This window comes from Enterobacter sp. HSTU-ASh6, assembly GCF_026319105.1.
GTDB classification, from domain to species: domain Bacteria; phylum Pseudomonadota; class Gammaproteobacteria; order Enterobacterales; family Enterobacteriaceae; genus Enterobacter; species Enterobacter sichuanensis.
This window is the reverse complement of the sequence record NZ_WSPD01000003.1, coordinates 288,358-333,700: the sequence shown is the minus strand read 5'-3', so window position 1 is coordinate 333,700 and position 45,343 is coordinate 288,358. Positions and strand designations below refer to the sequence as shown.

Annotated in this window: 47 protein-coding genes, 1 pseudogene and 1 riboswitch (1 of these 49 cut by a window edge); of the genes and pseudogenes, 18 read left to right on the top strand and 30 right to left on the bottom strand. The window is 58.8% G+C overall.

Annotation, left to right across the window (positions count from 1 at the left end):
• A partial coding sequence (locus GM298_RS05610; RefSeq protein ID WP_266153767.1) for an integrase core domain-containing protein occupies window positions 1–525 on the top strand: 525 nt, incomplete at its 5' end.
• Window positions 526–642: 117 nt separating this feature from the next.
• Here the strand turns inward: GM298_RS05610 and GM298_RS05605 are convergent.
• From GM298_RS05605 to GM298_RS05590, 4 genes are all read right to left on the bottom strand, one after another.
• Complete coding sequence (locus GM298_RS05605; protein ID WP_266153766.1) at window positions 643–1,164, bottom strand: GNAT family N-acetyltransferase; 522 nt, start codon at window positions 1,162–1,164, stop codon at window positions 643–645.
• Window positions 1,165–1,170: 6 nt separating this feature from the next.
• A complete protein-coding gene (locus GM298_RS05600; RefSeq protein ID WP_025755885.1) occupies window positions 1,171–1,440 on the bottom strand; it encodes a DUF1778 domain-containing protein in 270 nt (89 codons plus the stop codon).
• Window positions 1,441–1,501: 61 nt separating this feature from the next.
• The gene (locus tag GM298_RS05595; protein ID WP_025755886.1) at window positions 1,502–2,419 is read right to left on the bottom strand and encodes a DMT family transporter; all 918 of its coding nucleotides are present in this window, start codon (window positions 2,417–2,419) and stop codon (window positions 1,502–1,504) included.
• 118 nt (window positions 2,420–2,537) lie between these two features.
• Window positions 2,538–2,708 carry a general stress protein gene (locus tag GM298_RS05590; RefSeq protein ID WP_013097201.1) on the bottom strand — a complete coding sequence of 57 codons (171 nt, stop codon included), beginning with the start codon at window positions 2,706–2,708 and terminating at the stop codon, window positions 2,538–2,540.
• A gap of 392 nt (window positions 2,709–3,100) precedes the next feature.
• On the opposite strand from GM298_RS05590, the gene wrbA reads away from it, so the two are divergent.
• Both wrbA and GM298_RS05580 read left to right on the top strand, forming a co-directional pair.
• A complete protein-coding gene (gene wrbA / locus GM298_RS05585; RefSeq protein WP_025755888.1) occupies window positions 3,101–3,697 on the top strand; it encodes an NAD(P)H:quinone oxidoreductase in 597 nt (198 codons plus the stop codon).
• 18 nt (window positions 3,698–3,715) lie between these two features.
• The gene (locus tag GM298_RS05580; RefSeq protein WP_045284636.1) at window positions 3,716–3,943 is read left to right on the top strand and encodes a YccJ family protein; all 228 of its coding nucleotides are present in this window, start codon (window positions 3,716–3,718) and stop codon (window positions 3,941–3,943) included.
• Between the two features lie 32 nt (window positions 3,944–3,975).
• Here GM298_RS05580 and agp read toward each other — a convergent pair whose 3' ends face one another.
• Complete coding sequence (gene agp / locus GM298_RS05575) at window positions 3,976–5,217, bottom strand: bifunctional glucose-1-phosphatase/inositol phosphatase (RefSeq protein ID WP_047958236.1); 1,242 nt, start codon at window positions 5,215–5,217, stop codon at window positions 3,976–3,978.
• A gap of 152 nt (window positions 5,218–5,369) precedes the next feature.
• Between agp and GM298_RS05570 the strand changes: the two genes are divergently transcribed.
• Entirely contained in the window at window positions 5,370–5,813 is a 444-nt protein-coding gene (locus GM298_RS05570; protein ID WP_047958235.1) for a winged helix-turn-helix transcriptional regulator, read from the top strand.
• Between the two features lie 125 nt (window positions 5,814–5,938).
• Window positions 5,939–6,733, top strand: coding sequence for an SDR family NAD(P)-dependent oxidoreductase (locus GM298_RS05565; RefSeq protein ID WP_059385531.1), 795 nt, complete (start codon window positions 5,939–5,941; stop codon window positions 6,731–6,733).
• 1 nt (window position 6,734) lies between these two features.
• Here the strand turns inward: GM298_RS05565 and GM298_RS05560 are convergent, their stop codons facing one another.
• Window positions 6,735–7,094, bottom strand: coding sequence for a winged helix-turn-helix transcriptional regulator (locus tag GM298_RS05560; protein ID WP_126800315.1), 360 nt, complete (start codon window positions 7,092–7,094; stop codon window positions 6,735–6,737).
• Between the two features lie 100 nt (window positions 7,095–7,194).
• Here GM298_RS05560 and GM298_RS05555 point away from each other — a divergent pair, with 100 nt between their 5' ends.
• Window positions 7,195–7,944 carry an SDR family oxidoreductase gene (locus tag GM298_RS05555; RefSeq protein ID WP_025755893.1) on the top strand — a complete coding sequence of 250 codons (750 nt, stop codon included), beginning with the start codon at window positions 7,195–7,197 and terminating at the stop codon, window positions 7,942–7,944.
• Between the two features lies 1 nt (window position 7,945).
• Here the strand turns inward: GM298_RS05555 and GM298_RS05550 are convergent, their stop codons facing one another.
• Window positions 7,946–8,449: a DedA family protein gene (locus tag GM298_RS05550; RefSeq protein WP_266153765.1), complete on the bottom strand. Its 504-nt coding sequence runs from the start codon at window positions 8,447–8,449 to the stop codon at window positions 7,946–7,948.
• A 283-nt stretch (window positions 8,450–8,732) separates the two neighbouring features.
• Window positions 8,733–8,902, top strand: a riboswitch (M-box (ykoK) riboswitch).
• Window positions 8,903–8,963: 61 nt separating this feature from the next.
• Here GM298_RS05550 and GM298_RS05545 point away from each other — a divergent pair.
• Entirely contained in the window at window positions 8,964–9,965 is a 1,002-nt protein-coding gene (locus GM298_RS05545; protein ID WP_045284640.1) for a magnesium transporter, read from the top strand.
• Between the two features lie 42 nt (window positions 9,966–10,007).
• On the opposite strand, the gene GM298_RS05540 is transcribed toward GM298_RS05545, so the two are convergent.
• The gene (locus GM298_RS05540) at window positions 10,008–11,084 is read right to left on the bottom strand and encodes a LacI family DNA-binding transcriptional regulator (RefSeq protein ID WP_095449509.1); all 1,077 of its coding nucleotides are present in this window, start codon (window positions 11,082–11,084) and stop codon (window positions 10,008–10,010) included.
• Between the two features lie 269 nt (window positions 11,085–11,353).
• Between GM298_RS05540 and GM298_RS05535 the strand changes: the two genes are divergently transcribed.
• Complete coding sequence (locus GM298_RS05535; RefSeq protein ID WP_025755897.1) at window positions 11,354–12,619, top strand: maltoporin; 1,266 nt, start codon at window positions 11,354–11,356, stop codon at window positions 12,617–12,619.
• A 104-nt stretch (window positions 12,620–12,723) separates the two neighbouring features.
• Here GM298_RS05535 and GM298_RS05530 read toward each other — a convergent pair whose 3' ends face one another.
• The 6 genes from GM298_RS05530 to GM298_RS05505 all read right to left on the bottom strand — a co-directional run bounded on the left by GM298_RS05530 (window position 12,724) and on the right by GM298_RS05505 (window position 19,841).
• Window positions 12,724–12,966, bottom strand: coding sequence for a PTS transporter subunit EIIB (locus GM298_RS05530; RefSeq protein ID WP_013097212.1), 243 nt, complete (start codon window positions 12,964–12,966; stop codon window positions 12,724–12,726).
• 143 nt (window positions 12,967–13,109) lie between these two features.
• Window positions 13,110–15,167 carry a beta-galactosidase gene (locus GM298_RS05525; protein WP_095449506.1) on the bottom strand — a complete coding sequence of 686 codons (2,058 nt, stop codon included), beginning with the start codon at window positions 15,165–15,167 and terminating at the stop codon, window positions 13,110–13,112.
• Window positions 15,168–15,196: 29 nt separating this feature from the next.
• Window positions 15,197–16,399, bottom strand: a complete 1,203-nt coding sequence (locus GM298_RS05520; RefSeq protein ID WP_262783531.1) for a glycoside hydrolase family 53 protein — start codon at window positions 16,397–16,399, stop codon at window positions 15,197–15,199.
• Window positions 16,400–16,401: 2 nt separating this feature from the next.
• A complete protein-coding gene (locus tag GM298_RS05515; RefSeq protein ID WP_025755901.1) occupies window positions 16,402–17,253 on the bottom strand; it encodes a sugar ABC transporter permease in 852 nt (283 codons plus the stop codon).
• Window positions 17,254–17,264: 11 nt separating this feature from the next.
• Window positions 17,265–18,569 (bottom strand): carbohydrate ABC transporter permease, encoded by a 1,305-nt coding sequence (locus tag GM298_RS05510; RefSeq protein WP_095451685.1) that lies wholly within the window; start codon window positions 18,567–18,569, stop codon window positions 17,265–17,267.
• A 57-nt stretch (window positions 18,570–18,626) separates the two neighbouring features.
• Complete coding sequence (locus GM298_RS05505; protein WP_266153764.1) at window positions 18,627–19,841, bottom strand: extracellular solute-binding protein; 1,215 nt, start codon at window positions 19,839–19,841, stop codon at window positions 18,627–18,629.
• A 321-nt stretch (window positions 19,842–20,162) separates the two neighbouring features.
• Between GM298_RS05505 and GM298_RS05500 the strand changes: the two genes are divergently transcribed.
• Complete coding sequence (locus GM298_RS05500; protein ID WP_025755904.1) at window positions 20,163–21,278, top strand: ABC transporter ATP-binding protein; 1,116 nt, start codon at window positions 20,163–20,165, stop codon at window positions 21,276–21,278.
• On the opposite strand, the gene hpxK is transcribed toward GM298_RS05500, so the two are convergent.
• The 7 genes from hpxK to hpxU form a co-directional block, all read right to left on the bottom strand.
• A complete protein-coding gene (gene hpxK / locus GM298_RS05495) occupies window positions 21,275–22,540 on the bottom strand; it encodes an allantoate amidohydrolase (RefSeq protein WP_259564336.1) in 1,266 nt (421 codons plus the stop codon). The genes GM298_RS05500 and hpxK overlap by 4 nt on opposite strands.
• Window positions 22,507–23,748, bottom strand: a complete 1,242-nt coding sequence (locus GM298_RS05490) for a pyridoxal-phosphate-dependent aminotransferase family protein (protein ID WP_126800321.1) — start codon at window positions 23,746–23,748, stop codon at window positions 22,507–22,509. The genes hpxK and GM298_RS05490 overlap by 34 nt, the downstream gene beginning before the upstream one ends.
• 13 nt (window positions 23,749–23,761) lie before the next feature.
• The gene (locus GM298_RS05485) at window positions 23,762–24,499 is read right to left on the bottom strand and encodes an amino acid ABC transporter ATP-binding protein (RefSeq protein WP_023327069.1); all 738 of its coding nucleotides are present in this window, start codon (window positions 24,497–24,499) and stop codon (window positions 23,762–23,764) included.
• Window positions 24,480–25,136 (bottom strand): amino acid ABC transporter permease, encoded by a 657-nt coding sequence (locus GM298_RS05480; protein ID WP_266153772.1) that lies wholly within the window; start codon window positions 25,134–25,136, stop codon window positions 24,480–24,482. Before GM298_RS05480 ends, GM298_RS05485 begins: the two co-directional genes overlap by 20 nt.
• On the bottom strand, window positions 25,136–25,801 hold the full coding sequence (locus tag GM298_RS05475; protein ID WP_045284650.1) for an amino acid ABC transporter permease: 666 nt from the start codon (window positions 25,799–25,801) through the stop codon (window positions 25,136–25,138). Before GM298_RS05475 ends, GM298_RS05480 begins: the two co-directional genes overlap by 1 nt.
• A 4-nt stretch (window positions 25,802–25,805) precedes the next feature.
• Window positions 25,806–26,588, bottom strand: coding sequence for a transporter substrate-binding domain-containing protein (locus GM298_RS05470; RefSeq protein ID WP_095440982.1), 783 nt, complete (start codon window positions 26,586–26,588; stop codon window positions 25,806–25,808).
• A 191-nt stretch (window positions 26,589–26,779) separates the two neighbouring features.
• Window positions 26,780–27,619: a MurR/RpiR family transcriptional regulator HpxU gene (hpxU, locus tag GM298_RS05465; protein ID WP_025755910.1), complete on the bottom strand. Its 840-nt coding sequence runs from the start codon at window positions 27,617–27,619 to the stop codon at window positions 26,780–26,782.
• A gap of 142 nt (window positions 27,620–27,761) precedes the next feature.
• On the opposite strand from hpxU, the gene hpxW reads away from it, so the two are divergent.
• From hpxW to hpxZ, 4 genes are read left to right on the top strand one after another with little or no spacing between them, the layout of a single operon-like run.
• A complete protein-coding gene (hpxW, locus tag GM298_RS05460) occupies window positions 27,762–29,345 on the top strand; it encodes an oxamate amidohydrolase (protein ID WP_266153763.1) in 1,584 nt (527 codons plus the stop codon).
• A 10-nt stretch (window positions 29,346–29,355) separates the two neighbouring features.
• Window positions 29,356–29,544, top strand: a complete 189-nt coding sequence (hpxX, locus tag GM298_RS05455) for an oxalurate catabolism protein HpxX (RefSeq protein ID WP_025755912.1) — start codon at window positions 29,356–29,358, stop codon at window positions 29,542–29,544.
• Window positions 29,541–30,938: an AtzE family amidohydrolase gene (locus tag GM298_RS05450; RefSeq protein ID WP_266153762.1), complete on the top strand. Its 1,398-nt coding sequence runs from the start codon at window positions 29,541–29,543 to the stop codon at window positions 30,936–30,938. The genes hpxX and GM298_RS05450 overlap by 4 nt, the downstream gene beginning before the upstream one ends.
• Window positions 30,935–31,321 carry an oxalurate catabolism protein HpxZ gene (gene hpxZ / locus GM298_RS05445; protein ID WP_095449498.1) on the top strand — a complete coding sequence of 129 codons (387 nt, stop codon included), beginning with the start codon at window positions 30,935–30,937 and terminating at the stop codon, window positions 31,319–31,321. The genes GM298_RS05450 and hpxZ overlap by 4 nt, the downstream gene beginning before the upstream one ends.
• Window positions 31,322–31,390: 69 nt before the next feature.
• Here hpxZ and puuE read toward each other — a convergent pair whose 3' ends face one another.
• The 3 genes and pseudogenes from puuE to GM298_RS05430 all read right to left on the bottom strand — a co-directional run bounded on the left by puuE (window position 31,391) and on the right by GM298_RS05430 (window position 33,797).
• Window positions 31,391–32,290, bottom strand: coding sequence for an allantoinase PuuE (gene puuE / locus GM298_RS05440; RefSeq protein WP_224752984.1), 900 nt, complete (start codon window positions 32,288–32,290; stop codon window positions 31,391–31,393).
• A pseudogene (gene hpxA, locus GM298_RS05435) lies at window positions 32,208–33,081 on the bottom strand (allantoin racemase). The gene puuE and the pseudogene hpxA overlap by 83 nt, the downstream one beginning before the upstream one ends.
• Complete coding sequence (locus GM298_RS05430; RefSeq protein WP_259564340.1) at window positions 33,081–33,797, bottom strand: GntR family transcriptional regulator; 717 nt, start codon at window positions 33,795–33,797, stop codon at window positions 33,081–33,083. Before GM298_RS05430 ends, hpxA begins: the two are co-directional and overlap by 1 nt.
• A 144-nt stretch (window positions 33,798–33,941) precedes the next feature.
• Here GM298_RS05430 and GM298_RS05425 point away from each other — a divergent pair, with 144 nt between their 5' ends.
• Both GM298_RS05425 and guaD read left to right on the top strand, forming a co-directional pair.
• Window positions 33,942–35,438 (top strand): NCS1 family nucleobase:cation symporter-1, encoded by a 1,497-nt coding sequence (locus tag GM298_RS05425; RefSeq protein ID WP_025755917.1) that lies wholly within the window; start codon window positions 33,942–33,944, stop codon window positions 35,436–35,438.
• 102 nt (window positions 35,439–35,540) lie between these two features.
• The gene (gene guaD / locus GM298_RS05420) at window positions 35,541–36,857 is read left to right on the top strand and encodes a guanine deaminase (protein WP_047958219.1); all 1,317 of its coding nucleotides are present in this window, start codon (window positions 35,541–35,543) and stop codon (window positions 36,855–36,857) included.
• Here the strand turns inward: guaD and uraH are convergent.
• Entirely contained in the window at window positions 36,837–37,160 is a 324-nt protein-coding gene (uraH, locus tag GM298_RS05415) for a hydroxyisourate hydrolase (protein ID WP_262783540.1), read from the bottom strand. The genes guaD and uraH overlap by 21 nt on opposite strands.
• Window positions 37,157–37,657 (bottom strand): 2-oxo-4-hydroxy-4-carboxy-5-ureidoimidazoline decarboxylase, encoded by a 501-nt coding sequence (gene uraD / locus GM298_RS05410; RefSeq protein ID WP_266153761.1) that lies wholly within the window; start codon window positions 37,655–37,657, stop codon window positions 37,157–37,159. The genes uraH and uraD overlap by 4 nt, the downstream gene beginning before the upstream one ends.
• 237 nt (window positions 37,658–37,894) lie before the next feature.
• On the opposite strand from uraD, the gene hpxO reads away from it, so the two are divergent.
• Genes hpxO through GM298_RS05395 form a run of 3 tightly spaced genes read left to right on the top strand, consistent with a single transcriptional unit; the run spans window position 37,895 to window position 41,048 of the window.
• Window positions 37,895–39,049: an FAD-dependent urate hydroxylase HpxO gene (gene hpxO, locus GM298_RS05405; RefSeq protein ID WP_126800327.1), complete on the top strand. Its 1,155-nt coding sequence runs from the start codon at window positions 37,895–37,897 to the stop codon at window positions 39,047–39,049.
• Window positions 39,050–39,066: 17 nt separating this feature from the next.
• Entirely contained in the window at window positions 39,067–40,101 is a 1,035-nt protein-coding gene (gene hpxD / locus GM298_RS05400; RefSeq protein WP_262783542.1) for a molybdenum cofactor-independent xanthine hydroxylase subunit HpxD, read from the top strand.
• 11 nt (window positions 40,102–40,112) lie between these two features.
• On the top strand, window positions 40,113–41,048 hold the full coding sequence (locus GM298_RS05395; RefSeq protein WP_266153760.1) for a PDR/VanB family oxidoreductase: 936 nt from the start codon (window positions 40,113–40,115) through the stop codon (window positions 41,046–41,048).
• 97 nt (window positions 41,049–41,145) lie between these two features.
• Here the strand turns inward: GM298_RS05395 and GM298_RS05390 are convergent, their stop codons facing one another.
• The 4 genes in view from GM298_RS05390 to GM298_RS05375 are tightly spaced (at most 22 nt apart) and all read right to left on the bottom strand, a layout consistent with a single transcriptional unit that may run on beyond the window.
• Window positions 41,146–41,745 (bottom strand): DJ-1/PfpI family protein, encoded by a 600-nt coding sequence (locus GM298_RS05390; RefSeq protein WP_266153759.1) that lies wholly within the window; start codon window positions 41,743–41,745, stop codon window positions 41,146–41,148.
• Window positions 41,746–41,767: 22 nt separating this feature from the next.
• Complete coding sequence (locus tag GM298_RS05385) at window positions 41,768–42,958, bottom strand: glycoside hydrolase family 88 protein (protein ID WP_095449491.1); 1,191 nt, start codon at window positions 42,956–42,958, stop codon at window positions 41,768–41,770.
• 13 nt (window positions 42,959–42,971) lie between these two features.
• On the bottom strand, window positions 42,972–44,252 hold the full coding sequence (locus tag GM298_RS05380) for an oligosaccharide MFS transporter (RefSeq protein WP_095449490.1): 1,281 nt from the start codon (window positions 44,250–44,252) through the stop codon (window positions 42,972–42,974).
• Window positions 44,249–45,343: the 3' portion of a DUF2264 domain-containing protein gene (locus GM298_RS05375; RefSeq protein WP_266153758.1), read on the bottom strand. Its footprint extends 744 nt past the window's final position; only the last 1,095 of its 1,839 coding nucleotides appear in the window; the start codon falls outside the window, past its right edge; it ends in the stop codon at window positions 44,249–44,251. Before GM298_RS05375 ends, GM298_RS05380 begins: the two co-directional genes overlap by 4 nt.

Sequence of the window (45,343 nt, the reverse complement as noted above, 5' to 3'; positions counted from 1 at the left end):
CCGTGGGGAGACACCACCGGCACCTGGACGGCGCTGGAGCTGTGGCTGATGCGCCAGGGTATCCGGGTGGGGCACTCCCGGCCGTATCATCCGCAGACGCAGGGCAAGCTGGAGCGTTTTCACCGCAGCCTGAAGGCGGAAGTGCTGCAGGGGAAGTGGTTCGCGGACAGCGGTGAACTGCAGCGCGCCTTCGACCACTGGCGGACGGTCTATAACCTTGAACGGCCGCATGAGGCGCTGGATATGGCGGTACCGGGCTCGCGGTATCAGCCGTCATCGCGACGGTACAGCGGCAATACAACGCCCCCGGAATACGACGAGGGCGTGATGGTCAGGAAAGTGGATATCAGCGGAAAGCTGAGCGTGAAAGGGGTAAGTCTGAGCGCGGGTAAAGCGTTCAGGGGAGAACGGGTCGGACTGAAGGAGACGCAGGAGGATGGCTGCTATGAAGTGTGGTGGTACAGCACGAAAGTGGGGGTGATCGACCTGAAGAAAAAGTCGATCACCATGGGTAAAGGATGTTAAAAAGTGTTCACCATGTCCCCGAACACCTGTCTACCATGTCCCCGGACTGTACACGGGGAGAGGGGCGGGGTGAGGGGGGGGCAAAAAACGCCCCCCTCATACTTTCAGGACGCAGGTCTACTCTTCTTCAAACAGGCGTTCAATAGATTTGGTGGGATAAAAAAGCGAATGACTGTTTTCACCCGTCAGAGGGATAAAGCCCAGCTTCAGATAAAACCGTTTAGCCTGTTCGTTAATCGCATCGACAAAGAGTCCATGTACGCCTACCGCCTGGGATGCCAGGTAAACCACGCGCATAGCATGCGTGACGAGTGTTGTTCCCCACTCGCGTCCCTGCAGGTCTTTATGGACAGCCAGACGCCCCAGCGTCACGCTCGGTACGTTGATATAAGGGATCCGACGCTGCTGAGTCTTAGAAGGAAGCATCGCTTTTTCAAAGCAACTTCCGGACAGCGTGTAATAGCCCAGGACACGAGAATGGTCGCGATCTTTAAGCAGATAGCCGCGTAAAATACGCCCATTGTGCTGACGCACCAGATGGTCTGCCAGGAAGGAATTTAGCGAGGGTTCACCACAATCGAAATTCCTGAAATCATACTCTTCTCCCTCTGAAAACATTTCGATCGTGAGATTTTCCACGACGCTTCACTCCATGTTTCGAAGACGTTTTGCCGCTCGCTTCAGGCGTTCATTTGGCTCTGGCGGATTGTCGATGGCGTTCATCACGGCATTCCATGATGTTTCGTTTAAGACGAGACGCCGATGCTGTTCGATGACCTCTGCAGCACGTTCAGACGCACTGTTCACCATAAACTGGGTGATCGTTTGGTTCGTCATCGCCGCCGCCTCTTCAATCATTGTTTTGTCTTCGTCCGTCAGGCGAAGATCGATACGCTGTTTTTTAAGTGCTGGCATAATTGACTTTATCGTGTACGGTGTTTATCCGTACATATCGTAGAGACATCCGTCCTTTTTTTCAATCTAAACCTTCTTCAGCCGTCACATCGCTCACCTCACGGCGACGTTTTTTTAGCTTTAATTCACTCACCAGCACCCCGGCGACGATAAACGCTGCGCCCACCAGGGCCAGCAGCGGCAAACGCTCGCCCGCAAGCCGCCCAAAAATCCCTGCCCAGACCGGCTCCCCGGTATAGATCACCGTCGCCCGGGTCGGCGACACGCTGCGCTGCGCCCAGTTCATGGTCACCTGAATAATGGCGCTGAAAATGCCCAGCCCCAGCGCCACCACGACCAGCCCGGTGGACATTGGCGGTACCGACTCCCCTGCCGGCACCATTGTCGCAAATGCCACCAGCGACGCGGTGGCAAGCTGCACTACCGTCACGCGCTTGACGTCGACCTTCCCCGCCCAGGCGCTAATCAGAATAATTTCCGCCGCAATCGCAATCGCCCCGATCAGGGTAATAATCTCCCCCGTCCCCAGCGCCAGCAGATTGTTTTCCGGCCCGGCGAGCAGAATAAGGCCAATAAACGCCAGCACGATCCCGATGCAGGACATCAGCCCCGGCAGTCGCCCAAGGCACAGCCACTGCAGTAGCGGCACCAGCGGCACATACATGGCGGTAATAAAGGCGGATTTACTGCTGGAGATGGTCTGCAATCCCCACGTCTGCAGGCTGTAGCCCATCGCTATCGCCACCCCAATCGCCACGCCCGCCTTAAGCTCTTTCAGCGTCAGACCCCGCAGCGTGTTTAGCGAGCAGAGCCCCACGGCAATCGCCGCCGTCGCAAAGCGCAGGCCAACAAAAAAGAAGGGATCGCTAAGGGTCACCGCGTACTGGACGGCCAGAAACGTCCCGCCCCAGAACATGGTGATGAGAATAAGGATGGCTTCCTGAGGTTTAACAGAAAATTTGAAACGTGAGACAGACATGCGGCACTCGCAATGAAGAACAATTCCCTAGTGTGCGTTGCCTTTGGTTACAGTTCAATGTTGCAGAAATAAAAAAACCGCCGGGAAGCCCCGGCGGCAGGGAGATCAACCCGGCGACTTACTTATTGCCGCCATGGCTGTTTTTACCCCCTTTTTTGCCAGCCTCAGATGCGCGCTGAGGGTCATTTTTAAAATTACCCCCGCTATGCTGGCCACCTTTACGGCCTGCTTCTGATGCTCTTTCACGGTCTTCTGCGAAATTACCTGAACCACCACGATGGTTTGCCATCTCTAACCTCCAGAGTGTGAAACATTAGACATCATATTGCATTCAGTAAAAGAGGATTCTTTCACCTCGCGGCTCAAGGACAACGCCTTTATCTGTGCCGCGTGAAACTAAGCTTAGTGGAATGAGGTTATCCGGCAAGCCGAAGGTAATATCCTGCAACATGATCTCAGTCTTTCGGGTGAGATGACGCGGCGGTAATCCATAAGCCTTTCTTATCATTTTAAAAATCGGCAGCGGGAAAGTTGTATCATTTTGCTACAAAGCCATTTTTAGACCCATATTGTTATAAATCAAATAAATGGCGTTCATTTTTGCAGTCTGGCTGTGATGACATATCTTTAAAAGAGCGCAGCGATCCGCTGTCAGAGAAAACAAACGAGGAGTGATGCAAAATGGCAAAAGTTCTGGTGCTCTATTATTCCATGTATGGACACATTGAAACCATGGCTCACGCGGTAGCAGAGGGTGCAAACAAGGTGGACGGCGTTGAGGTTGTGGTGAAACGCGTACCGGAAACCATGCAGGCAGAAGCATTCGCAAAAGCCGGGGGTAAAACACAAAATGCCCCGGTGGCCACCCCGCAGGAACTGGCTGATTACGATGCCATCATCTTTGGCACCCCGACCCGCTTTGGCAATATGTCCGGCCAGATGCGTACCTTCCTCGATCAGACGGGCGGCCTGTGGGCTTCAGGCGCGTTATACGGCAAGCTCGCCAGCGTCTTCAGCTCCACCGGGACCGGCGGCGGCCAGGAACAGACGATTACCTCAACCTGGACTACCCTTGCTCATCACGGGATGGTGATTGTGCCGATTGGCTACGGGGCACAGGAGTTATTTGATATTTCTCAGGTACGTGGCGGTACGCCGTACGGCGCAACCACCATTGCCGGCGGCGATGGCTCCCGACAGCCGAGCAATGAAGAGCTCGCTATCGCCCGTTATCAGGGTGAATACGTCGCGGGTCTCGCCAAAAAACTGAACGGCTAACCCAACAGGAGGACAAGCATGCCAACGCAAGAATCAAAAGCTCACCACGTGGGTGAATGGGCAAGTTTACGCAACACCTCGCCGGAGATCGCCGAAGCCATTTTTGAAATCGCGAAGTATGACGAAAAACTGGCAGAGCAGATTTGGGAAGAAGGCAACGATGAAGTGCTGGTGCGCGCCTTCGAAAAAACGGACAAAGACTCGCTCTTCTGGGGTGAGCAAACCATCGAACGTAAAAACGTCTGAACGTTTCCCCCCGCCATGCGGGGGGTTATCCTCTATTTTGCCGCGTTGTTCATCACCGCATTGAATTTGTCGACAGGACAGAAGCCGTTCGCATCGACCGGACAGCCCTTCAGCTCAAGCGTCACGCGCTGCGCCGGAGATTGCAGCGACAGCACGCTGGCGTTACGCAGTTGCTCAGAGCTCTGATAGACATACTCAATTTTCATCAATTCCTGGTTGCTGTTTTTGTCATGCCAGCGCTGGAAGACAATTTTGCCGCCAATCGGGGTGCGTTCCTGCTGGTCGTGCAGCTGGTACGGTTTAAAATCCAGCGCCGTGAGCAGGGAAGCGATGTTTGAATCATGCCCCACCAGCAGGGTAATTTTCGGCGCTTTCGCCTGTTCGGTGACCAGGGTTTTATCGATGTATTTCACCAGCGGTTTGGCGACGTTTTGCGCCACCTCGGTAGAGGTAAACAGCGAGTCCTGATAACCGTTTTTCAGCTTCGACAGTACGCGCCACTGCTGGTCGGTTTTGATCTCTCCCCAAGCCACCTGGTCTGCCGGGAAACCTTCGTAATACTGCAGCGTAAAGGCGTCAACCAGCGAGTTACCCACCTTCAGCGGCCCGGAAACGCCTGGCTCTTTTTCGTAATCAGCGCTGAAGGTATCTTTCGCATCTGCCAGCGAGCAGACCTTTTTCTCTTTGCACGACGGCGACTCAGCGTAGTTCGTCATCTGCTCCAGCAGCTTGTAGCTTTCCGCAAGCTGCATTTTCTGCCGCTCGGCCTCCATCGCCTTCAGCGCTTTGTCGCGGAATTCAGGGGAGTTATCGGTAATCACCGGGTTAAAGGTCGGGTCCATGGTGCCCATTTTTTCCTGGTGATGAACAGGCACATCACAGCCCGGGAAGGCGCCGGTGATAAAGAACTGCGCGGTGGCGACGGTACGCTGCAGGCTGTTGGCATAGGCATACACCGCATCCGCTGGCGGGCACTCGCCGGTCTTGATCATCCCCTGCTGTGCCAGCCACTCGCGCATATAATGACCCATATAGACTTCCAGCACGCCGCCTTTGGTGGTGAGTTGACCGCCCGGCACTTCCCACTCAGGCCACTGCTTTGGCGTCGACTGCTCCAGCACGCTGCCGTTGTTGGCAAGCGGAGCGCGCAGGTTATGACGACTCATGATTAAAACTTGCTCCAGCTGATACCCTTCCGGCGTCTCTTGCGCCTGCACGCCAAACGTTGCTGAAATGGAACCGGCGACTGCCAGCGCGAGTAGTGCTTTTCTCATCCCTAATTCCTCACTCGTTTTAAAATGTCGCGTTCAGTGTGACAGAACCGTGACAATTTTCCGGGAAGCATTTCTCAAACTGATGATTAACACGCTTACGGTGAGCGTCGATTAGTTTTATAATAAAACCATACCCCACCGGAGAATGTGCTGTGAAACGTACCCGTCTTGAAGAGAGCCCCTGCCCCGTCGCCCGTTCGCTGGATATCATCGGTGACTGGTGGTCACTGCTGATTGTTCGCGACGCCCTCCGCGGGGTTACACGCTTTGGCGAGTTTCAGAAAAGCCTCGGGATTGCGAAAAACATGCTGACCACGCGGCTTAAACTGCTGGTTGACGAAGGTATTCTTCGGCTTCAGCCCGCCTCCGACGGCAGCGCCTGGCAGGAGTATGTCCTGACCGAGAAGGGACGCGCCCTGCAGACGGTGCTGGTTGCCCTGTCACAGTGGGGCAATGAATATTTATTTGCTGAACACGAATGCGGCACGGTCCTTGTCGATAGCGAAAAGCGCAAACCCCTGCGAAAACTGGCGCTTATCGCCGACGACGGTCGCGAACTGACCCCTGAGCAGATTGTGGCCAAACTCCCCTCCTGATCGCTCCCGCCAGCAAAAGCACAAAATGCCCACCAATTTGGTTGCATTATAAAACCAAATAGCAGAGAGTGGATTAAGTTTCATGTTGAAACCAAATAACCCACTTTGCTTTGAGGTAACACACGATGACTACGCCACGCTCTACCGCCCTGGTAACAGGTGCCTCTTCCGGAATTGGTGCTGTCTATGCCGATCGCCTTGCCGCTCGCGGCCTTAATCTGGTGCTTGTCGCCCGGCGTGAGGAACGACTGCAGGCGCTGGCCAGTGAACTGCGCGAACGCTATGACGTTGCGGTCGAGGTTCTGGTGGCCGATCTCACGGAGGAAGCCGGGATCCGCGCCGTGGAAGAGACGCTGCGCAGCAACACCGCCATCGATACGCTGATTAACAACGCGGGCACCGCACAGATGGCCCCGTTCCTCGCGGGTGATGTGGCCCGGCATCAGGCCATTAACACCCTGAACACCACGGCGCTGATGCGCTTAACGTATGCCATTCTGCCGCGCCTGGCAGAGAATAACCGCGGCACGCTTGTCAATATCGCGTCCGTGCTGGCTCTGCACGTGCGGGCGGGCAGCGCGCTCTACAGCGCCACCAAGGCGTGGGTGCTCAGCTTTACCCGCGGGCTGCAGGAAGAGTTTGCCGACAGCAACCTGCGCATTCAGGCGGTGTTGCCTGCCGCCACGGCGACGGAGATCTGGAGCCATTCCGGCGTCACGGTTAACGATCTGCCGGAAGGGTCAGTAATGACCACGGAAGATATGGTGGATGCGTCACTGGCGGGTCTGGATCAGGGTGAACTGATCACCATCCCGCCGATGCATGACGCTGGCCTGTGGGATCGCTACGAAACGGCGCGTCTGGAATTGTTTAACAGCGCGCGCACCGGTATTCCGGCCCCGCGCTACGTAAAACAGTAGCCTAACGCTCCAGCTGGTCGCCGTACTCAGTCATCCAGGCGGCCAGCGGCGAGAGAGCATTTTGCAGAGTAAGCCCGAGCGCGGTAATTTGGTACTCCACCCGCGGCGGGATCTCAGGGTAGACCGTACGCGTCACCAGCCCGCGCTGCTCGAACAGGCGAAGCTGCTTCGTCAGCTCTTTTTGCGTAATCGGGGCAGCCGCCCGCAGCAGATCGCCAAAGCGAACGGGCGTATTGAACACAATCAGGCGATAGAGAATGGGGATCGCCCATTTCCCGGAAATCAGATTGACAAACTGCGTCATCGGGCAGGTATACACCTCAGATTTTTTTTCGCAGCACACGTCCAGCCTTTCTGCCATTGCACACCTCTTGCCTCGTTAGTATCCATTTGGTACCTGATTTCCTTTCGATACTAACGTTTCTATAGTGTTTTCTCCAGAGACATTTCAGGAGAAGAATATGGGTCGTTTAACCGATAAGTATACGCTGATTACCGGCGGCACCAGCGGCATAGGTCTTGCTACCGCGCAGGCGTTTATCGCCGAAGGCGCACACGTCGCCGTCACCGGACGCAATCCCGACACGCTCGCCGAAGCAGAGCGCATTCTGGGCGAAAACGCCTGGGTGATCCCGACCGATGCGGGAGATATTGCTTCGCAAAAAGCGCTGGCGGAGACCCTTGCCGCCCGCTGGCCACGCCTGGACGCGGTCTTTCTCAACGCCGGTGATGTGACGCACGCGCCGCTGGAAGCGTGGCAGGAAGAGGCCTGGGATCGTCTGATGGGCATCAACCTGAAGGGACCATTCTTTTTAATTCAGGCACTGCTGCCGCTGCTGAATAATCCCTCCTCCGTAATCCTGTGCGGCTCCGTAAGCGCGCGCATCGGCCTGCCCACCAGCAGCGTGTATGCCGCGAGCAAGGCTGCCCTGCTGTCGCTGGCACGCACGTTGTCGGCGGAACTGCTGCCGCGCGGGATCCGCGTCAACGGCCTGAGCCCCGGTCCGGTGGAGACCCCGGCCTTTAACAAAACGGGCTTAAGCGAAGAAGCGCTTAACGCGATGATGGCGGAGATCATCAAGCTGGTTCCGCTGGGCAGAATGGGCTCCACGACGGAGCTGGCAAAAGCCGCGCTCTATCTGGCCTCCGACGAGTCCAGCTATACGGTAGGCACGGAGCTGCTGGTCGACGGCGGGATGGGAAGTTTGTAACTCAGAAGGCGCTGATGCCGGTGACAATGCCGACATACAGCGCCGCCCAGACGGCGGCAGAGAGCAGGCTCACCGCGTAAACCTTGACCACGTTAAGCCTGAGCATGCCTGCCGCCAGCGGTACGATATAGCGCAGTACCGCCAGGAAGCGCGCGCTGAACAGCACCAGCACGCCGTTTTTCTGCAGCTGATGTTGCACCCGCAAAAATTTACCGGCGTGTTTTGCGGTGAGGCGGGTTATCCATCGCGTGTGCCCCATCAGCTGGCCGATATGGAAGTTCAGCACTGAACCCACCGTTGCCCCCGTCACCACGGCCAGCCACGCCAGCGCCGGATGCATGCTCGCCTGACTCACGGTAATGCCGGTCAACAGCATCACCGAGGCAGGCGGCAGCACAGAGGAGATCAGCACCGTTGATTTACTCAGCGCCATCATAAATAACAGCGCGAAAAGATGTGCCGGATAGAGCGCAAAGTGATTCAGCAAAGTATCAAGCCACGTCATTTACTCTCCCCCGATGTAAATATCATTCTTCATTTAAAATGAATTCACTTAAATAAACCCTCAACGTCTTATTAATAAGATTCTTCTAAACCGTTCTTAAACATTTTTTAAATTCCTGAGCGGCAAAATTAATTAAGCGTATTATCCCTCTCGTTTTATACCCTAAATAATTCGAGTTGCAGGAAGGCGGCAAGGGAACGAATCCCCGGGAGCGTACACAAGTACGTGACTGGGGTGAGTGAGTGCAGCCAACGTACCTGCAACTTGAAGTATGACGGGTATACAACGATCTCGTTATGGCGAGGCTCCTGTACAAATACACGTTATCGCTCTGGTGGGTTCGAGAGAACCGGCACAGGGTAAAACAGGCACTGTCGAATCAAGGCTTTGTCAGTATAACTTCCCTTGCGGGATACGGTGTACAGTGCTGAACCCAGGACGTGGGGATCTCCTCTTCGACATGCCCTGTCTTGCTCGCCCCTGAGAGATTTTTATTATTCAAAGGGAATTCATTATGTCTTACGCTATTCACAACCAGAACCCGACATTCAATGACAGCGCCATCGCGCAGTATATGAATACCGATTTTATCGTCCTCGATATTTCATTATGCGTGGCGCTGGCGCGCGAGCAATTCTTCGAAAAATTAAAAGACGATGATATTCCGTCGCATATTTTCATTGAAGACCATGGCCGCCTGGCGGGAATGATTGCCGTGCGCCAGTTGCTGCAGACTTCCGATACGGTACAGCCGGTGAAATCGCTGATGATTTCGCAATTTTTACAGGTCAAACCGGAGGATGAACGTGCCGACGTTGCCGGACTGCTGGCCCACGGCGACGCGGATGTCGTGCCCGTGGTCACCCACGGGAAGCTCGTCGGCTGCCTGACCGAACGGGAAATCGCCCATCTGCTGGAAGATGACGTTACCGAAGATGCCCAGCTTCAGGGGGCGACGCTGCCGCTGGAGAAGCCCTATCTGGAAACCAGCGCTTTTAATCTGTGGAAAAAACGCTCCGTCTGGCTGCTGCTGCTGTTTGTCGCCGAAGCCTACACCAGCTCGGTCATTCAGCATTTCGAAGAGGCGCTGGAGTCCGCCATTGCGCTGGCGTTCTTTATCCCGCTGCTGATTGGCACAGGTGGCAACAGCGGAACGCAGATCACCTCCACGCTGGTGCGCGCCATGGCGCTGGGAGAGGTGCACCTGCGCGACGTCGGACGCGTGCTGCGCAAAGAGATGAGCACCTCGCTGATGATTGCCGCCACGCTGGGTCTTGCCGGGTGCATCCGGGCCTGGATGATGGGAATTGGGCTGGAAATCACGCTTATCGTCAGCCTGACGCTGGTGTGCATTACGCTGTGGAGCGCCATCGTCTCGTCCGTGATCCCGATGGTGCTCAAGCGCTGCGGCATTGACCCGGCGGTTGTCTCCGCACCGTTTATCGCGACGCTTATCGACGGTACCGGGCTGATTATTTACTTCAAAATCGCGCAATATACCCTTGGGCTGGAGTGATCTTGCGAGCACCGCTTTCCCGTGATTGCGGTGCTCACTGTGCTACACATCACCCAGTTGATGCGCAATCTCACGCAACTGCTGGGCCAGCGCCTGGAGGTTTTTCCCCTTCTCTCCTTTCGGCCCGGTAGACTGTCGCACCACCAGACGGGCAGGTAAAATCGAGGACATACGCAACGCATTATCTTCGCCGCTGTCCAGAATGCGGCGCACCGCCTCTTTACCCTGCAGATCTAAATCCAGTGAGACCGTGGTCAGCGCCGGGTAGAAGAACGAGCTTTCGTAAGTGTCATCATAGCCAATCACCGACTTCTCGCCCGGAATGGAAATCTGCTGCTGGTGGAAGGCGCTCAGTACGCCCAGCGCCATCTGGTCGTTGCCCACCAGCACGGCGGAAAACTGCGGCGTTTCACGCAGCATCTGCAGCGCACCGGCATACCCGCTCTGCGCATCCCAGTTGCCGCGGATCACCGAGGCGGGCTCCAGGCCGTAGCTTTTCAGGGTTTCGATCCAGCTTTTTAGCCTCAACTGTGCCGACACAGAGGACTCTGGCCCGGCCAGCAGGGCGATGTCGCGATGGCCCAGTTCGTAAAGGTATTTAACGCTGGCGCGGGTGCCGTCCGCCGGGTTAAACGAAACGTTAAACACGGAACTGTACGGGTCGACATCCAGGAACAGACAGACAATATCATCGTTGTCAGTCGCGATTTTCTGCGCCTCTTCGGCCTCCAGCGGCACGTTAATGATCACCTTGCTCACCCGCTGGGACTTCAGCTCGTTGATAGAATCCTGAATACTGTGGTTGACGTTCTCATCAATCATGGAAATCAGGACCTGATAACCTTCCACATTCGCATAGCGTTTTACCGCCGCAGCCACCTGAGAAGGGGCATGCAATGCGAGCGAAATCGTCACCAGTCCGACAGTCTGGGTCTGTTTGCCGACCAGTTGCTGAGCCAGGCGGTTGGGCACATACCGTAATAACTCTATGGATTTCTCCACCTTGCTACGCGTGGCGTCGGATACATTGGCAGATTTATTCAGTACCCTGGACACGGTCTGATAGGAGACGCCCGCATGGCGTGCCACGTCCTCTAACGTTGCGCTTTTCGACTTCATGGTCCGGTTCCTTATGTTGTTATGCGCTGATTGTAACAGGGGCGCTGGAAAAAAACGCTTACCGCCCTCTTTTCACTGGCACAACACCATCAAAAAGTATGACGCTCACAATGACATAACCTGCGACAAATCTCATCACCTGATACAAAATTGTCTATTTTATTTGCACTTAATCACACATTTATGATCATGCAATTGCCATACAAAAGGTTTAGGCATTTTATGACAGCGGATTTGTGAACGTATTACAAAACAATAAGAGGGTAACAATGAACACGACGATCCGCTCTGTATCCGTTGCGCTGGCTGCCGCGTTAGCGTCTCCATCGCTGTTTGCCGCGTCTTCGGTACCGATTGATTTCCATGGCTATCTTCGCTCCGGCGTGGGCGTCTCACGGGATGGTGGGATGGAGGAGTGGCAGAAGAATAAAATTGGCCGTCTGGGTAACGAAGCCGATACCTACGGCGAGCTGGAACTGGGCTCTGAGGTTTATAAAAAGAACGACGTAAGCTTTTATCTCGACAGCATGGTGAGCATGGTGTCTGACGGTTCTAACGATAACGAAACCACCTTTGGCGACGATGCCCAGTTTGGCCTGCGTCAGTTGAACCTGCAGATCAAGGGGCTGATTCCGGGCGATCCCAACGCGGTGATCTGGGGTGGGAAGCGCTATTACCAGCGCCATGACCTGCACATCATCGACACCAAATACTGGAATATCTCGGGATCCGGCGCAGGTATCGAGAACTATACGCTCGGCCCTGGCGCGGTCTCCGTGGCGTGGATCCGCGGCGATGCCAACGACGTGGACTACCGCGTTGACGGTGATAACGACGTGAACATCAACTATATCGATCTGCGCTATGCGGGCTGGAAACCGTGGGCAGGCGCCTGGACCGAAGTCGGCATCGACTACGCCATGCCAAACCCGACCAACAAGCAGAAAGAGTACGGCGGGCTGTACGAGGCCGACAACGGCGTGATGGTAACCGGCGAGATCAGCCAGGACATGCTGGGAGGATACAACAAGCTGGTGTTGCAGTATGCCAACAAAGGCCTGGCGCAGAACATGGTGTCCCAGGGGGGCGGCTGGTACGACATGTGGAACGATGTGAACGATGCCAGCGGCTACCGCGTGATCAATACCGGCTTAATTCCCATCACCGACAAGCTCTCCTTCAACCACGTGTTGACCTGGGGTTCGGCGGACGACACGACGCAATATACCGATAAATCGCGCCTGATTTCCCTTGTCGGCCGCGCGCAGTACCAGTTTACCGAGTATGTCCGCCTGATTGGCGAAGTGGGTGGTTTCTACCAGAAAGACACCTACACCGACGGGTCTGACTACAAGCAGAGCGGCGAGAAATACACCCTTGCCCTCGGCCTGGCCGATGGCCCTGACTTTATGTCGCGTCCGGAACTGCGTGTGTTTGCGTCTTACCTGAATGATTCCGAAAAAGGGAAATCCTTCGAGGACGGCACCGCGAATAATACCTGGAACTTTGGGGTGCAGGTCGAAGCCTGGTGGTAAACCTTCATTTTTAAAATGCGTTAATCGTTATTGTATCTCCAGCTAATTGCAGCATATATCTCTGCTCAGGGATAGCCATTATTTTGGCTATCCCTTTTTTATATTTACTGATTAAAGTGTTCATCTAATAACTGACGTAAGGCATCAGACTGCCTGCCAAAGATGGCGTGCACCTGCTGACCGATAATAATTACGCCCAGCGCCCCTTCATTCTGTAACGCCTCAGAGTCAACCTTATTTAAATCTTTAACCGTCACGCGCAGGCGGGTAATGCAGGCTTCGACGTGTTCGATATTATCGTCACCGCCAAACGCGGGAATTAAACGCTGGGTAATTTGACTGTCCATAATACGCCTCATTCTATGCAGATAAAAAAATGCCTGCTCGTGGAGCAGGCTCTTTGCCTTTTTGCCCGGCGGCGCTGCGCTTGCACGGGCCTACAGGTTGGGTAGGCCGGGTTAGCGCAGCGCCACCCGGCAATAAAACCGCACTACGCTTTACGCCTGAGCACCCGACAGTCCCACGGCAGCAGCACGGTATCGCCCGCGGCGGCGGCGTCTGTCATGCAGTCGGTATACCCTTGCGGCAGCGTGATGTACTGCTGCTGTGCCGTGTAGTTCTGCACAAACACCCAGCTGGTTTCGCCGTCCGTGCGCGCCGTGGCAACCACGCCCGGCGGGAGTTCACTCTCGATGGCGCGCGGCAGCGCCAGCTCGTTGATAATCCCGGCGAAGAAATCGCGCTGGAACGGCAGATCGTTGCGCGAAGCGACGTGCCACGCCTTGCCTTTACCGACGCGGTTGACCGTGACAGCAGGGCGACCGGCGTAGAAATCATCACGGTAGGTCGCCAGCACCTGTGCGGACTCCGCGTGGATCAGCTCGCATAAATGCCGCACCTGATACGGCCCCTGCAGGCCTGCCGCGTTGCCCGCCAGCCCCTGAACCAGATTGCGTTCCCCCTCGCCCAGGCAGTCGATCTCTTCTGCCCAGATGCCCAGCAGCTTGCGCAGCGGCCCGGGGAAACCGCCCAGATGACAGAGATCGGTCTCATCCACCACGCCGGTCCAGTAGGTCGTCACCAGATGTCCGCCATTAGCCACAAAGGCTTCTGCCCGCCCGGCAAATCCTTCGCGTACCATGTAAAGCATGGGGGCTATCACCAGCGCGTACTGGCTCAGATCGCCGTCAGCGTCAATGACATCCACCGCGATGCCTTTTTCCCAGAACGGACGATAGTGCTCGTTGACGGTTTTTTCGTACTCCATTCCCATATTGCGCGGACCTTCGGCATCGTCCAGCGCCCAGCGGTTTTGCTGGTCGAAGACGATCGCCACCCGGGCCTCGGTACGGCAGCCGACCACACCCGACAGGCGGGCCAGCATCTCGCCCAGGCGCGTCACTTCACGCCCGACGCGGGTATCCAGATGGCCCACGTGGTCGATAACCGCGCCGTGGAATTTTTCCACCGACCCGCGGCTTTTACGCCACTGGAAGTACTGCACCGAATCTGCCCCGTGCGCCACCGCCTGCATTGACGAGAGAATATGCATCCCCGGCTTTTTCAGCTTGCTGGTCGGCTGCCAGTTGGTGGTGCTCGGCGTTGACTCCATCAGCACGAAGGGCTTACCGCCCTTCAGGCTGCGCATCATGTCATGATACATGGCGGTGTAGCAGGCAAGCGCCGTTTCGTCTTTCTCCCGGTGCCACATCGGGTAGCTGTCCCAGGAGATAAAGTCGATCGCCTTCGCAAGCTGCCAGTAGTCGTAGTCGTAGAAATACTCCATAAAGTTGGTGGTCACCGGCAGTTCGGCATTCGCGGCTTTTAGCGGGGCCACTTCATGGCGGCAGAAATCGGTCACCTGCGCGGTATTGAAGCGACGCCAGTCGAGGTTCAGGCCGTGAATCGACACTTCTCCCTGCGGCGCGGGGGACGCAATCTGCGACCAGTCGGTATAGGTATGGCTCCAGAAGGTGCTCCACCACGCGTGGTTCAGCGCGTCGAGGGTTTTGTAACGCGCTTTCAGCCAGTCGCGGAAGCGTGCCTGGCACAGATCACAGTGGCATTCACCGCCGTACTCATTGGAGATATGCCAGCCCAGCACCGCCGGATGGTGGGAATAACGCTCCGCCAGCAGGCCGTTTATTTTGAGCGTTTTCGCGCGGTAGACCGGGGATGACATGCAGTGGTTATGACGGCCTCCGTGCAGCGCGGGCACGCGGTTGCGCCCGACGCGCAGCACCTCAGGGTATTTTTGCGACATCCACGCCGGACGCGCGCCGCTTGGCGTCGCCAGGAAAATATGAATACCTGCCGCATAGAGTTTTTCAATAATATTATCCAGCCACGCAAAATCATATTCCCCTTCACGCGGCTCCAGCTTCGCCCAGCTAAATATGCCCACCGACATGACATTACATTTCGCCTGCTGCATCATGGCGATATCTTGCTCAATAATACCGGGATAATTCTCCCACTGCTCCGGGTTATAGTCGGCGCCATGCAATAACGCCGCGACCTTTGGGCTTAAAGGCGCAAATTTATTCATATTGAAAACGTCCTGAATGGAGATAAAAATTATTTAAATACCGTTATTGATGGCAGCACTTTTCCCTGGCAATCAAATAATGCCTGATTCTCACGGGCATTCCCCTCTTTCCATTCGTCATGGATATATTTCATGCCGGCTTTGGTCGCCCACGTGGTGCCCGGGACGGCAATCCAGGTGGGCTCCCAATAAAAGATGCCTTTGCCGCGCTGGTCCGGAACATCAATAACGGCCTGCATTAAATCGTGAATATAATCGTACTGACCCTGAACGGTACCCGGATAGCCGCCGTCTTTTTCTTCTTTCGCCTGGAAACTGTTTTCGGCGTTATCGCAGTTGTCGAGCGTATAGCCGTAGGCCGCTTCCACCACAATCACATCTTTGTTATAGCGCTTGCTGATGTCATCCATATTGGCTTTCAGCGCGCTTATCGGGCCGTTCCAGTAGGTGTACATCGACAGGCCGATAATATCGAACGGCACGTTGCGCCTGGTGATTTCATCAAACCACCAGCGGAAGGTGTCATTTTTGGTGCCTTCGGCCAGATGCAGCATGATTTTCACCTGCTCGCCGTCAGTCAGATTCTCCTTTAGCCCGCCAATGGCGGCAGTAAGCAGCCCGGCCAGGCGGTCAAATTCGCCGCCGCCCTGCCCCCAGCTTTTTCCTTCCGGCCACAGCATGCCGCCGTTGATTTCGTTACCGATCTGCACCATGTCCGGCAGGACGCCCTCTTTCTTAAAGCGGGCAATGGTGTCGCGGGTGTAGTCATGGATCGCCGTTTTAAGCTGCGGGTAGTCCATCTTCTCCCAGGCTTTTGGCTTGAACTGTTTGCCCGGATCGGTCCAGAAATCGCTGTAGTGGAAGTCGAGCAGCAGCTTCAGCCCCTGCGCCTTCACGCGCTTCGCCAGCGCAATCGTGTTTTCGAGATTGTTACTGCCGCCGCCGTAGGTATTGCCATCCGCATCCTGCGGGTCAACCCACAGGCGCAGGCGCACGGTGTTCACGCCGTTGGCTTTGAGGATAGCAATCGCGTCCTGCTGCTGGCCGTTCTGGTTATAGAATTTCGCGCCGTGTTGTTCTGCTTCCAGCAGGGTCGAAATATCCGCCCCCTTAATAAAATCCGCCGGCATGGCGTTAAAGGGACGCGTTTTTACCGCGTCGGCAGCAAACGCACTCGCGGCAAGGCCACATGAGAGGCAAACGGCGAGCAAAGCAGGTTTGAGTCTTTTCATGATCATCCTTTGGTACTCCCGGAGGTCAGGCCGGAGACGAAGTATTTTTGTAACGCCAGGTAGAGGATCGCCACCGGCACCGCAATCAGGACCGCGCCTGCCGCGTAGGTGGTGTAGCTGGCACCCATTTTTTGTGCCACCAGGTTATAAAGCCCAATGGGTAAGGTGTATTTGTCCGGGGTGCGCAAAATGGTGCTTGAGAGGATGAAATCTCCCAGCGGCCCGGTGAAGGAGAACAGCGCCACCACCGCCACAATCGGCTTCGAAAGCGGCATGATGATCTCGATAAAAATCCGGAAGTTGCTGGCCCCGTCCATGCGCGCGGATTCATCCAGATCTTTCGGGATGGCATCTAGGTAGCCTTTCATCAGATAAGTGTTCATCGGGATCATGCCGCCTACGTAGATCAGCACCAGCGCCAGATGGCTGTTGATAAGACCCAGCAACTGCGACAGCACGAAGATGGCAATCAGCGCCGAGAACTGCGGGATCATCTGCAGCAGCAGGAACAGCATCAGCCCGTTCTGGCGTCCTTTAAAGCGAAAGCGCGAAAACGCGTAGGCGGTAAAGCTGACGCTGATCAAGGTCAGCACCATGGTCAGAAAGCTGATTTTCATCGAGTTCCAGTACCAGGTCATGTAGTTCACCTGGCCATTGAACAGGTCGGCATAATGCTGCACCGAGACGTTCTCGGGAATAATCGACGAGCTCAGCAGGCTGTTCCCCGCGTTAAACGACGCGCCGACCGTCCACACCAGCGGGTAAATGATGATTGTCGAGACCAGTGCGATAACCAGCCAGGAGAGCGAGAGGCGTACCCACTTCTCACGTTTAATACTTTGTGATTGAGCCATTGTTACGTTCCTTACGCCATGTCGTCATTTTTGAACGATTTCGTGGCGCGGAACTGCCACAGCGCCAGCCCGACGACAAAGATAGACAGCAGGATAGTGATGGTCGCCGCAATCGCGTATTGCGAAGAGGACATCGTCAGTTTGTAGATCCACGACACCAGGATATCCGTCCCACCCGCATTCGACCCCACCACCGCCGGTCCGCCGTTATTGAACAGATAGATGATGTTGAAGTTATTGAAGTTGAAGGTGTACTGGGTGATCAGAATCGGCGCAATCGAGTACAGCACCAGCGGCAGCGTGATGGTGCGCAGCTTCGTCGCGCTGCTGGCACCGTCCATGGTCGCCGCTTCGTAGAGATCGTCCGGAATGGCCTGCAGCACGCCGGTGGTCATGGCGAAAACAAACGGGAAGCCGAGCCAGGTCTGCATCATAATCAGCGCCGTTTTGGTCCAGAACGGATCGGTCATCCACGCTTTTGGCGCAATGCCGAAGAAGGCCAGTATGGCGTTGTTGATCACCCCAAAGGAGTCGTTGAACATCCCGGCAAACACCAGAATGGTGACAAAACCCGGTACCGCCCACGGCAGAATGAAAATGGTGCGGATCAGCGGCTTAAAGCGCAGATCCTTCTGGTTGACCAGGATGGCCAGCAGCACGCCTACCGAACATTGCAGCGTAGTGGCGAGCAGGGTCCAGACCACCGTCCACTGCAGCACGTCGAAGAAGGTCGAACGCCAGATGGAGAGCGTGAAGATATTGATAAAGTTCTTAAACCCGACCCAGTCTACAAGCTTAGCCGGCGGCGTGTGGTACAGGTTGTAGTTGGTAAACGCAATGGCAAAGCCGAACAGTATCGGGAAGACCACCACAAACACCAGCAGGATAAAGCCGGGGGTGATCATCAGATACGGGAAGCCGTCACTCAGCAGCATCTGATACTGCTTGCGCACGCTGTTCAGCCGTAAGCCTTCATCACGTTTACGGCCATTGACCCACGCATCCCGCATCGACAGGGCATACACCACGACGCCAAACGCGCCAATCAATACGCTGATGATCCCTTCAGCCAGCAGGAAGATGGAGTTGTCCCGCGGCACCTCCTCGCCCAGCGTCACCAGCCCCCACAGCCCCTCGCGCAGAAAATCGGCAAATACGCCGATAAAACTGGCCAGCAGCACCAGGAAGATGCCCCCTTTCAGCCACTGGCGATGGTAGAACTGACCGAAGCCAGGGATAACCGCCAGCAGCAGACCAGTCCAGGCATGACGCCCGGCCCCGTGCGGTCTGGCAAAATTTTCCGGGATGATACTCACAGACAACTCCTTTCAAAAAAACGGGAGAGAAGCCTCCCGTTCGGCGACGTCAGAACATTACTGGTTGCTGGCCTGCATGGCTTCGATTTGCATCTGAACCTGTTTCTCTGCGCTATCCAGCGCGGCTTTAGGATCCTGTTTGCCGGTCAGGCTCAGCTCCAGCGCGGCGTTGGCTGGCCCCCACACTTCGCCCATCTCCGGAATACCCGGCATGGCGGAGGCTCGTGCGGCCTGTACCGCGACGGCACTCGCTTTTTCATCGTTCTTGATAATCGGATCGTCGATCATCGCCGTCAGCGGCGGGATCTCGCGCGTGGCAACGTAGCGGGTTTTGACGTACTGCGGCTGGTTAATAAATTCGATAAATTTCTGCGCCAGCGCTTTGTCTTTGCTCCACGTGGAGACCACGTAGCCTTTCACCCCAAGAAAAGAGCTCATAGGCTTGCCGTCCGGCAGCTCTGGCAGCGGCGCAACGCCATAGTTGATGCCTGCCGCTTCATACGGCTGGAATGCCCACGGCCCATTGATCACGGCTGCCGCTTTCTTCTCGGTAAACAAAGAGTCGATGGCGTTCAGACCGTTGTCGCCGACTATCCCGGCAGGGAAGATCCCATCGGCGTAGAATTTTTTCAGGTACGTTACGGCCTCTACCGCACCCGGTTTGTTCAGGCCAACGTCGCTGGCGTTATAGCCGCCTTTGTCGTTTTGACCGAAGATGTAGCCGCCCATCGGGGAGATTGCCCCCCAGCTGTAGTAAATCTGGTCGAACTTGGCGAGCAGGCCGTACTGGTTTTTAGCGCGCTGCTGTTTCGAAAAGTCATACCAGTCCTGCAGTGAGTTCAGGGGCTTGTCGATGAGGTCTTTGTTGTAGATCAGGACCAGCGTCTCGACCGCTTTCGGCACGCCGTAGAGGGCATTATCCATTCTGAAGGCATTGATTGAGGCCGGGGTGTACTGTTCCGTCTGCTTAGCCTCCAGATTCAGAGGGGCCAGCAGCCCTTGCACCACGGCACCGCCCAGCTGATCGTTAGGAATAACCAGCACGTCCGGGCCAATACCTGCCGGGCCGTCCAGGCGCAATTTTTCCAGCTGCTGGGCGTAAGGCGTTTCCTGCACGTTAACCTTAACGTCGTACTGTTTTTCAAAGTCGGCGACCGCATCCTTTATGCCGGACGACTTCTTGATGTCTTCCCAGACGTTAAGCTGCGTGGTGGCGTGGACCTGCATCGCGAGCGTAGAGAGGATAAGCGCAGCGAGAATGTTCTTTTTCATGTTCAACCTCATGTGAAGGTATAACAATTTTATGGTTGTTATCGCATCAAACGCCTTACCCACCTCATCAAATAACGCATTAAATCTGATGCTGCACGTATGACATCAAATGCCTTTGGTTTGGTATACGCTACCCTTCACATCATGATAACTCTACAAAAAACTGCGAGTTGTGTGATCGTCATAACATTAATGGAATATCTGTATAGGGCCCATGAATACTGGAAGTTATAGTCAATACAGACAAATTGCACCGTCCAGCCATGTTAAACACAATTGTTATACGTAGAACATAACTGGCGATTTACTCGGGGAACACTGATGTCGAACATACAATTGAGGAATGTCACCAAGCGCTTTGGCGACACCGTTACCTTACACAACGTGAATCTGGAGATTGAAGACGGGGAGTTTGCCGTTTTTGTTGGCCCTTCCGGCTGCGGTAAATCGACCCTGCTGCGCATGATTGCGGGCCTGGAGGAGATTAGCGAAGGTGAAGTCTTAATCGGTAATGAGGTGATGAATGACGTCGCCCCTTCTCACCGGGGCGTGGCAATGGTCTTTCAGTCTTACGCGCTCTATCCGCACATGACCGTCGCCGAAAACATGGGCTACGGGCTGAAGGTGAATAAAGTCCCGAAAGATCAGATCCGCCATCAGGTAGAGATGGTGGCAAAAACACTGCAGCTCTCACACCTGCTGGACCGTAAACCTAAACAACTGTCCGGCGGTCAGCGCCAGCGCGTGGCGATTGGTCGCGCCATCGTGCGTAACCCGCGCGTCTTTATGTTCGATGAACCCCTCTCAAACCTGGATGCTGAACTGCGCGTCGAAATGCGCCTGCACCTCGCCCGACTGCACCAGGAGCTGAAAACCACCATGGTGTATGTGACACATGACCAGATAGAAGCGATGACGCTGGCGGACAAGATCGTGGTCATGAACTATGGCAAGGTTGAGCAGATGGGTGCGCCGATGGATCTCTATTACAAACCAGCGAATAAATTTGTCGCCGGGTTTATCGGTTCTCCGAAGATGAACTTTCTGCCTGCCACCGTCGAAGCCTGGCAGCCGGGCAAGCTCACCGTCAGATTGTCACAGCAGAAGTCGCTCACGCTCGCGATAACCACCACACCGCTGCAGCCAGGCAGTCAGGTCACGCTGGGCATTCGTCCGGAACATTTAACCACCGACGTTAAGCGCGGCACGCCGCTGGAATTTAACTGTGAAGTGGTGGAACGGCTGGGGAACAACACTTACCTGTTTGGACAATGCTACGGCCATGACAACGTGAAGATCTTGCTGCCGGGCGACGTGAAGTTCGCGCCCTGGCAGAAGATAGACGTGGCGTTTGACGACCGTCACTGCATGGTGTTTGACGAGCAGGATGTGCGGGTGAGCGCAGATATCGACGATGCGGTGCGTTCGGTGGCTTAACGCGCGCCACCGTCAGCCAGCTTTCTCACCGCCCGCCCAAACGCTTCAATCGCCAGCGCGACATCCTCAGCCATCACCGATTCCGCCGGATGATGGCTGACGCCGCCCCTGCAGCGCACAAACAGCATCCCCACCGGCCAGCGCTCTGCCAGGGCGATGGTGTCGTGCCCGGCGCCGCTGGGCAGGGACACGGTGCGCCCCTGCACCGATTCAACGGCGTCGCCCAGCAGATGCTGCAGACGCGCATCGCACGGCGTGGCGGCGATCCGGTAAAACTCCTCGGCGCCAAAACGTAACCCGCGACGGGCGGCGATGGCCTGCGCCTGCGCCAGCAGTTCAGCGAGTAGCGCGTCCAGCGGGGCATCCTGCGGGCCGCGAATATCCAGCGAGAGCGCAACCTCGCCTGGAATGACGTTAACCGCACCGGGCAGACAGCGTAACGCTCCCACTGTCGCCACGAGATTGCCGCCGGCTTGCCGGGTGGTGTTTTCAATCAGCACCATCCATTCGGCGGCGGCGGCCAGGGCATCTTTACGGTGAGCCATCGGCACGGTACCGGCGTGCCCGGCCTCGCCGGTGAAGCGGCAGTTAAGGCGGCGCGCGCCGTTGATGGCTTCCACCACGCCCAGCGCCAGCCCCTCCTGCTCCAGACACGGCCCCTGTTCGATGTGCAGCTCCAGACAGGCGCTGAAATCGTGCGGATGGCGTGCCGCCAGCGCCACGCGGGTGGGGTCGAGTCCTGCCTGCACCATCGCCTGCGCCACGCTGATGCCCTGGGCATCGCACGTCTCCAGCCAGCCCTGCGGCCAGGTTCCCGTCAGACCACGGCTGCCCAGCAGAGTGATGCCAAAACGGGTCCCCTCTTCGTCACCAAAGCCGACAATCTCAATCGCCTGGGCCAGGTGCACGCCCTGCTGATGCAGGCTGTCCACCACTTCGATGGCCGTGAGTACCCCGAGCATGCCGTCGTAGCGCCCGGCGTTGCGCACGGTATCCAGATGCGATCCGAGCAGCACCGCCTGCGCCCCCTCCAGCTGGCCTTCATAGCGACCGCAGATATTGCCCACGCTGTCCTGCCAGACGGTCATGCCCGCCTGGCGCATCCACTCTCCAACAAGCTGGTTGGCCTGCAGATGCTGCGTGGAGAGATACACCCGCGTCAGCCCGTCCGGGGTTTCGCTGATGGCGGCCAGCGCGTCGGCACGTGCCATCACCCGTTCTGCCGGGCTCACAGTGGCGTCTCGCGGCGATAGTGATCCCACGCGGCCTGCATCGCCGCCCCCTGCGTAGTCGCGAACTTCAGGTAGTTCAGCACCGACTCCAGCGCGCTCAGGGTAGTCATCACGCAGTCTTTGCGTGCGTTATAGCCCATGGTGCCAATGCGCCACACCTTGCCGTGCAGCGGACCAAACGAGGTACCGATTTCGATGCCGAAATCTTCCAGCATCAGCTTACGCACCTGGTCGCCGTTGATCCCCTGCGGGATTACCACCCCCAGCACGTTGTTCATCTTGTGCTTCAGGTCACCGAAGGTCTCCAGCCCCATCGCCTGAATGCCCTTCAGCAAAGCGTCACCATGCAGCTTATGACGCGCGATACCGTTATCCAGCCCTTCCTGCAGGATCAGCCGCGCGCATTCGCGGGCGCCAAACAGCGCGGTGGTCGCTTCGGTGTGATGGTTCAGACGCTCCGGCCCCCAGTAGTCCATCACCATGCCGAGATCGAAGTAGTTGGAGTAGATCATCTCCTCGTCGCCGTCGCGGTGGGCGTCGGTACGGATGCCCTCCTCAACGCATTTGCGACGGCGGATCGCCTCTTCCATCCGCGCGCTCAGGGTGATCGGCGACGTGCCGGACGGGCCGCCGAGACACTTCTGCATGCCGGCTGACACCGCGTCCAGCCCCCAGGCGTCGGTCTCCAGCGCGTTGCCGCCGAGCGACGCGGTGGCATCGGTATAAAACAGCACATCGTAACGGCGGCAGATCTCGCCAAGCGCCGCGAGCGGCTGCAGCATGGTGGTGGAGGTATCGCCCTGCACGGTCAGCAGCAGGCGCGGACGAATACGTTTAATCGCATCTTCTATCTGGTCCGGGGTAAACACCTCGCCCCACGGCACCTCGATGGTATGCACCTCTGCCCGACAGCGGCGGGCGATTTCGCACAACAGGTGACCAAAGCGGCCAAACACCGGCACCAGCACTTTATCACCGGGGCGAATGGCGGAGACCAGAATCGCCTCAATCCCCGCGCGGGAGGTGCCGTCCACCAGCATCGTCCAGCGGTTCTCGGTACGGAACACCCCGCGATAAAGCGCCATCACCTCGTTCATGTAGTGGGTCATGGCCGGGTCGTACTGGCCAATCAGCTGGCTCGACATGGCGCGCAGCACGCGCGGGTCCGCGTTGATAGGGCCCGGGCCCATCAGCAGGCGCTGCGGCGGATTGATTTGCGGAAAGTGTGCGATATCCATTGTTCAGTCCTTATCAGTTGAGGCCGCGCACGGAGGAGATGAACTGCTTCAGTTCGGTGGTCTGCGGGTTGGCGAACAGCGTTTTGCTGTCGCCCTGCTCCCAGACTTTCCCCTGGTGCATAAACACCACGCGGTCGCCCACTTCGCGGGCGAAATTCATTTCATGGGTAACCAGGATGAGCGTCATCCCTTCGGCCGCCAGCTGCTCGAGCACTTTGAGCACTTCGCCCACCAGTTCCGGGTCGAGCGCGGAGGTGATCTCGTCACAGAGCAATACTTTCGGCGACATCGCCAGCGCACGGGCAATCGCCACGCGCTGCTGCTGGCCGCCGGAGAGGCTCGACGGGTAGTAATCCAGACGGTCGCCGAGGCCAACTTTCTCCAGCATCTGCTGCGCCAGCGCCCGGCATTCGGCGGCGCTTTTCTTCAGTACCCGGCGCGGGGCCAGCATGACGTTCTCCAGCGCCGTCATGTGCGGAAACAGGTTGAAGCTCTGGAACACCATTCCGACCGAGCGGCTGATTTCACGCGCCTGAGAGTCCCGGTCGGTGATGGTCATGCCGCCCAGCTTGATGCTGCCGTCCTGATAGCCTTCCAGGCCGTTAATGCAGCGCAACAGCGTGCTTTTGCCCGATCCGCTGCGCCCGATAATGGAAATCACCTGGCCCATGTCGATATCCAGATCGACGCCCTTGAGCACGTGGTTATCGCCGTAGTACTTCTGCACCTGATTAATGGTGATGAGAGGCATTGAATTTCGTCTCCAGATAGCGGCTGTAGCGGGACAGCGGATAACACAGAATAAAGTAGCCCAGCGCCACCAGCGCAAAGACCTTAAACGGCTGATAGGTCACGTTGGTCAGCATGGTGCCGGCCTTGGTGAGCTCGATAAAACCGATAATCGACGCCAGCGCGGTGCCTTTGATCACCTGCACGGCAAAGCCGACCGTCGGCGCAATGCCGATGCGCAGCGCCTGCGGGGCGACCACGCGAAACAGGGTCTGGCCAAAGGTCAGCCCCAGGCAGCGCGAGGCTTCCCACTGCCCCTTCGGTAAAGCACGAATGCTGCCGTACCAGATATCGAGCAGAAACGCGCTGGTGTAGAACGTCAGCGCCAGCGAGGCGGCGGTCCACGGCGAAACGTCGATGCCGAACAGCGCCACGCCGAAGAAGGCCAGGAACAGCTGCATCAGCAGCGGCGTGCCCTGAAACAGCTCGATATAGCCACGGATGATGCGCTTCACCGTGCGCCCGCCCGTCAGGCGCAGCAGCAACAGCGGCAGCATCACCACCGCGCCGCCGACAAACGCCACCAGCGACAGCAGCACCGTCCAGCGCCCGGCCAGCAGCAGGTTGCGAATAATGTCCCAGTCGGTAAAGGTGGTCATCATGCCTGTACCCCCAGCCATTTGCGTCCTGCGGCCATCATCAGCTGGCGCAGGGTAATCGACAGCGCTAAGTAAATCCCGGTTGTCACCAGATAAACCTCAAAGCTCAAAAACGTTCTGGACTGGATCAGGTTGGCGGCAAAGGTCAGCTCTTCATACGAGACCTGCGACACCACCGACGAGCCGAGCATTACAATAATGCACTGGCTCACCAGTGCCGGGTAAATACGCTGCAGCGCGGGCGGCAGCACCACGCGGATAAAGGTCTGCAGGCGGGTCAACCCCAGCACGCGTCCGGCCTCCCATTGCCCTTTCGGCGTCACCTGGATCCCGGCGCGGATAATCTCGGTGCTGTACGCGCCGAGGTTCACCACCATCGCCAGCAGCGCCGCTTCCCCCGCGGTCATCTTCAGCCCCAGATTCGGCAGGCCGAAGACAATGAAAAACAGCTGCACCACAAACGGCGTGTTGCGGATGATCTCGACGTACCCACCCCAGATCCGGCTGTACCACGTTTTGCGTCCGCTGCGGATCGCCGCCCCGAAAATACCTGTCGCCAGCCCGCCCACGGTCGCCAGCACCGTTAGCTGAATGGTGACCCACAGCCCCGCCAGCAGCTCCGGCCAGTGCGGCCAGAGCGCGGAGAAATCAAGTTGCTCCGTCATCGGCTCAGGCGCCAAGGTTTGCCGGCAGCGGAGCCTTCAGCCACTGCTCAGACAGGCCGTTCAGCGTGCCGTCCTTAATACCCTGCTCAATCAGCGCGTCCACTTTTGCCTTCAGGGCCGGTTCGTTCTTCTTCAGACCAATAAAGCACGGCGAGTCTTTCAGCATAAAGCTCGGCACCGGGGCTTTCGCCGCGTTTTGACGCGAAATGGCCGCCACCACGAGGTTGCCGGTCGCCACGTACTGCACCTGCCCGGAGAGATAAGCCGACAGCGTGGTGTTATTGTCTTCGTAGCGTTTTACGTTGGCCTCTTTCGGCGCCACGCTGGTCAGCACCATGTCCTCCACTGCTCCACGCGTCACGCCGATGGTTTTTCCGCTCAGGGCGGCGGCATCTTTCAGTTCGGCGCCTTTCGGGCCAAACACGCCGAGGAAGAACGGCGCGTAGGCGCGGCTAAAGTCGATCACCTTCTCGCGCTCCGGGTTTTTCCCGAGGCTGGAAATGACCAGGTCCACCTTATCGGTTTGCAGGTACGGTACGCGGTTAGCGCTGGTCACCGGAACCAGCTGCAGCTTGAGCTTCATCTGTTTGGCCAGGTAGCGCGCCATGTCGATGTCATAGCCCTGCGGCTGGAGATCGGTCCCCACCGATCCAAACGGCGGGAAGTCCTGCGGTACGGCGATACGAATAGTGCCGCGCTTCTCGATATCCTGAAGCTGGTCAGCCTTTACCGGCAGGTTGGTGAACAGACAGACGGCCCCGGCCAGTGCAATTAACAGTTTTTTCATGGTGCTTCCCCGTAACGTTAACATGAAACAAAAGATTCTTTGAATGTGTTTTTGCAACTAATGTGCCAGATAACGTAGCGCGGGGAATTTTCTGTTAACGCCTGATAAAACGCGGGCGGGGCGAAAATGCGCCCCATCTTCGCCCCGCCTTTCTGCACCATTTCAATGCAAAGCACCAGCCTGATGCCCCATTATCGTTGTTCCAGTTCGTCCAGCTGCTGGTAGAGAGAGGCAATCTCGTGAATGCGCGGACGGCCCTTATCGAGGATCTCATGCAGCAAGGCATTTGAAAGCAGGTTGATCAGGCTGTTGACGGACGAATAGCTGTCATAGGCCGAGACGCTGTCCAGCGGGGCGCAGAGCTGCCAGCTCGCCAGCGGAAACAGGCTGTGGGCCTGCGGCTCGCACATCAGCAGCACCGGAATGCCGCTGCTCTGAAGCTGCTGCATCAGCGGGCGGATAATGCGCGGGCGGCGGCGAAAGGCCATCATGACCACCAGATCGTCGGGCGTTAAATCCACCAGCTCCTCGCTCAGGCTCTGCCCCGGCTGCGGCAGCACCAGCACCTGCCCGCGCGCCTGCAGCAGCTGCTGGCGCAGGTGCAGCGCCGCCGGATAGGCGTTACGCATGCCGATGATGACAATGCGTCGCGCCTTCACCATACAGGCCATCGCCTCGGCAAACTGCTGCGCGTCGAGGGCATTGACCCACTGGGTCAGGTTCGCCATCTCCTGCTTGTAGTGGCGCGCCAGCAGCGTGTTGCCCTGCACCGCGTCGCGGTTATCGGTAAGCGGCATCCCGCTCTGGCGCAGGGTGCGCAACTCGTCGCGCATGTCCTTATATTTCTCATAGCCCAGGCGCTTAAACAGACGGCTGACCGTCGCTTTCGACACCCCGCTCAGCTGCGCCAGCTCGGCGCTGTTGTAGCCAATCAGGTCGTCAAAATGATCGAAAATAAAATCCGCCACCCGCTGCTCCTGCGGCGACAGCGACGGGTATTGTGCTTTCAGACGTTCATCTAACTGTTCCATAGCGCCTCTGTAACTTTTGTTTCACCACATTTTGCTTTTCATTATACGTATCATGATACGTGCCAGTTTACTGAAACTTTTCTTTCAGAACTGGAACAACTTTTGCAGCGCCTTGTGACCTTCAGGGTTATGAGGACTTTTCATGCACAGTAATGTTTCCACACGCGGAATGGCCGTTGCGCCCCACCATCTTGCCAGCCAGAGCGCGCTGGGGGTGCTGCGCGAAGGCGGCAGCGCCATCGAAGCGATGGTGGCGGCGGCGGCGACCATCGCCGTGGTTTACCCGCATATGAACGGCCTCGGCGGTGACGGCTTCTGGCTTATCGTTCCGCCGCAGGGTGAGCCGATCGCCATCGACGCCAGCGGCGCGGCTGGCTCTCTGGCAACCCTTGCCGCTTATGATGATGTGGCACAGATACCCCATCGGGGTCCCCGCGCAGCGCTCACCGTCGCCGGAACGGTCAGCGGCTGGGACGAGGCGCTTAAGGTCTCACGCGAGATGACCGGTAAATCGCTGCCGCTGGCCCGCCTGCTGGCCGACGCCATTGAATATGCGCAACACGGCACGCCGGTCACGCCCTCTCAGGCTTACGCCACGGCGAGTAAATTCGACGAGCTGAAAGATATCCCCGGTTTTGCGGAAACCTGGCTGGTGAACGGTCAGCCGCCAGAGGTCGGGAGCCGCTTTTATCAACCGGCGATGGCGTCCACCCTCAAGCGGCTGGCGGAAGACGGGCTGGACAGCTTCTATCGCGGTCCGCTGGCGGAGGTGCTGGCGCACGGTATGGAGGCGCTGGGCCTGCCCGTGACGCTGGCCGATTTACACGCCCACGCTGCCCGGCGCACCACGCCGCTGACGCTGCAGCATCAGCAGGGGGAGGTGTTTAACCTCGCCCCACCGACCCAGGGGCTGGTCTCGCTGGCAATCCTCGGCATTACCGACCGGCTGAACATGGCGGAGGCCGACGACGCCGAGACCCTTCACCGCATTGTTGAAACCACCAAGCTGGCCTTTGGCCTGCGCGATGCTCACATCACCGACCCGCGCGAGCTGAAAACCGATATTCAGCGCCTGCTGGACCCCGCTGCCCTTCAGGCGCTTGCCGACAGGGTTGACGACAGCCGCGCCGCCCCATGGGGAGCTGGCAAAGGCCCCGGCGATACGGTGTGGATGGGGGTGATGGACAGCAGCGGCCTGGCCGTGTCGTTTATTCAGAGCATTTATCACGAATTCGGCAGCGGCGTGGTGCTGCCCGATACCGGCATCGTCTGGCAGAACCGCGGCGCCTCATTCAGTCTCGATCCCAATCATCTGCTGGCCCTCGCGCCGGGTAAACAGCCGTTCCATACCCTCAACCCGGCAGCGGCACGTCTTAAGGATGGGCGGGTGATGGTCTATGGCTCGATGGGCGGTGACGGACAGCCGCAAACCCAGGCCGCCCTCTTTACCCGCTACGTGGTCCAGGGCGTGCCGCTGCAGGAGAGCATCTCCCGCCCGCGCTGGCTGCTGGGGCGCACCTGGGGACAAACCTCGGACACCTTAAAACTGGAGGGCCGTTTTTCTCCCGAGACTGTCGCACGCCTGCAGGGGCTCGGTCACGACGTAGAGCTGTTCCCGGACTTTAGCGAAGCCATGGGCCACGCGGGTGCGATAGTCCGCCACCCGAACGGGTTGTTTGAAGGCGCGTTCGACCCACGCAGCAACGGCGCCGCCACCGGATTCTGAGGAGAGAAGAATGAACGACGTACAACCTGAGTGGCACGCCTATCTGGCGCAAATGGAGTCTGTGCTCGGCATAGCGCTGGATGAGGCCCGCCGCGCCGAGCTGCATCTGCAGTTCAGCCGCATTGCCGGCATGGCCGCGCCGCTGATGGCGCTACCGCTCGACGACCGTCTGGAGATTGCAGGAGTGTATAAAGCATGACGCTACACGAGATGAGTATCAGCGACATTCAGCAGGCGCTCAGCGCAGGCGAGCTGAGCGCCCGCGAGATCGCCCGCCAGACGCTGGAGACGATTGCGAAGGTTAACCCGCAGATCAACGCCTGGACCACGGTGACGCAAGCGCGCATGCTCGCCGAAGCGGACAATATTGACACCCTGCGCCGCGAAAAGCGTCCGCTGCCGCCGCTGGCGGGCGTGCCCTACGCGGTGAAAAACCTGTTTGACGTTGCCGGCCACACCACTCTCGCCGGGGCTGAACTGTTCAGCCAGCGCCCTGCCGCACCCGCTGACGGCTTCGCGGTGCGCCAGCTGCGCAGCGCGGGTGGGCTGCTGACCGGCATGGTGAATATGGACGCCTACGCCTACGGCTTTACCACCGAAAACAGCCACTACGGCACGACGCGTAACCCGCACGACCTGACGCGCATTGCGGGCGGTTCATCCGGCGGTTCGGCCGCCGCCGTGGCCGCCGGGCTGGTGCACTTTTCGCTCGGCACCGACACCAACGGTTCGATACGCGTCCCGGCCTCCCTGTGTGGGATCTATGGCCTGAAGCCCACCTTTGGTCGTCTGTCGCGCTCCGGCAGCCATCCCTTTGTCGCCAGCCTGGATCATATCGGCCCCTTCGCCCGGCGGGTGGGCGATCTGGCCTCCGTGTACGACGCGCTGCAGGGGCGGGACAGCAGCGACGGTTTTCAGGCAGAACATCCGCGCGAACAGACGCGCCCCCTGCTCGACCGCGGCCTGGAGGGCCTGCGCTGCGCGGTGCTCGGCGGCTACTTCACCACCTGGTGTGACGCCCAGGCCAGAGATGCCGTGGCGCGGGTGGCGAAGGCGCTCGACGTGCAGGATGAACTGCACTTCCCGGAGGCCGAACTGGCGCGCGCCGCGGCGTTTATCATCAGCGCCTCCGAAGGGGGAAATCAGTACCTGCCCGCGCTTCGCCGCGAGCCGGAGCGTTTTGAGCCGCACTCCCGCGAGCGGCTGCTGGCAGGGGCGATGATCCCCTCCGCCTGGTACATTCAGGCCCAGCGGTTTCGCGCGCATGCCCGGCAGGCGTTTAAGACCCTCTTCGCGCAGGCCGACGTGCTGATCGCCCCGGCAACCCCGCGCAGCGCCACGCTGGCGGGCGAGCAAACCATGGAGATTAACGGCCAGCCGCTGCCGATTCGCGCCAGCATGGGGATGCTGACCCAGCCGATTTCGTTTTTAGGCCTGCCCGTGACCACCGTTCCGCTGCGCACCGCGCAGGGAATGCCCATTGGCCTGCAGCTGATAGCCGCGCCGTTTAACGAGCAGGCCTGCCTGCGCGTCGCGCGCGTGCTGGAGGAGAGTGGAATCACCGATGCCCGCCCGGCGGAGGTGGCGGTATGATGAATCACGATGACATCAACCTCCCGTGGGTGGTGGCGGAAGTGACGGCCGCCTTTTACCGCTATGAAGACGCGCTGGTGAGCAACAACACTGCGGTACTGGACGAGCTGTTCTGGCACGACAAAAACACGGTACGGCTGGGGGCGGGTGAAAATCTCTATGGCATTGATGAAATCCGCGCCTTTCGCGCGGCGCGCCCTGCCGCCGGGCTGCAGCGGACGCTGCGTCACACCGTCATCACCACCTTCGGGGAGGATTATGCGGTGTGCAGCACCGAATTTACCCGCGAGGGCACGCAGCGCATTGGCCGTCAGCAGCAGACGTGGGTGCGGTTTGCGTACGGCTGGCGGATCGTGGCGGCGCAGGTGAGTTTGATGGCGTAGGGCCACCGGGTCAACGTTGTCCCGTAGGCCGGGTAAGGCGCAGCCGCCACCCGGCTAAACACGGCACACTTACTTCTGAAACGGATGAACATCCCGCCAGTGATCGGCAATCTGCTGGCGGGTACAGACCCACACCCGCTCATGCTGCTGCACGTAATCAAGGAACCGCTGCAGCGCGCGAAAACGCCCAGGGCGCCCCAGCAGGCGGCAGTGCATGCCGATGGACATCATCTTCGGCGCGCGTTCCCCCTCTTCGTACAGCACGTCAAAGCTGTCCTTCAACCAGGTATAAAACTGCTCGGCGGTATTGAACCCCTGCGCGGTGGCGAAGCGCATGTCGTTCGCATCCAGCGTGTAGGGCACAATCAGGTGCGGTTTGCGGGTACCGTCGCTGCAGGCCACTTCCGTCCAGAAGGGTAAGTCGTCACCATAGTAGTCGCTGTCGTAGTCAAAGCCGCCGTGCTCCACCACCAGCTGACGCGTATTGGGGCTGTCGCGCCCGGTGTACCAGCCGGTGGGTGGCTTGCCGAACAGATCGGTCAGAACATGCACCGCTTTCTGCAGGTGTTCGCGCTCCTGGCTGATATCCATGTTCTGATAGTGGATCCAGCGCCAGCCGTGGCTGACGACGTCGTAATCCGCTGACTTAATCGCCTCAACGATTTCCGGATGACGCGCCAGCGCCATCGCCACGCCAAAAACCGTCAGCGGCAGGCCACGCTTTTGAAATTCATTGTGGATCCGCCAGAACCCGGCGCGGCTGCCGTATTCGTAGAGGGAGTCCATCGACATATGTCTGTCCGGGTAGCTGGCCGCACCGATGATGTCCGACAGGAACTGCTCCGACCCGGCATCGCCGTGCAGAACGTGGTTTTCCGCCCCCTCTTCATAATTGAGCACAAACTGCACCGCGATGCGCGCCTGATTCGGCCACTGCGCGTGCGGCGGGTTGCCCGCGTAACCGCGCAGATCCCGCGGGTAATCCTGTTCAAATAGCGCCATCGCCTCTCCCCTCACCTTTAAAATGGATTCAATGCCTGAAATGGTCCGCTTAACGCTTTGTTTTCCGGGAACGCCAGGTCCCCGTGCTTGCTGGTCGACAGCCCCAGCGCCACCAGCGACTCCACCATCTTCACCGCGGCGCTGACGCCGTCGATCACCGGTACGCGCAGCTCGCGCGTCAGCTCCTGCGCCAGCGTCGCCATCCCGCCACAGCCCAGCACAATGGCGCCGCAGCCATCCTCTTTAAGTGCCTGTATACAGCGGGCACGCACCTTCTCCTGCGCCAGACCGGAGCCGTCTTCCAGCGCCAGTACCGGGAGATCGATAGCGTGCAGCGCCGCACAATGATCCTGAAAGCCATACTGGTGCAGCAGATGACGGGCAATGATCAGCGTGCGCGGCAGCGTGGTGACCACCGAGAAGCGTGTCGCCACCAGCGTGGCCATATGCATGGCGGCTTCAGCAATGCCGACTACCGGCCCCTGCGACAGCTCGCGCGCCGCCAGCAGACCCGGATCGCCAAAGCAGGCGATGACGTGACCGTGCACGCCCTGCTGCCTGCCGAGTTTGACCTGTTCGAGAACCCCCACCGCGGCGATAGCCTCATCAAAGTGGCCTTCTATTGAGGGCACGCCTGCACTGGGGCAGACCGCGAGGATTTCCGTGCCCGGTGCGGCCACCGCACGGGCCGCCACGCCGATGGTTTCCGTCATCGCCAGGCTGGTGTTGGGGTTGATCACTTGTATACAGACTGACATTACGACTCCTTGTGGCCGGCGAACAGCCGGGCAAAATCAGGCAGGCACTCGCCCGCCCGCTCGAAGCAGAGGCTGGCGACGATATGTTCAAAATGGTGCATTAAGGCATCACTTAGCGGCTGGAGCGCCTTCTGGCGCAGCAGATCCACCAGCTGTTCGTGATCGTTGCAGCGGCAGCCCTGACGCCACGGCGCCCCCCAGGTGGCAATCACCAGCGAGGAGCGCTGGCTCAGGCCGGTCACCATCTCCGTCAGCACCTGATTGCCGGAGATGGCCTGCAGCTGAATGTGAAAACGGGCGGAGTGGCGGATCGCCGCCGGACCGTCGTAGGCCTCGTGGGCCTGCTGCTCCTGGCGAATAATGGCCTCCAGCGCGGCAAGATGCGGCGGCTGACAGTGCGCCAGCACGTCCGGCAGGTTGGCAACCTCCAGCAGCGCGCGGGTGCGGAAGATGTGCTGCGCCTCTTCGACCGTCGGGCTGGCAACGTATGCACCACGCCTGGGCGTTAAGGTGACCATTTGCACAGCGGCGAGTCGCTGCAGCACCTTGCGGATGCCCGTACGACTCACGCCAAACACCTCCGCCAGCGCCTCTTCCGGCAATTTGCTTCCCGGCAGCAGCTGATGTTCGACAATCGCGGTCATCAGCGCCTGGAAGATGGATTCGTCTTTGTCATGCAGGTCTGGCGCGGTCTGCAGGGCATGTATGTTGTTCATTCACCACTCCGAATTTTACTTTCCGTTATCGAATCGTATACATAAAAATAAAATATTGCATACAAGATTTATTATTTTGGCCTGGATCCTGCAACACCGTTTGCACTCCCACTCAACGGGTTTTCATTCACAGGAGCAGGTTTCATGCCAAACAGTCAAAATACACCACAGGGTACGGCCGCTGATTCCGGTGCGGTTTACAGCCCACGTCTTTGCAATGAGGATCTGGCACCGACGCGTGACCAGAGCTGGAGCTGGTACAACATCTTTTCGTTCTGGATGTCGGACGTGCACAGCATGGGGGGCTATGTTGTCGCCGCGAGCTTCTTTACGCTCGGACTGGCAAGCTGGCAGGTGTTGCTCTGCCTGCTGGTGGGAATTTGTATTGTGCAGCTGTGCGCCAACCTGGTGGCAAAACCGAGCCAGATGGCGGGCGTGCCCTACGCGGTGATCAGCCGTCAGGCCTTTGGCGTCTTCGGGGCCAATATTCCGGCGGTGATCCGCGGGCTTATCGCCTTTGCGTGGTACGGCATTCAGACCTATCTCGCCGCCAACGCGCTGATGCTGGTGGCGCTGAAGTTCTGGCCGTCGCTCTCTTCGCTCACCACCGGCGCGTTCCTGGGCCTGTCGCATCTGGGCTGGATCTGCTTTGCCATTATGTGGGTCCTGCAGGCGATGGTCTTCTGGCACGGCATGAGCGCCATCAAACGCTTTATTGATATCGCCGGTCCGGCGGTCTATGTGGTGATGCTGGCTCTCGCCGGCTGGATTGTATACAAGACCGGTTTTGACGGTATCTCCTTTACCCTCGCCAGCAAGTCCCTGAGCGCGGGCGAGCAGACCTGGCAGATGATCACCGCGACGGCGCTGGTGGTCTCCTACTTCTCCGGCCCGCTGCTCAACTTTGGTGATTTCTCCCGCTACGGGAAGAGCATGGGTGAGATCCGCCGCGGTAACCGCTGGGGTCTGCCGTTTAACTTCCTGCTGTTCTCCATCGTCACCGTGGTGATTGTTTCCGGTACCCAGTCGCTGTTTGGCCGCATGATCACCGATCCGATTGAGACCGTCAGCCGCGTGGGTAACGATCTAGCGGTGGCGATTGGCCTGCTGACGATGATCACCGCCACCATCGGGATCAACATCGTGGCGAACTTCGTCTCCCCGGCGTTTGATTTCTCTAACTGCTCGCCGCAAAAAATCAGCTTCCGCACCGGGGGCATGATTGCCGCCGTCGGCTCGATCCTGCTCACCCCGTGGAACCTGTTCAACTCGCCGGAGCTTATCCACTACACCCTCGACGTGCTTGGGGCGTTTATCGGCCCGCTGTTCGGCATTCTGATTGCCGACTTCTACCTGATTAAACGCGGCAAGGTGTCGGTTGACGATCTGTTCAACGACACGCCAGAGGGCAAATACTGGTATCGCAACGGCTTTAACCCGAAAGCCATTGGCGCGCTGATCCCCTCCGTTGCCGTGGGTCTGGTGATCAGCTTTATTCCGGCCCTGCATGAGGTGGCAAACTTTAGCTGGTTTATCGGCGTCTTCCTCGGCGGTGTCACCTACCGCTGGCTGGCGCGGGAAGAGCGCGAGACAGCAAAGGCAACGTCGTTCAGCTCCCGCGTGGCGACGCAAAAAGAGTAACCCTTCCCTTCCGGCCGCAGTTTATCTGCGGCCTGTTCATTCTGGCACCCTTCTTGCTGAGCCTTATCACCCCGCTACGCACACACTAAGGCAGGAACCATGATGGATTACCAGACAGCGATCCGCGGTGCATTTTTTGACATTGCCCAGGTCTGCGACAGCGCAGACGCGATTGCCCAACACGCGCGCTATCTTGAGGACGGGGTGCTGTTTATACAGAACGGAAAAATTCTGGCGCACATGTCCTGGCAGGAGGGCGAGCAGTATCTTGACCCGCACAAAGGTTACACCGACCTGCGCGGCAAGCTGCTGCTGCCCGGATTTATCGACACCCACATCCATTACCCGCAAACGGAGATGATCGGCGCATTTGGCGAGCAACTGCTGGAGTGGCTGACGACCTATACCTTCCCGGTGGAGAGCCAGTTTGCCGATGAAGCCTACGCGAAAGAGATCGCTGAATTTTTCATTAACCAGCTGGTCAGCAATGGCACCACTACCGCGCTGGTGTTTTGTACCCTCCATCCCGAATCGGTCGAGGCGCTGTTTACCGAAGCCCTGCGCCTGAATATGCGCCTTATCGCCGGCAAGGTGATGATGGACAGGCACGCGCCGGACTACCTGAGTGAAGATCCCAAACAGAGCTACCGGCAAACGCGGGCGTTGATCCAGCGCTGGCACCACCGGGGGCGGCTGGGGTATGCCATTACGCCGCGCTTTGCCCCGACCTCGTCCCCCGAGCTGCTTGCCGCGGTCAGCCTGCTCAGAGAGGAGTTCCCGGATACCTGGCTGCAGACCCATCTGAGCGAAAACCCCAACGAAGTGGCCTGGGTGAGCGATCTCTGGCCGGAGCACGAGCGTTATCTGGACGTGTATCATCACTACGGCCTGACCGGCGAGCGCAGCGTGTTTGCCCACGGTATTCATCTGCACCACAGCGAGTGGCAGTGCCTGCATGACACCGGTTCGGCGGTGGCGTTTTGCCCCACCTCTAACCTGTTTCTCGGCAGCGGACTGTTTCGCCTGCCCGCCTGCTGGCAGCACAGAGTGCGGATGGGCATCGGCACCGACGTGGGGGCGGGCACCACCTTCAGCATGCTGCGTACGCTGGGGGAAGCCTATAAGGTCGGCCAGCTTCAGAGCTACCGCCTGCGCGCCAGCGAGGCGTTTTATCACGCCACGCTGGGCGGGGCGCACGCGCTGCGGCTGGACGATAAAATTGGCAACTTCGCCCCCGGCAAAGAGGCGGATTTCGTGGTTATCGACCCTGACGTGACGCCGCTGCAGCGCCTGCGCAATCGCCGCTGCAGGGATATCTACGAGCAGCTATTTGTGCTGATGACCCTGGGTGATGAGCGCAACATCAGCGAGACCTGGGTCAACGGCGAGCAGGTGTGGTCAACTGCCCCGGTAGGTTGACCATCCGCCGGGGGCAATCACAAACGGCAGATGGAAGTGCTCCTCTGCCGTTTCTCCCGTCACAAAATCAATTTGCGCGCAGGACCAGATCGTGTCGCGACCGGTGTCGCGAAACCATGCGCCGATCTCCGCCACCAGCCGGTAACGACCTGCGGGCAGCGAGGGAACGAACGCGGCGATGCGCCCCTGTGCGTTGGTTACCCCCGTGGCGAGCGTCTTCCCCTCCTGTTGAAGATGGACGGTCACGCCCTCTGCAGGTTTGCCCGTTGAGATATCCAGAATATGCGTGCTTAACGTACTCATTCGCTAATGACTCCTTCCAGCCGTAGCAGCGTAATTTCCCGTAACTGTTCCAGCGCGGCGCGGACTTCCTGTGCGTCACTGTTTTCCAGCCGCGCGTGCAGCGCCTGTAACATCTCCTCACCGCTGCGGCCTTTGGCGCGGATCAGAAAGACCCGTCCAAAACGGGCTTCGTAGCGGGCGTTGGCCTCGCGTAACGCCTGCGCCAGCCCGGCATCACGGTCATTCACCGCACCCTGCTCCTGGCGCGACAGTGCCGCCTCCGCCCCGGTGCCCGCGGGCTTTTCGCCAATGCGCGAATGCGCGCTCAGGGCGAGGGTTAATGCCGCGTCATCCCAGCGTTGCGTCAGGGCCTGCGCCGTGGTGAACAACGCCTCCCGGCTCGGGTAAGGCCGCCCGCGAACCAGCGCGTCGGCCCAGCCGGGGATCGCCACGCAGGGGTGAAGCAGCGCCACCGCGTCGTGGGCCGGAAGATGATTAAAGTCGTGCAGTGCGATCATAGCGTCTCCTGTGGTGTCCTCTTCCAGGCTGTTGCACAAACCACGCCACAGTTGCCCCGGCGTGAAACAGTCGATTCCGGATGCGTGAAGCGGAAATTTTTGATTCAAAAAAAGGCACGCTCACCGCGTTTACGCACCTTAGCAGTGCAAGTACCGCTCTCACAACGCCGTTTTCGCCACGCTGCAGCCTGGTACGCAAATTGCTGAATAACCTTACCCCAGCAAAAGGAGAGAAGCATGAGAGCAATCGTCATTGGCGCGGGTATTGGCGGCCTGAGCGCCGCTGTCGCACTGAAGAAAGCGGGAATCGACTGTACCGTATTTGAAGCCGTAAAAGAGATCAGGCCCGTCGGGGCGGCCATCTCCATCTGGCCTAACGGCGTGAAATGCATGCAGCACCTCGGGATGGGGGAGATCGTTGAGACGTACGGCGGGCCGATGCGTTTCATGGCCTATAAAGATTACCGGCGCGGCGAGACCCTGACCCGCTTCAGCCTTGCCCCGCTGGTTGAGCGTACCGGAGGGCGTCCCTGCCCCGTCTCGCGCACTGAACTCCAGCGTGAAATGCTGGCGTTCTGGGGACGCGATAACGTGCAGTTCGGCAAGCGCGTCGAGCACGTCCATGAAGACGACGCTGGCGTGAGCGTGACCTTCACCGATGGCACCACGGCGCACGGCGATTTTCTGATTGCCGCCGACGGCGCCCACTCGGCGGTTCGCCCGTACGTGCTGGGCTATACCCCGGCGCGCCGCTATGCCGGTTACGTGAACTGGAACGGGCTGGTGAAGATTGACGAAGAGATTGCACCGGCTCATCAGTGGACCACCTTCGTTGGCGAAGGCAAACGCGTGTCGCTGATGCCCGTCTCTGGCGGACGGTTTTATTTCTTTTTTGACGTGCCGCTCCCGTTGGGCCTGGCGGAGGATCGCACCACCCTGCGCGCCGATCTCACGGGCTACTTCCGCGGCTGGGCGCCGCCGGTGCAAAAGCTTATCGCCGCGCTCGACCCGCAGACCACCAACCGCATTGAGATCCACGACATTGAGCCGTTCGACACGCTGGTGCGCGGCAACGTCGCGCTGCTGGGCGATGCCGCGCACAGCACCACGCCGGATATCGGCCAGGGCGGCTGTGCGGCCATGGAAGATGCGGTGGTGCTGGGTCAATGCCTGCGTGAAAACCACAACGTGACGCTGGCGCTGAGACAGTACGAAGCGCTGCGCTGCGACCGGGTGCGCGACCTGGTGCTGAAGGCGCGTAAACGCTGCGACGTGACCCATGGCAAAGACATGGCGCTGACGGAAGCCTGGTATCAGGAACTCAAAGAGGAGACCGGAGAGCGCATCATCAACGGTCTGTGCGACACCATTCAGGGCGGCCCGTTAGGCTGAACGCAAGAGGGATAAGCATGAAAAGAGAACCGACCCCACCCGCCCACTGCACGTTTGAGCCAGAGGACTGGCTGCGTCTGGCGAAATGCTGGCATCCGGTCGCCCGGGCCTGCGACATCGGCCCGGTGCCGGTTAAAGCGACCCTGCTGGACGAACAGCTGGTGATTTACCGGATCAACGACCAGGTCGTGGTCGCCCGGGACGTGTGCCCGCACCGCGGCGTGCCGCTGACGCTCGGCTTTCACGATGAGCACGGGATTATCTGTCCCTATCATGGCCTGCGTTTTGGGGAGGACGGGCGCTGCAACCGCATTCCGTCCAGCCCCGACCAGCCCGTTCCGGCGAAGCTGAACCTGATTAATTACGCCGTGGAGGAGCGCTTTGGCCTGATCTGGACCTGCCTGGCGTTTGATCCGGACAACCCCGCGCCGCTGCCCACCCTGCCGCACTGGGATGACGATGGATTTCAGCAGATTAACTGCCCGGCGTTCGAAGTGAATGGCTTCGCCGGGCGTCAGGTGGAAGGGTTTCTGGACGTGGCGCACTTTGCCTGGATCCACACCGATACCTTTGCGGATCCCAATAACGCGCTGGTCCCTGACTATCAACCCCAGGAAACGCCGTTTGGCTTTGTTGCCGATTACTGGAGTACGGTGAGTAACTATCCTCCCGCTTCGGATGTGCAGGCCCCGGAGGGCTTCCGCTGGTTGCGCCATTTTGAAATGCATCTGCCGTTTACCGCCACCCTGACGATCCATTTTCCGGGGGAATCCCGGCTGGTAATCATGAATGCCGCGTCGCCCGTTTCCTCACGCGTGACCCGCATGTTCGCCCCTATCGCGCGTAATTTTGATCTGCATATTCCGGTGGAAGAGGTGCATGCCTTTAACCTGCGCATCTTTGAAGAAGATCGCCTGATGGTGGAAACCCAGCGCCCGGAAAGCCTGCCGCTGGATCTCACCCTGGAAGCGCATATCCCCGCGGATAAAAGCTCGATTGCCTACCGCCGGGGACTGAAGAAGATGGGCTTTGGCGCATTTTTCCTGGTATGACGGAGGCCCGTATGTTGAGCGTGATTGTTGACGGACTGTGGCGCGAGGGGGACAAGAGCCTCGCCGTCAGGCTGGTGGCTGAAAACGGCGAAGCGCTGCCGGCATGGCAGCCCGGGGCGCACATCGACGTGCATCTGCCCTGCGGGGTTATTCGCCAGTACTCCCTGACCGGGGCGTGCGGCGATGAGGGGTATCTAATCTGCGTGGGGCGGGAAGCCGCCTCGAGGGGTGGGTCGCGCTACGTTCACGAAACGCTACGTCCGGGGCAGAAGCTGCTGATTTCGGCCCCGCGCAATCTGTTTCCGCTGGTGCAGGCAGAGCGGGTTTTATTGCTGGCGGCGGGGATTGGCATTACGCCGCTGTACGCGATGGCCCTGCAGCTGAAGGCCGCCGGCACGCCGTTTACGCTGCACTACTACGTCCGGAACCAGCAAAGCGCGGCGTTTGCCCGCGCGCTTTCAGCGTGCGATGCGTGCGTCATCCATACCGACAGCCCACGCACCACGCTGGACGGGCATCTCCCGATGCCTGAGCCGGGGCTTCACGCCTGGATCTGCGGACCCGCAGGGTTTATGGAAAAAGTACGTGAGGTCGCCACGGCGAAAGGCTGGGACGACGCCCATCTTCACAGCGAGGCGTTTCAGCCTGCTGCGCCCGCCAGTGGCGGTGCAGCGGGTGAGATCTTTACGGTCAAACTGGCCTCCACCGGTGAGCGCTGGCCGGTCCCTGCGGATAAGACCATCGCCCAGGTACTGCAGGAACATGGCGTGGACGTACCGCTGTCCTGCGAGATGGGGATCTGCGGTGCCTGCCTGACGCCGGTGATTGACGGCGTGGTGGATCACCGGGATAGCGTGCAGTCAGAGGCAGAAAAAAACGCAACCGAGCAGCAGGTGGCGCTGTGCTGCTCGCGAAGCCATTCCGGGGAGCTGGTGATCGGGCTGTAAACCCCCTGCACACGCTTTCTTGCCGGGTGGCGCTGCGCTTACCCGGCCTACAATCCGTAACAAATCAAACGTATCGCATTCCGTCACCGGGCGAAACTCACAAATCGCACTTTGCCAGCCCGTAAACGGGCTCGCTATCCTGCCACGCGTAATCAATATGACTGGCCTGCTCGCGCGCCAGTGCTGCATCGCCCTGCAATCGCGCCGCCAGGGTAAAGGCGAAATCAAATACTTTACCCAGCCCACGGCCGCTCAGCAGATTGCCGTCTTCGACAACGTCGGCATCAACGTAGATGCCATCGCTGACTGTTTTCCACAGATCGCCGGAGCAGACATAGCGACGTCCCTTCAGCAGTCCATTGCCGCCCAGCACGCGGGCAGCGGCGGAGCAAATCGGGCAGATATATTTGCCCGCTTCATCGTGGCGGCGGACGAAGGCAATGACCTCCGCGCTTTTCGCCAGGTTAACACTGCCTTCCGGGCCGCCTGGTAACATCACGGCGTCAAAGGTCCTGTCGAGGCTGTCCTGCAGGGTGCTGTCCGCCACCATTGAGATGGCGTGATAGCTCACCACTTCGCGACGCTCGCCGCAGGCAATCGTCTGCACCGTAATATTCAGGCGGCGCAGGATATCGATAGTGACAATCGCTTCCCCCTCTTCAAAACCGGGGGCTAATAGCACGGCTACGCTTTTCATTTTGCTCTCCATTGCTTAAGGGTTACCAGTACGGGTGCCAGATCTGTCGCAGCCGCGCCAGCAGCTCAAGATAGAAATAGTCCCCCCAGCTACAGCACTGATCGACGCCTTTACCGCTGCCCATATGATAAACCGAGTGCTGCAGCAGCCCTTCGGTCGGATCGTCGTCGTGAGCAAGGTAGTTATCGGTCAGCGACAGCGCAATACGCAGCGCCATCTCTTCATAATACGCACGGTTTGCGTCGAGCAACGGCAGCGCCTTGACCAGCTCCAGCAGTCCACAGGCGGCAATCGCCGCCGCTGAACTGTCGCGCATGGCGTCGGTACCGAGCAGCGCCAGATCCCAGTGGCAAACGTCATCTTCCGGTAGACGGTTGAGGAAGTAATGCGCCAGGCTGCGTGACAACTCAACCATCTGCTTATCACCGGTGTGCTGATAGCTGAGCAGGAAACCGTAAATGCCCCATGCCTGGCCGCGCGACCAGCACGAGGTATCGCTGTAGCCCTGATGGGTGTTGCCAAAGCGCGGCTCGCCCGTCTGCACGTCCATATACCAGGTGTGCCAGGTCGAGGCATCTTCACGCACGATATAGTTCGCCGCCTGTCCGGCGTGAGCCGTCGCCGCTTGCGCATAGCGCGGCTCCCCGGTCTGTTCGCTGGCCCAGTACAGCAGCGGCAGGTTCATATTGCAGTCGATGATCATTCGCCCCTGCTGCTCCGGGTCGTTTAAATCCCCCCACGCCTGAATAATGTTGGCCGTCGGGTTAAAACGCTCCATCAGGCGATCGGCCGCCAGCAGCGCCGACTGGCGAGCGGCTTCGTTGCCGGTGAGCCGCCAGGCGCTGACGCAGGAGAGCGAATAGAGGAACCCGAGATCGTGCGTTGCGGTGTCGATACGCTGCTCAATACGCCGGGCGAACGACGGTAAATAGCGCTCGGCGGCTTCGCGATAATGCGCTTTACCGGTCATCTCCCACGCCAGCCACAGCTGGCCTGTCCAGAAACTGGTGGTCCACTCCACGTTATCGGTGCGCGGCCAGACCCCCTTCTCACAGGCTTCGCCGGGGAACTTATCGCCGAAGGCGACAATATTGTGGTCGAGCTTGCGCGTGACGCGGGTTAACGCCGCGTCCAGCTTCTGGCTCAATGCCAGGCGATCGACCTGATGCAGTTCGATCGGCCGCAGCGCTTCGGTGATAACAGATTTGGTCATAACAACTCCTGAATTAATGTTTGGCCGGTTCAACCGGTGCGGTATCTAAAGCCGGAGCAACGGGGCGTGAGTCATCGCGCGTCGACTGGCAGCGCGACAGCGTAAAGGCGGAAATCAGTGTAAATACCAGGGCGCAGCTGCCCATCAGCAGATAGGTATGCTCAAAGCCTATCCTGTCGTACAGATAGCCGGCAGGTGGGGCGACCACAATCGAGCCCACGTAAATCATCGCCTGGTAGCCCAGCAGGTACATCGTGGCGTTAACCCGACGATGGAAATGTTCGGCGATGTATTTGAAGACAGAAATCAGCAGCAGCGCGATCTCGACGCCATAAAACGGTTTGATAATGGAGATAACAATCGGGTCACTGGTCAGTCCGGAGGCGATCAGCCGTGCGCCTACTACGCAGCCGCAGAACAGCAAGCCGCGCTTCGCGCCGTAGTGGTTCACCAGCCACGGGATAAACATCATCATCACGAACTCCATCCCCGACTGGACGGTGCTCAGGTAGCCGTACCAGGCATTTCCCTGCGCTTTGGTGGCAAAGAACGACACGAAGTAGCGCGGGAACTGCTGCTCGGCGATAAACATCATCCACGCCACCCCGGCGACGTAGAGGCTGAACATCCAGAACTTGCGGTTTTTCAACAGCATCAGCACATCGGCAAAGACGATCTTATTCGCGGAAATGACGCTGTTATTACGCAGTTGCTCCTCGCCGATTTTGAGGCTAATCAGCACCAGCAGCATCACTACCGAGGTCCCGCTGCTGAGCAGAAAGTTGGCCAGCGGCGTGACGTTAAACAACAACCCTGAGACCGACGCCGCCATCGCCCAGCCCAGTGAACCCCACATTCTGATGCGGCCAAACTCCAGGCCGTACAGGCGGCTAAAGCGGTCGGCGTAAGATTCAGACGCCGCCACCCCGGCGTACCAGCCCAGGCTCAGATACAGCGCGCCGATGATAATCCCCACCATCGCATGGCTTTGCAGCAGCGGCTGGTACACCAGCGCGAAGAACGGCGCCATCAGCGCAGAAATAGCGCAGACAAAATAGAGCAGCCACTTGCTCATGCCAATTTTGTCCATGATGTAGCCGTACACCGGCTTCAGGACCACCGCGAAGACGCCATTGATGGCGAACACGCTGCCTATGGTGACGCTGTCGAGGCCCACTTTCTGACTCAGCCACAGGGCGTACAGGCCAAAGCTGGATGACCAGGTGAAGAAGTAAAGGAAAATAAAGGTACTCATTTTGTACTGCGCGGCGCGTACGGATGATGATGTGCTCATAGCGATGCCTCCGGAGCCAGAATGAGCGTCGTTTCTTGTCGTGCCGTCACGAAGCGTACCGCGTCATCGCTCATGAAGGCCTGCGGGCAATGCTGCGGGTTGAAGTCGGCGGCATTTCCCGCCCACACCGCGCTGATGAACACATGCGTGCCGGGGTCGAGCTCGCCGCGCAACACCGGCACCGCCGCGCGCTCGGCGAACAACAGATTACTGTTTGGCGGCGTCACCACCGTCTCGCCGCGGCGGGTCTGCGGATGTAAACAGAAAATGGCGGAGACATCCCGGGTACTGCGTAACCAGCAGGCACTGTCACTCTCGTGTCCCTGCGGCTGTGGGCGGTTCACCAGGCTAAAGCCCCCTTCTGCGCAATCGAGCGCACGTCGAGTAGTGATACGATGGACGCGTAGCTGCCAGTCGCCCAGCGCCAGCAGCCAGCTGTCAATCACCACGTCGCGCCACGGCAGCCAGCGGCTGTAAAGGGTGCCGTCAGCGGTGACCACGTTCTGGCATTCGCGCCGGCCACGCCAGTAGTTATCCTTTTCGGCCAGCAGCAGCATCGAATCGGGTGCGGCATGGTTCAGTCCGTAGCGCCCGCGTTCAATGGTGAAGCCAAAGCGGGTGGAATAGGCAAATTTGCAGTATTTCGCTTCGGTATTCACAAAGTTGTTCAGCTCCAGCTGGCCGGACGTCAGCATCCACAGGTGATCGGCCTGATGCACCAGCACCTGATCCGCGTGGGCTATCGTGTGCTGCGCGGGTAACGGCGGCAGCGGCAGCTCAGCCGCCTGCCAGAAGGTGTCGCCCTCATCTAATGCCAGCACCAGCAGGGTCTTCAGGCCCCAGTACGGCGAACCCGGTGCGTTGTAGTCTTCCGCCATCGCCAGATTCGGGTAGCTGTAACCAACGCTCAGGACGCCGTCGCGGTCGAACATCGGCTGCTTCAGCCACCAGCGCAGATGACGCAGAACGATGCCCTTCATCACGCCAGGCGAAAAGACCTCCAGCCCGGCGAAGGCCGCCGCACTCCAGAACGCCGCCTCGGCAAAGCGGTAGGTCAGGCTACGGCCAAACGGGATCGCCGCGCCGTCTTC

Excerpts from the sequence above, each read along its gene's own strand:
- GM298_RS05600 (WP_025755885.1), bottom strand. The coding sequence starts at position 1,440 with ATGCCAGCACTTAAAAAACAGCGTATCGATCTTCGCCTGACGGACGAA.
- GM298_RS05595 (WP_025755886.1), bottom strand. The coding sequence starts at position 2,419 with ATGTCTGTCTCACGTTTCAAATTTTCTGTTAAACCTCAGGAAGCCATC.
- GM298_RS05590 (WP_013097201.1), bottom strand. The coding sequence starts at position 2,708 with ATGGCAAACCATCGTGGTGGTTCAGGTAATTTCGCAGAAGACCGTGAA.
- wrbA (WP_025755888.1), top strand. The coding sequence starts at position 3,101 with ATGGCAAAAGTTCTGGTGCTCTATTATTCCATGTATGGACACATTGAA.
- GM298_RS05580 (WP_045284636.1), top strand. The coding sequence starts at position 3,716 with ATGCCAACGCAAGAATCAAAAGCTCACCACGTGGGTGAATGGGCAAGT.
- agp (WP_047958236.1), bottom strand. The coding sequence starts at position 5,217 with ATGAGAAAAGCACTACTCGCGCTGGCAGTCGCCGGTTCCATTTCAGCA.
- GM298_RS05565 (WP_059385531.1), top strand. The coding sequence starts at position 5,939 with ATGACTACGCCACGCTCTACCGCCCTGGTAACAGGTGCCTCTTCCGGA.
- GM298_RS05560 (WP_126800315.1), bottom strand. The coding sequence starts at position 7,094 with ATGGCAGAAAGGCTGGACGTGTGCTGCGAAAAAAAATCTGAGGTGTAT.
- GM298_RS05555 (WP_025755893.1), top strand. The coding sequence starts at position 7,195 with ATGGGTCGTTTAACCGATAAGTATACGCTGATTACCGGCGGCACCAGC.
- GM298_RS05550 (WP_266153765.1), bottom strand. The coding sequence starts at position 8,449 with ATGACGTGGCTTGATACTTTGCTGAATCACTTTGCGCTCTATCCGGCA.
- GM298_RS05545 (WP_045284640.1), top strand. The coding sequence starts at position 8,964 with ATGTCTTACGCTATTCACAACCAGAACCCGACATTCAATGACAGCGCC.
- GM298_RS05540 (WP_095449509.1), bottom strand. The coding sequence starts at position 11,084 with ATGAAGTCGAAAAGCGCAACGTTAGAGGACGTGGCACGCCATGCGGGC.
- GM298_RS05535 (WP_025755897.1), top strand. The coding sequence starts at position 11,354 with ATGAACACGACGATCCGCTCTGTATCCGTTGCGCTGGCTGCCGCGTTA.
- GM298_RS05530 (WP_013097212.1), bottom strand. The coding sequence starts at position 12,966 with ATGGACAGTCAAATTACCCAGCGTTTAATTCCCGCGTTTGGCGGTGAC.
- GM298_RS05525 (WP_095449506.1), bottom strand. The coding sequence starts at position 15,167 with ATGAATAAATTTGCGCCTTTAAGCCCAAAGGTCGCGGCGTTATTGCAT.
- GM298_RS05520 (WP_262783531.1), bottom strand. The coding sequence starts at position 16,399 with ATGAAAAGACTCAAACCTGCTTTGCTCGCCGTTTGCCTCTCATGTGGC.
- GM298_RS05515 (WP_025755901.1), bottom strand. The coding sequence starts at position 17,253 with ATGGCTCAATCACAAAGTATTAAACGTGAGAAGTGGGTACGCCTCTCG.
- GM298_RS05505 (WP_266153764.1), bottom strand. The coding sequence starts at position 19,841 with ATGAAAAAGAACATTCTCGCTGCGCTTATCCTCTCTACGCTCGCGATG.
- GM298_RS05500 (WP_025755904.1), top strand. The coding sequence starts at position 20,163 with ATGTCGAACATACAATTGAGGAATGTCACCAAGCGCTTTGGCGACACC.
- GM298_RS05490 (WP_126800321.1), bottom strand. The coding sequence starts at position 23,748 with ATGGATATCGCACACTTTCCGCAAATCAATCCGCCGCAGCGCCTGCTG.
- GM298_RS05485 (WP_023327069.1), bottom strand. The coding sequence starts at position 24,499 with ATGCCTCTCATCACCATTAATCAGGTGCAGAAGTACTACGGCGATAAC.
- GM298_RS05480 (WP_266153772.1), bottom strand. The coding sequence starts at position 25,136 with ATGACCACCTTTACCGACTGGGACATTATTCGCAACCTGCTGCTGGCC.
- GM298_RS05475 (WP_045284650.1), bottom strand. The coding sequence starts at position 25,801 with ATGACGGAGCAACTTGATTTCTCCGCGCTCTGGCCGCACTGGCCGGAG.
- GM298_RS05470 (WP_095440982.1), bottom strand. The coding sequence starts at position 26,588 with ATGAAAAAACTGTTAATTGCACTGGCCGGGGCCGTCTGTCTGTTCACC.
- hpxU (WP_025755910.1), bottom strand. The coding sequence starts at position 27,619 with ATGGAACAGTTAGATGAACGTCTGAAAGCACAATACCCGTCGCTGTCG.
- hpxW (WP_266153763.1), top strand. The coding sequence starts at position 27,762 with ATGCACAGTAATGTTTCCACACGCGGAATGGCCGTTGCGCCCCACCAT.
- hpxX (WP_025755912.1), top strand. The coding sequence starts at position 29,356 with ATGAACGACGTACAACCTGAGTGGCACGCCTATCTGGCGCAAATGGAG.
- GM298_RS05450 (WP_266153762.1), top strand. The coding sequence starts at position 29,541 with ATGACGCTACACGAGATGAGTATCAGCGACATTCAGCAGGCGCTCAGC.
- hpxZ (WP_095449498.1), top strand. The coding sequence starts at position 30,935 with ATGATGAATCACGATGACATCAACCTCCCGTGGGTGGTGGCGGAAGTG.
- GM298_RS05430 (WP_259564340.1), bottom strand. The coding sequence starts at position 33,797 with ATGAACAACATACATGCCCTGCAGACCGCGCCAGACCTGCATGACAAA.
- GM298_RS05425 (WP_025755917.1), top strand. The coding sequence starts at position 33,942 with ATGCCAAACAGTCAAAATACACCACAGGGTACGGCCGCTGATTCCGGT.
- guaD (WP_047958219.1), top strand. The coding sequence starts at position 35,541 with ATGGATTACCAGACAGCGATCCGCGGTGCATTTTTTGACATTGCCCAG.
- uraH (WP_262783540.1), bottom strand. The coding sequence starts at position 37,160 with ATGAGTACGTTAAGCACGCATATTCTGGATATCTCAACGGGCAAACCT.
- uraD (WP_266153761.1), bottom strand. The coding sequence starts at position 37,657 with ATGATCGCACTGCACGACTTTAATCATCTTCCGGCCCACGACGCGGTG.
- hpxO (WP_126800327.1), top strand. The coding sequence starts at position 37,895 with ATGAGAGCAATCGTCATTGGCGCGGGTATTGGCGGCCTGAGCGCCGCT.
- hpxD (WP_262783542.1), top strand. The coding sequence starts at position 39,067 with ATGAAAAGAGAACCGACCCCACCCGCCCACTGCACGTTTGAGCCAGAG.
- GM298_RS05395 (WP_266153760.1), top strand. The coding sequence starts at position 40,113 with ATGTTGAGCGTGATTGTTGACGGACTGTGGCGCGAGGGGGACAAGAGC.
- GM298_RS05390 (WP_266153759.1), bottom strand. The coding sequence starts at position 41,745 with ATGAAAAGCGTAGCCGTGCTATTAGCCCCCGGTTTTGAAGAGGGGGAA.
- GM298_RS05385 (WP_095449491.1), bottom strand. The coding sequence starts at position 42,958 with ATGACCAAATCTGTTATCACCGAAGCGCTGCGGCCGATCGAACTGCAT.
- GM298_RS05380 (WP_095449490.1), bottom strand. The coding sequence starts at position 44,252 with ATGAGCACATCATCATCCGTACGCGCCGCGCAGTACAAAATGAGTACC.